This is a genomic window from Luteibacter mycovicinus, from assembly GCF_000745235.1.
Lineage (GTDB): Bacteria > Pseudomonadota > Gammaproteobacteria > Xanthomonadales > Rhodanobacteraceae > Luteibacter > Luteibacter mycovicinus.
The window spans coordinates 1,306,594-1,362,936 of sequence record NZ_JQNL01000001.1 but is presented as its reverse complement, the minus strand read 5'-3'; the positions used below and the strand labels follow the sequence as shown (position 1 = coordinate 1,362,936).

Annotated in this window: 52 protein-coding genes and 1 riboswitch (2 of these 53 cut by a window edge); of the genes, 34 read left to right on the top strand and 18 right to left on the bottom strand. The window is 65.8% G+C overall.

Annotation, left to right across the window (positions count from 1 at the left end):
* Positions 1–1,857, top strand: the 3' portion of a protein-coding gene (locus tag FA85_RS06210; RefSeq protein WP_036110733.1) for a hypothetical protein. 156 nt of this gene lie to the left of the window's left edge; 1,857 of the gene's 2,013 nt are visible here — the last part of the coding sequence; its start codon lies beyond the left edge, outside the window; it ends in the stop codon at positions 1,855–1,857.
* Here FA85_RS06210 and FA85_RS06205 read toward each other — a convergent pair.
* Positions 1,850–2,338, bottom strand: coding sequence for an RDD family protein (locus FA85_RS06205; RefSeq protein WP_036117154.1), 489 nt, complete (start codon positions 2,336–2,338; stop codon positions 1,850–1,852). The genes FA85_RS06210 and FA85_RS06205 overlap by 8 nt on opposite strands.
* A gap of 184 nt (positions 2,339–2,522) precedes the next feature.
* Here FA85_RS06205 and FA85_RS06200 point away from each other — a divergent pair, with 184 nt between their 5' ends.
* From FA85_RS06200 to FA85_RS06175, 6 genes are all read left to right on the top strand, one after another.
* Positions 2,523–2,873 (top strand): hypothetical protein, encoded by a 351-nt coding sequence (locus FA85_RS06200; RefSeq protein ID WP_036110735.1) that lies wholly within the window; start codon positions 2,523–2,525, stop codon positions 2,871–2,873.
* A gap of 54 nt (positions 2,874–2,927) precedes the next feature.
* A complete protein-coding gene (gene xerD / locus FA85_RS06195) occupies positions 2,928–3,860 on the top strand; it encodes a site-specific tyrosine recombinase XerD (protein WP_036110738.1) in 933 nt (310 codons plus the stop codon).
* An 88-nt stretch (positions 3,861–3,948) separates the two neighbouring features.
* Positions 3,949–4,698: a DsbC family protein gene (locus FA85_RS06190; RefSeq protein WP_036110741.1), complete on the top strand. Its 750-nt coding sequence runs from the start codon at positions 3,949–3,951 to the stop codon at positions 4,696–4,698.
* Positions 4,699–4,793: 95 nt separating this feature from the next.
* A complete protein-coding gene (purL, locus tag FA85_RS06185) occupies positions 4,794–8,657 on the top strand; it encodes a phosphoribosylformylglycinamidine synthase (RefSeq protein ID WP_036110745.1) in 3,864 nt (1,287 codons plus the stop codon).
* A complete protein-coding gene (locus FA85_RS06180; protein ID WP_051943341.1) occupies positions 8,635–9,528 on the top strand; it encodes a glycosyltransferase family 2 protein in 894 nt (297 codons plus the stop codon). Before purL ends, FA85_RS06180 begins: the two co-directional genes overlap by 23 nt.
* Positions 9,525–10,427 carry a DMT family transporter gene (locus tag FA85_RS06175; RefSeq protein WP_036110750.1) on the top strand — a complete coding sequence of 301 codons (903 nt, stop codon included), beginning with the start codon at positions 9,525–9,527 and terminating at the stop codon, positions 10,425–10,427. The genes FA85_RS06180 and FA85_RS06175 overlap by 4 nt, the downstream gene beginning before the upstream one ends.
* A 3-nt stretch (positions 10,428–10,430) precedes the next feature.
* On the opposite strand, the gene FA85_RS06170 is transcribed toward FA85_RS06175, so the two are convergent.
* Positions 10,431–11,561, bottom strand: a complete 1,131-nt coding sequence (locus FA85_RS06170; protein WP_036110752.1) for an aldose epimerase family protein — start codon at positions 11,559–11,561, stop codon at positions 10,431–10,433.
* Positions 11,562–11,698: 137 nt separating this feature from the next.
* Between FA85_RS06170 and FA85_RS06165 the strand changes: the two genes are divergently transcribed.
* Complete coding sequence (locus FA85_RS06165) at positions 11,699–12,406, top strand: FadR/GntR family transcriptional regulator (protein WP_036110755.1); 708 nt, start codon at positions 11,699–11,701, stop codon at positions 12,404–12,406.
* 47 nt (positions 12,407–12,453) lie between these two features.
* On the opposite strand, the gene FA85_RS21385 is transcribed toward FA85_RS06165, so the two are convergent.
* Together FA85_RS21385 and FA85_RS06160 are read right to left on the bottom strand one after the other, a co-directional pair.
* Positions 12,454–12,660 (bottom strand): YbdD/YjiX family protein, encoded by a 207-nt coding sequence (locus FA85_RS21385; RefSeq protein ID WP_081907370.1) that lies wholly within the window; start codon positions 12,658–12,660, stop codon positions 12,454–12,456.
* Between the two features lie 10 nt (positions 12,661–12,670).
* Positions 12,671–14,746, bottom strand: coding sequence for a carbon starvation CstA family protein (locus tag FA85_RS06160; RefSeq protein WP_036110758.1), 2,076 nt, complete (start codon positions 14,744–14,746; stop codon positions 12,671–12,673).
* 199 nt (positions 14,747–14,945) lie between these two features.
* On the opposite strand from FA85_RS06160, the gene def reads away from it, so the two are divergent.
* Complete coding sequence (def, locus tag FA85_RS06155) at positions 14,946–15,482, top strand: peptide deformylase (RefSeq protein ID WP_036117156.1); 537 nt, start codon at positions 14,946–14,948, stop codon at positions 15,480–15,482.
* Positions 15,483–15,614: 132 nt separating this feature from the next.
* On the opposite strand, the gene FA85_RS06150 is transcribed toward def, so the two are convergent.
* The 3 genes from FA85_RS06150 to ettA all read right to left on the bottom strand — a co-directional run bounded on the left by FA85_RS06150 (position 15,615) and on the right by ettA (position 18,749).
* On the bottom strand, positions 15,615–15,998 hold the full coding sequence (locus tag FA85_RS06150) for a hypothetical protein (protein WP_036110760.1): 384 nt from the start codon (positions 15,996–15,998) through the stop codon (positions 15,615–15,617).
* A 119-nt stretch (positions 15,999–16,117) separates the two neighbouring features.
* Positions 16,118–16,933: an orotidine-5'-phosphate decarboxylase gene (gene pyrF, locus FA85_RS06145; protein ID WP_036110764.1), complete on the bottom strand. Its 816-nt coding sequence runs from the start codon at positions 16,931–16,933 to the stop codon at positions 16,118–16,120.
* Between the two features lie 157 nt (positions 16,934–17,090).
* Positions 17,091–18,749, bottom strand: coding sequence for an energy-dependent translational throttle protein EttA (gene ettA / locus FA85_RS06140; RefSeq protein ID WP_036110767.1), 1,659 nt, complete (start codon positions 18,747–18,749; stop codon positions 17,091–17,093).
* Positions 18,750–19,006: 257 nt separating this feature from the next.
* Between ettA and FA85_RS20785 the strand changes: the two genes are divergently transcribed.
* The gene (locus tag FA85_RS20785) at positions 19,007–20,197 is read left to right on the top strand and encodes a hypothetical protein (RefSeq protein WP_051943343.1); all 1,191 of its coding nucleotides are present in this window, start codon (positions 19,007–19,009) and stop codon (positions 20,195–20,197) included.
* A gap of 5 nt (positions 20,198–20,202) precedes the next feature.
* Here FA85_RS20785 and FA85_RS06130 read toward each other — a convergent pair whose 3' ends face one another.
* Complete coding sequence (locus FA85_RS06130) at positions 20,203–21,168, bottom strand: hypothetical protein (protein ID WP_036110769.1); 966 nt, start codon at positions 21,166–21,168, stop codon at positions 20,203–20,205.
* A 229-nt stretch (positions 21,169–21,397) separates the two neighbouring features.
* Here FA85_RS06130 and glyA point away from each other — a divergent pair, with 229 nt between their 5' ends.
* From glyA to FA85_RS06070, 12 genes are all read left to right on the top strand, one after another.
* Positions 21,398–22,654, top strand: a complete 1,257-nt coding sequence (gene glyA, locus FA85_RS06125; RefSeq protein ID WP_036110770.1) for a serine hydroxymethyltransferase — start codon at positions 21,398–21,400, stop codon at positions 22,652–22,654.
* A 3-nt stretch (positions 22,655–22,657) separates the two neighbouring features.
* The gene (gene nrdR / locus FA85_RS06120) at positions 22,658–23,173 is read left to right on the top strand and encodes a transcriptional regulator NrdR (RefSeq protein WP_036110772.1); all 516 of its coding nucleotides are present in this window, start codon (positions 22,658–22,660) and stop codon (positions 23,171–23,173) included.
* Between the two features lie 41 nt (positions 23,174–23,214).
* Positions 23,215–24,279: a bifunctional diaminohydroxyphosphoribosylaminopyrimidine deaminase/5-amino-6-(5-phosphoribosylamino)uracil reductase RibD gene (gene ribD, locus FA85_RS06115; protein WP_036117160.1), complete on the top strand. Its 1,065-nt coding sequence runs from the start codon at positions 23,215–23,217 to the stop codon at positions 24,277–24,279.
* Positions 24,276–25,262 (top strand): Gfo/Idh/MocA family protein, encoded by a 987-nt coding sequence (locus tag FA85_RS06110; RefSeq protein WP_036110773.1) that lies wholly within the window; start codon positions 24,276–24,278, stop codon positions 25,260–25,262. The genes ribD and FA85_RS06110 overlap by 4 nt, the downstream gene beginning before the upstream one ends.
* An 88-nt stretch (positions 25,263–25,350) precedes the next feature.
* Positions 25,351–25,502: riboswitch (FMN riboswitch) on the top strand.
* A gap of 125 nt (positions 25,503–25,627) precedes the next feature.
* Positions 25,628–26,269 (top strand): riboflavin synthase, encoded by a 642-nt coding sequence (locus FA85_RS06105; protein WP_036110775.1) that lies wholly within the window; start codon positions 25,628–25,630, stop codon positions 26,267–26,269.
* A gap of 11 nt (positions 26,270–26,280) precedes the next feature.
* Positions 26,281–27,372 carry a 3,4-dihydroxy-2-butanone-4-phosphate synthase gene (gene ribB, locus FA85_RS06100; RefSeq protein ID WP_036110777.1) on the top strand — a complete coding sequence of 364 codons (1,092 nt, stop codon included), beginning with the start codon at positions 26,281–26,283 and terminating at the stop codon, positions 27,370–27,372.
* A 70-nt stretch (positions 27,373–27,442) separates the two neighbouring features.
* Positions 27,443–28,375, top strand: a complete 933-nt coding sequence (ldcA, locus tag FA85_RS06095) for a muramoyltetrapeptide carboxypeptidase (protein ID WP_036110779.1) — start codon at positions 27,443–27,445, stop codon at positions 28,373–28,375.
* 45 nt (positions 28,376–28,420) lie between these two features.
* Positions 28,421–28,888: a 6,7-dimethyl-8-ribityllumazine synthase gene (ribH, locus tag FA85_RS06090; RefSeq protein ID WP_036110782.1), complete on the top strand. Its 468-nt coding sequence runs from the start codon at positions 28,421–28,423 to the stop codon at positions 28,886–28,888.
* Positions 28,885–29,331 carry a transcription antitermination factor NusB gene (gene nusB / locus FA85_RS06085; RefSeq protein ID WP_036110783.1) on the top strand — a complete coding sequence of 149 codons (447 nt, stop codon included), beginning with the start codon at positions 28,885–28,887 and terminating at the stop codon, positions 29,329–29,331. Before ribH ends, nusB begins: the two co-directional genes overlap by 4 nt.
* 35 nt (positions 29,332–29,366) lie before the next feature.
* Complete coding sequence (gene thiL / locus FA85_RS06080) at positions 29,367–30,320, top strand: thiamine-phosphate kinase (protein ID WP_036110786.1); 954 nt, start codon at positions 29,367–29,369, stop codon at positions 30,318–30,320.
* Positions 30,317–30,817, top strand: a complete 501-nt coding sequence (locus FA85_RS06075) for a phosphatidylglycerophosphatase A family protein (protein WP_036110788.1) — start codon at positions 30,317–30,319, stop codon at positions 30,815–30,817. Before thiL ends, FA85_RS06075 begins: the two co-directional genes overlap by 4 nt.
* Positions 30,818–30,826: 9 nt before the next feature.
* Complete coding sequence (locus tag FA85_RS06070; RefSeq protein WP_036110791.1) at positions 30,827–31,798, top strand: potassium channel beta subunit family protein; 972 nt, start codon at positions 30,827–30,829, stop codon at positions 31,796–31,798.
* A 316-nt stretch (positions 31,799–32,114) separates the two neighbouring features.
* Here FA85_RS06070 and FA85_RS06065 read toward each other — a convergent pair whose 3' ends face one another.
* The gene (locus tag FA85_RS06065) at positions 32,115–32,849 is read right to left on the bottom strand and encodes a 16S rRNA (uracil(1498)-N(3))-methyltransferase (RefSeq protein ID WP_036110795.1); all 735 of its coding nucleotides are present in this window, start codon (positions 32,847–32,849) and stop codon (positions 32,115–32,117) included.
* Between the two features lie 83 nt (positions 32,850–32,932).
* Here FA85_RS06065 and FA85_RS06060 point away from each other — a divergent pair, with 83 nt between their 5' ends.
* Both FA85_RS06060 and FA85_RS20780 read left to right on the top strand, forming a co-directional pair.
* On the top strand, positions 32,933–33,562 hold the full coding sequence (locus FA85_RS06060; protein ID WP_036110797.1) for a 2-hydroxychromene-2-carboxylate isomerase: 630 nt from the start codon (positions 32,933–32,935) through the stop codon (positions 33,560–33,562).
* Positions 33,563–33,761: 199 nt separating this feature from the next.
* Positions 33,762–35,243: an N-acetylmuramoyl-L-alanine amidase family protein gene (locus FA85_RS20780; protein ID WP_051943345.1), complete on the top strand. Its 1,482-nt coding sequence runs from the start codon at positions 33,762–33,764 to the stop codon at positions 35,241–35,243.
* 76 nt (positions 35,244–35,319) lie between these two features.
* Here the strand turns inward: FA85_RS20780 and FA85_RS06050 are convergent, their stop codons facing one another.
* Positions 35,320–36,663: an adenosylmethionine--8-amino-7-oxononanoate transaminase gene (locus FA85_RS06050; RefSeq protein ID WP_036110800.1), complete on the bottom strand. Its 1,344-nt coding sequence runs from the start codon at positions 36,661–36,663 to the stop codon at positions 35,320–35,322.
* Positions 36,664–36,720: 57 nt separating this feature from the next.
* Here FA85_RS06050 and gspN point away from each other — a divergent pair, with 57 nt between their 5' ends.
* Genes gspN through mazG form a run of 5 tightly spaced genes read left to right on the top strand, consistent with a single transcriptional unit; the run spans position 36,721 to position 40,442 of the window.
* Positions 36,721–37,494: a type II secretion system protein N gene (gene gspN / locus FA85_RS06045; RefSeq protein ID WP_036110802.1), complete on the top strand. Its 774-nt coding sequence runs from the start codon at positions 36,721–36,723 to the stop codon at positions 37,492–37,494.
* Entirely contained in the window at positions 37,491–38,279 is a 789-nt protein-coding gene (locus tag FA85_RS06040) for an inositol monophosphatase family protein (protein WP_036110807.1), read from the top strand. Before gspN ends, FA85_RS06040 begins: the two co-directional genes overlap by 4 nt.
* Positions 38,276–38,833 (top strand): ADP compounds hydrolase NudE, encoded by a 558-nt coding sequence (gene nudE, locus FA85_RS06035; RefSeq protein ID WP_036110809.1) that lies wholly within the window; start codon positions 38,276–38,278, stop codon positions 38,831–38,833. The genes FA85_RS06040 and nudE overlap by 4 nt, the downstream gene beginning before the upstream one ends.
* Positions 38,830–39,651: a 3'(2'),5'-bisphosphate nucleotidase CysQ gene (gene cysQ / locus FA85_RS06030; RefSeq protein WP_036110811.1), complete on the top strand. Its 822-nt coding sequence runs from the start codon at positions 38,830–38,832 to the stop codon at positions 39,649–39,651. Before nudE ends, cysQ begins: the two co-directional genes overlap by 4 nt.
* Positions 39,648–40,442 (top strand): nucleoside triphosphate pyrophosphohydrolase, encoded by a 795-nt coding sequence (gene mazG / locus FA85_RS06025; RefSeq protein WP_036110814.1) that lies wholly within the window; start codon positions 39,648–39,650, stop codon positions 40,440–40,442. Before cysQ ends, mazG begins: the two co-directional genes overlap by 4 nt.
* Positions 40,443–40,529: 87 nt before the next feature.
* Here mazG and FA85_RS06020 read toward each other — a convergent pair whose 3' ends face one another.
* Positions 40,530–41,090: a hypothetical protein gene (locus FA85_RS06020; RefSeq protein ID WP_036110815.1), complete on the bottom strand. Its 561-nt coding sequence runs from the start codon at positions 41,088–41,090 to the stop codon at positions 40,530–40,532.
* Positions 41,091–41,255: 165 nt separating this feature from the next.
* On the opposite strand from FA85_RS06020, the gene FA85_RS06015 reads away from it, so the two are divergent.
* On the top strand, positions 41,256–42,035 hold the full coding sequence (locus tag FA85_RS06015; protein ID WP_036110819.1) for a DUF4097 family beta strand repeat-containing protein: 780 nt from the start codon (positions 41,256–41,258) through the stop codon (positions 42,033–42,035).
* A 65-nt stretch (positions 42,036–42,100) separates the two neighbouring features.
* Positions 42,101–43,204 carry an SLC13 family permease gene (locus tag FA85_RS06010; RefSeq protein WP_036110824.1) on the top strand — a complete coding sequence of 368 codons (1,104 nt, stop codon included), beginning with the start codon at positions 42,101–42,103 and terminating at the stop codon, positions 43,202–43,204.
* A 44-nt stretch (positions 43,205–43,248) separates the two neighbouring features.
* On the opposite strand, the gene FA85_RS06005 is transcribed toward FA85_RS06010, so the two are convergent.
* The 5 genes from FA85_RS06005 to FA85_RS05985 form a co-directional block, all read right to left on the bottom strand.
* Positions 43,249–44,532: a polyhydroxyalkanoate depolymerase gene (locus FA85_RS06005; RefSeq protein ID WP_051943347.1), complete on the bottom strand. Its 1,284-nt coding sequence runs from the start codon at positions 44,530–44,532 to the stop codon at positions 43,249–43,251.
* 83 nt (positions 44,533–44,615) lie between these two features.
* Positions 44,616–45,380: a class I SAM-dependent methyltransferase gene (locus tag FA85_RS06000; protein ID WP_036110825.1), complete on the bottom strand. Its 765-nt coding sequence runs from the start codon at positions 45,378–45,380 to the stop codon at positions 44,616–44,618.
* A gap of 25 nt (positions 45,381–45,405) precedes the next feature.
* Positions 45,406–47,688, bottom strand: coding sequence for a xanthine dehydrogenase family protein molybdopterin-binding subunit (locus tag FA85_RS05995; RefSeq protein WP_036110828.1), 2,283 nt, complete (start codon positions 47,686–47,688; stop codon positions 45,406–45,408).
* Positions 47,685–48,236, bottom strand: a complete 552-nt coding sequence (locus FA85_RS05990; protein WP_081907374.1) for a (2Fe-2S)-binding protein — start codon at positions 48,234–48,236, stop codon at positions 47,685–47,687. The genes FA85_RS05995 and FA85_RS05990 overlap by 4 nt, the downstream gene beginning before the upstream one ends.
* A 47-nt stretch (positions 48,237–48,283) precedes the next feature.
* Positions 48,284–49,597 (bottom strand): amino acid permease, encoded by a 1,314-nt coding sequence (locus FA85_RS05985; protein WP_036110831.1) that lies wholly within the window; start codon positions 49,595–49,597, stop codon positions 48,284–48,286.
* Between the two features lie 182 nt (positions 49,598–49,779).
* Here FA85_RS05985 and FA85_RS05980 point away from each other — a divergent pair, with 182 nt between their 5' ends.
* The 3 genes from FA85_RS05980 to murD are packed head-to-tail and all read left to right on the top strand — an operon-like array spanning position 49,780 to position 55,026.
* Positions 49,780–52,341, top strand: a complete 2,562-nt coding sequence (locus FA85_RS05980) for a bifunctional aspartate kinase/diaminopimelate decarboxylase (RefSeq protein WP_036117168.1) — start codon at positions 49,780–49,782, stop codon at positions 52,339–52,341.
* Positions 52,338–53,687: a UDP-N-acetyl-alpha-D-muramoyl-L-alanyl-L-glutamate epimerase gene (murL, locus tag FA85_RS05975; protein ID WP_036110833.1), complete on the top strand. Its 1,350-nt coding sequence runs from the start codon at positions 52,338–52,340 to the stop codon at positions 53,685–53,687. Before FA85_RS05980 ends, murL begins: the two co-directional genes overlap by 4 nt.
* Positions 53,674–55,026, top strand: coding sequence for a UDP-N-acetylmuramoyl-L-alanine--D-glutamate ligase (murD, locus tag FA85_RS05970; RefSeq protein ID WP_036110836.1), 1,353 nt, complete (start codon positions 53,674–53,676; stop codon positions 55,024–55,026). Before murL ends, murD begins: the two co-directional genes overlap by 14 nt.
* Positions 55,027–55,062: 36 nt before the next feature.
* Here murD and FA85_RS05965 read toward each other — a convergent pair whose 3' ends face one another.
* Both FA85_RS05965 and fliK read right to left on the bottom strand, forming a co-directional pair.
* Complete coding sequence (locus tag FA85_RS05965) at positions 55,063–55,326, bottom strand: hypothetical protein (RefSeq protein ID WP_036110839.1); 264 nt, start codon at positions 55,324–55,326, stop codon at positions 55,063–55,065.
* Positions 55,323–56,343, bottom strand: the 3' portion of a protein-coding gene (gene fliK / locus FA85_RS05960; protein ID WP_036110842.1) for a flagellar hook-length control protein FliK. 152 nt of this gene lie beyond the right edge of the window; only the last 1,021 of its 1,173 coding nucleotides appear in the window; its start codon lies beyond the right edge, outside the window — the gene reads right to left on this strand; the stop codon is at positions 55,323–55,325. The genes FA85_RS05965 and fliK overlap by 4 nt, the downstream gene beginning before the upstream one ends.

Here is a 56,343-nt window from a genome sequence, read left to right as displayed (position 1 = left end):
ACGCTGGTCATCCATCTGTTGTTTCTGTTCGGGATGATCCTGGGGCCGGCGTATGACGTTCTCCCGCCACCGCCCGAACCGGAGCACCCGGACGCCCTGCAGGTGCGCCTCATCGACAAGCCGCCACCGCCGAAGCCACCCGTGCGCGGCACGCCGTCGACGGCCGCCGTGGCCAAGGTCAAATACACCACGAAGTGGTCCACCGCAGCCAGTCGCGCGGCCCAGGGTTCGCACGCGGCCGCCGTGGCGGCGGCAAAAACGCCATCGCGCCCTGCCGTGGCGGTGCCAGCCGCACAAGCCCCCAGGGTGAAGGCCGCGCCGAAGCCGGCGGCGCCACCGCCGAGCATGGCGGCAGTGGCGGATCGCCCTTTGGTTCAGCCCAAGGCGCCGCCACCGCAGCCCGAACTGGAGAAGGTCCCGGTTCCTGCTCAGGCACCGCCGGATCTCGCGATGGATACGCCCAGGCCCCAGGTCGTGCCCCCGACATTCCAGCCGGAACCCGTGCGTCCGCCGCAGGCGGAAGGCCTCGCGCCGATGCCTCCCCCGGCCTCGCTGGCGATTCCGCCGACGCCAGCGTCGCAGATGACCGTTACGCCGACGCCGCCCACGATCACCTCCGAGAGGACGGCGCCCATCCCAAAAACGTCGATGACGCTGGCGACGGTTCCGCGGCCGGATGTGGAGGAAAGCGCGGCACCGCCGACGCCACAGGACGTGCCCTTGCCCGAGGTCGCTCCCGAGCCGGTGGCGCCGCCGAAGCCCGACCTGGCGATGGATACGCGCCCCGTTCCGCCGAAGGTATCCGTGCAGCCCGTGACCGCGCCGCCGGTCGAGGCCGATGCCGATCTCGAGGCCGTACCGCTCCCGGACGCGGCGGCCAGACCGACGGTGTCGGCACCCGTCGCTATGGTGGACCGCCCGGCGGTGCAGGCACCGGCGGTGTCGCCGGGTGAGATGCAGCGTCCGGTCGCCGGCGCCGAGACGGCGCCATCGGCGCCTGGTCAGGCCCCGGGCGACACGGCCGCCGGTGAATCGACGGCACAGGCGGCCGCCAGCCAGGGCAAGCAGGGTGACAACAAGGCGGCCGAGCCCGTGCAAGGCCAGTCGGCGGGTAAGGCATCCCCGGGCGACGCCAACGTCGCCGGCTCGAACACTCCTGGCGCGAACCAGGAGTCCGGCAAGCCGGGCGCGGCCAGGGGCGCGGACGAAGGCGACCGCGTCACCGGCGCCAACGGCACGTCGGATCGCAGCGACGGGGTCGCTGGCGGGCAGGGCGTAAAAGCGGGGCAGGTCGGCGCGTACACCGAGCTGAGGCCACGCGGAAATGTTCTGCCGCAGAACGGCGCGCGCGTGCATATCGACTACAAGGCGACCCGTTTCGACGGCGCCTGGACGCCCAAGGGCGAATCGTCCGTCGATACGGCCGTGCGTCATGGTGTCGAGGCGACGACGGTGAAGTTCGCGGTGCCGCTCCCTCGTGGCATCCGCCTCAATTGCACGGCGGGTCCGGGTAACGCCGGCAGCAAGGCGGCGGGCAATCCGGGAATGAATGCGATCTCCCTGCTGACGCTGGGCTGCAGCGGTGGCGACGGTCCGCCCAAGCCGGCCAGTCAGGACGCCGTGGCGAAGACCCAGACCATGGCGCCGGCGAAGCCGCTGGCGGAGAACCTGCCGCCCGCGAACAGCTCCACCGTCGCCGCCGCACCGGTCGCACTGGATAACACCGCGCTCTGCACGACGGCGCGCATCACCGGCGGGCCCTTGCCACCCGGTTGCGAGGCGTCGATCAAGATCAACGTGCCCGCGCCGTCGGCGAATTCCGGCTCGTGGGTACCCGCGAGCGATCAGTTCAAGTAGGCAGACGGCGAATCTCGGTGCCCGCGACCATGTCGTGGATCGCGCGGCGCCGTTGATCGAACCAGGCGGGACTCAGCAGGATCGCCCACCCGATGACCGGCGCCCACAGGGCCGCTTTCAGCGACGTCAGGGGAAAAATCAGCACGAGCGCGAGCGGAAGCGCCGCGATGACGAGGCGCACGGATCCGCGCTTCCAGCTCGCTCGCTCGCCCTTGGTATCCGTGACGCGGATGCGCCACGGCCGCATGCCGAGCGTCTGTCCGCCGCGCACCCAGGACAGCAGAAAATAAGCGCCCACCACGAGGCCCTGTAGCGGCTGATACCACCAGGTCAGCATCCGCCCGTGCTCGTCGAACAGCTTCCCGCCGGTGACCATCTGCGCGAGCAGGCCCACCACCATGACGATGGCGACGACCGCGAGCGCGTCGTAGACGATCGCCGCGAAGCGGCGCCATGCGGGAGCGGGCGAAGTCGGAGTCATGCGATTCCATGGCGTTGGCGACGCGGCATTGTAGACGGGATGCGCCATGCAAGCGGCGCGATAAATCGACAGCCGAATCCGGTTCCTTATCGCTCAAGTCAATGGTTTTTAAGCACTATGTGTGAAATGCTTCTCATTGACCCCGTGTGGTCCGTCTTCCTAGGCTGTCGACGAGGATGCGGTGATGGGCCGCGTCACCGACCAAGGACGCTTCGACATGGCGCTCAGACTGAGTTCGTCGTTCTCCGCACTGGATACCTACCTTCGCGCATTCGATGCGGACCAGCAAATGGTCCCGAAAGAATTCCTGCTGCTTCGTCGTGACGCGGACGATCATCTTTCGCGTGTCACCGAGATCGCTACCGGCGCATTTAGGCAGGCCGCCGATACGCTCGTGGAGACGATGCAGGCGTGCGCGCTGGAAGCAAGAAAGAAGCATCTGTCCGCGGAGCAGCGCGAGGTGCTCAAAGAAGCGGTGGAGCATCAGCTCGGGTATGTGATTGCAGGTTATCAGTCAACTCTTCAGCGGCTTTGAGCGATCCGCAACAGACGTGCGACTATCGCGGCGTATCCCTCGATCGTCTTTGCCATGCCCTCCGCCGCGTCAGTTGTCGTAAGCCCCGCCGAACTCGCCGCCGACGATACGCGCCTGATCGCCCGCTTCATCGAGCGCGTCTGGTCGGAAGACGGTCTCGCCGAGCGCACGCTCGAAGCCTACAAACGTGACCTTGAGGGGCTGGCGCGCTGGCTCGGCACGCGGGGAAAGGGACTGGCCACGGCCGGTCGCGACGATCTGTCCGCGTATCACGGCAGCCAGCCCGTCGCCGTGCGCAGCATGGCGCGGCGACAGTCGGCCTTTCGCCGGTTTTACGCGCAGCTGGCGCGCGACGACGGTGCGCGAGAGGATCCGACCTTGCTGATGCAGCGCCCGCGCATGCCGCGTGGACTGCCCAAGGCGCTTGCCGAGCGGGAGATCGAGTCGCTGATTGTCGCGCCGGACATCGGCACTCCGCTGGGCCAGCGTGACCGCGCAATGCTCGAATTGATGTACTCCTCCGGCTTGCGGGTGTCGGAACTGGTCGATCTGCCACTGGCGGGTCTGAACACGCGGCAGGGCGTACTGCGGGTCACCGGCAAGGGGGGCAAGGACCGGCTCGTGCCCGTGGGAGAGGAGGCGCTGGCGCATGTGGAAACCTACCTGCGCGAGGCGCGTCCCCTGCTGGCGAAAGGGCACGGCCAGCCGGCGGCGTTGTTCCTTTCGAAGCGGGGCGGAGCGATGACCCGGCAGATGTTCTGGACCCTCGTCAAACGTTATGCCGTGCAAGTGGGCATTCCATCGAAACGGGTATCCCCGCACGTCCTGCGTCACTCCTTCGCTACGCATCTTCTCAATCACGGCGCCGACCTGCGTGCCCTGCAGATGCTGCTCGGTCACAGTTCGCTGAGCACCACGCAGATCTACACCCTGGTGGCAAAGGAAGGTCTCAAGCGCCTTCACGCCCAGCACCACCCGCGTGGCTGATGCCCATGCCACAATCGGGGGAACCGAAAGCGGCGAACGTGTTCCAACGCTCTCCCGCATCCCCCCGGTGACAGATGGAGTCGTACCGATGTTGAAAAAAATCCTCCCGGCGCTGATGGCTGGCGCTTTCGCCATGGGCGCCCACGCCGCCGACGATACGAAAGCCGTCCGCGACGCGGTCGAGGCGCTTGGCCCGGGCATTACGGTGGATAGCATCTCCGCCGCGCCGATGCCGGGTTTCTATCAGGTCGTGGCCTCGGGCCGCATGGTTTATGTCAGCGCCGATGGCCGTTACATGATCAACGGCAACCTGGTCGACCTGAAGTCGAAGACCGATCTCAGCGCCGCCAGCTGGGCCGCCACACGCAAGGTCGAGCTCGCCAAGGTGCCGGCCTCGCAGCGCCTCATCTACGCGCCCGCCAATCCCAGGCACACCGTCACCGTCTTTACCGACGTCGACTGCGGTTTCTGCCGCCAGCTGCACTCGCAGATCGCCGAGTACAACAAGCAGGGTATCGCGGTGGAGTACGTGTTCTGGCCGCGCGAGGGCGTGAAAACCACGGCGGGCAACGACACCCCGTCGTATACCAAGGCCGTCTCGGTCTGGTGCGCCGCCGACCGCAAGAGCGCCTTCAACGCGGCGATGAGCGGCGCGACCCCCAAGGCCGCCACCTGCGCCAATCCGGTGAAGGACGAGTTCGAGCTGGGCGAGCGTCTGGGCGTGAACGGCACCCCGACCATCGTTACCGAGAACGGCGACGTCGTAGGTGGCTATGTCACCCCGGCTCAGCTGCTGAAGGCCCTTCAGGCTCCGGCCGGCACCATTCGCGGCGGCTGATCCGGCCGGTCGCCGGCAACATCGGGCCCGCCCCGATGTTGCCGCGCAACATCATGTAGAATGGGCGTTTTCCTTCAGCGCCTATACCTCCCCGCATGATCGCACTCGACGGGCAGAGCGCCCTCTCTCCATTTCGCCTCGAACGACTGAACGCCCACCTGGATGCCCTGCATCACGGGACGCGGGTTCAGGCCGCCTGGTTCACGTACTTCGTGGACGGCTCCGCCGCGCCGGAGGGTGAGGCGCGTGCGCGTCTGCTCGCCGTGCTCGAGGCGAAGACCACGGCCCCCGAAAACGCGACGTTCTGGGTCGTGCCGCGGCTGGGCACCATTTCCCCCTGGTCGAGCAAGGCCACCGACATCCTTCACGGCGCGGGTTTCGACGTGCGCCGTGTGGAGCGTGGCACCGCCTGGCAGGTCACCGGCATGCCGGCGGCCGGCGATCCGGCCTACGCCTCGGTGATGGCCGCGTTCTGCGACCCGATGGTGCAGTCGCCGCTGACTCGTCTGGATGACGCCGCCGGCCTGTTCCTGGCGGGCGAGCCGGGTCCTCTGGGTCATGTGGAACTGGGCAGCGACGCCAGCGCGGCGCTGGCCGCCGCCAACAAGGAACTGGGCCTGGCCCTGGCCGACGACGAAATCGCGTACCTGGCGGATCGTTACGCCGAGATGGGTCGTCCGCCGACCGACGCCGAGCTGATGATGTTCGCCCAGGCGAACTCCGAGCACTGCCGGCACAAGGTGTTCAACGCCAGCTGGACGCTGGACGGCAAACCGCAGGACATCTCGCTGTTCGGCATGATCAAGAACACGCACCAGAAGTCGCCCGCGCACACCTTGTCCGCGTACCACGACAACGCGGCGGTGATCGAAGGCTATGAAGGCCAGCGCCTGTTCGTCGATCCCGCCGACGGCGTGTTCCGCACGGTGGCGGAATCCGCGCCGTACGCGATCAAGGTGGAAACGCACAACCATCCGACGGCGATCGCACCCTGGCCGGGCGCGGCCACCGGTGCCGGTGGCGAGATCCGCGACGAGGGTGCCACGGGCCGCGGTGGCAAGCCGAAGGCCGGCCTCACCGGGTTCTCGGTGTCGCACCTGCGTATTCCGGGCTTGCCGCGCCCGTGGGAAAAAGATCGTCCGCTGCCGCCGCGCATGGCCTCGGCGTTTGAAATCATGCGTGACGGTCCGCTCGGCGCCGCCGCGTTCAACAACGAATTCGGTCGTCCCGCGCTGGGCGGCTACTTCCGCACCTTCGAGCAGGAAACCGGCGAGAAGGGCGTTCGTCGTGGTTACGACAAGCCGATCATGATCGCCGGCGGTCTTGCCGCCATCCGTCCCGACCACGTGCAGAAGCGTGCCGTCCGTCCGGGCGACAAGGTCATCGTGCTCGGTGGTCCCGCGATGCTGATCGGCCTGGGCGGCGGTGCCGCCTCGTCGGTCTCGTCGGGTACCTCCAGCGCGGAGCTCGATTTCGCCTCCGTGCAGCGCGATAACCCGGAAATGGAGCGCCGTTGCCAGCAGGTCATCGATGCCTGCTGGGCGCGCGGCGAGCACAACCCCATCGTCAGCATCCACGACGTCGGCGCGGGCGGTGTGTCCAACGCCATCCCCGAAATCCTCAACGACGCCGGCGTCGGTGGCATCATCGACCTGTCGAAGCTGCCTTGCGACGACCCGACGCTCTCGCCCATGCAGGTGTGGAGCAACGAATCGCAGGAGCGCTACGTCCTCGCCATCGGGCCGGACGAACTCCCCGAGTTCGAGGCGTACTGCGCGCGCGAGCGCTGCCCGTACGCGGTCGTCGGCGATGCGACGGAAGAAGCCCGCCTGATCGTTCGCGACACGCGACGCGACATCACCGTGATCGATCTCGGCATGGATGTGCTGTTCGGCAAGCCGCCGCGCATGCACCGCGACGCCGTGACGGTAAAACCGCGCGTCGACCTGGTCGCCGACCTCTCCGGTATGGGCATGGATGAAGCGCTGCTGCGCGTGCTTCGCCTGCCCGCCGTCGGCAGCAAGAACTTCCTCATCACCATCGGCGATCGCACCGTCGGGGGCCTCAACGCGCGCGACCCCATGGTCGGCCCGTGGCAGGTGCCGGTGGCCGATGTCGCCGTCACCATGACCGATTTCGACGGCTACACCGGTGAAGCGATGGCCATGGCGGAGCGTGCTCCCATCGCGCTGTTGTCCAGCGCCGATGCCGCGCGCATGGCCGTGGGTGAAGCGATCACCAATCTCGCCGCCGCCTCACTGAAGCTGGACGAAGTGCGCCTGTCCGCCAACTGGATGGCCGCGGTCAATCACCCCGGCGAAGACGCCGCGTTGTTCGACGCGGTCAAGGCGGTCGGCATGGATCTGTGCCCGGCGCTGGATATCTCGGTGCCGGTCGGCAAGGACTCCCTCTCCATGCAGACCGTGTGGACCGACGAGGCGGGCAAGGCGCAGAAGACCGTCTCGCCTGTATCGCTCGTCATTACCGGCTTCGCCCGCGTCGACGACGTGCGCCGCACGCTCACGCCGCAGCTCAAGCTCGATCGTGGCGATACGGAGCTCTGGCTCATCGATCTGGGGGCCGGTCGCGATCGTCTCGGCGGCTCCGCGCTCACCCAGGTATTCAACCGCGGCGGCGGCGTGCCGCCGGATCTGGATGACCCGAAGCGCCTGCGCGCCATGTTCGAGCTCATCCAGGAAGCCAATCGCTCCGGCCTGCTGCTCGCGTATCACGATCGCTCGGACGGTGGTGCCATCGTCACGCTCCTCGAAATGGCGTTCGCGGGTCACTGCGGCCTCGAGATCCGTCTCGACGGCTGGGCCGAAGCCACGCTTCGCGCACTCTTCAACGAAGAACTGGGTGCGGTGGTGCAGGTGGCTTCGGCCAATCGCGAAGCCTTCGAAGGCTTGCTGGTGAAGTACGGCCTCGCGGGTATGACCCACATGGTCGGTCGCCCGAAGGAAAAGCTCGGCATCAAGATGCACCTGAACGGCGAAACCGCGTTCAAGTGGAACTGGACCGAGCTGTTCCGCGCCTGGAACGAGACCAGTCACGCCATGCAGCGTCTGCGCGACAACCCGCACAGCGCCGACCAGGAAAGCGAGTGGCGCCTCGACGATGCCGATCCGGGCATCTCGCCGAAGCTCACGTTCGACCCTGCCGACGACATCGCCGCGCCGTACATTCAGTCCGGCAAGCGCCCGCGCGTGGCGATCCTGCGCGAGCAGGGCGTGAACGGCCAGGTGGAGATGGCCGCCGCGTTCGATCGTGCCGGCTTCGACGCGGTCGATGTGCACATGACCGACCTCGTTTCCGGTCGTCATCACCTGAAGGACTTCGTGGGCCTCGCGGCCTGCGGTGGGTTCTCCTACGGTGACGTCCTGGGGGCCGGCCGCGGCTGGGCTACCTCGATCCTCTACAACGACGCGCTGCGCGAGCAGTTCGCCCGGTTCTTCGAAGACGGCAGCAAGTTCGCGCTGGGCGTGTGCAATGGCTGCCAGATGCTGTCGCAGCTGAAGGACATCATTCCCGACGCGAAGCACTGGCCGCAGTTCCTGCGCAATCAGTCGGAGCAGTACGAAGCCCGCGTGGCCACGCTCGAGATCCTCGACACGTCGAGCGTCTTCTTCCGTGGCATGGCGGGTTCGCGCATTCCGGTGGCGGTCGCGCACGGCGAAGGCCGCGTGTACTTCCCCAACGTCTGCAGCCCCTCGAAGAGCCACGGCGCCGCACGCTTCGTCGACAACCGCGGCAGGCCGACCGAGAGCTACCCGCTCAATCCCAACGGGTCGCCGGGCGGTCTCGCCGCGTTCACCGCCGCCGACGGTCGCGTCACGATCATGATGCCGCACCCGGAGCGTGTGTTCCGTAGCGCGCAGCTGAGCTGGCATCCGGAAAACTGGGGCGAAGACTCCCCGTGGATGCGCATGTTCCGCAATGCGCGGGCCTGGGTCGGCTGATTCTCCGGAGACGACGGTGAATACACCCGGCCTTACGAGCGTTGTCGTCGTCCTTGCGGACAGCGGCCCGTTCACGCGCGAGTGCGTGGATCACGCGCTCGCCAGTGACGTGCCCGTCGAAGTCATCGTCGTCGATAACGGCTCGGCCGATGGCGTACCCGAGTCGCTGGACCGCGCCTATGCGGGCGACGACCGGGTTCGGGTCGTTTACAACCGTGCCAATCTCGGCTTCGGCCCCGCCGTCAACCGCGGTGCGGCGCAGGCGCGCGGGGAACGTCTGCTCATCCTCAATCCCGACTGCCTCGTCGAGTCGGACACCATCGCGCGGATGTCCGCACACATCGATGTCCACACCGGCATCGTCGGAGCGGTCGTATGCGACAACGAGGGTCATCCCGACCCGGCATCGCGCCGCCGTGATCCGTTGCTGGCTCGCGCGCTGCGTACCAAGCTGGGACTGGCCGGTGACGCGGGTATCGATATTCAGGGGCCCATTCCCAGTGGCGCGGAAGAGGTCGAGATCGTCTCCGGCGCCATCATGCTCATTCCGCGTCAGGTGTTCGACCGCCTGGCGGGCTTCGACGAAACCTACTTCCTCCACTGCGAGGATATGGATCTCTGTCGCCGTGCGCGCGACGCCGGATACCGGGTCGTCCTCTCCGGCGACGTGCGTGTCCTGCACGGGAAGGGCGGATCCAGCCGTCATCGTCCCGTTTTCGTCAGCCGCCACAAGCATCGCAGCATGTACCTCTGGTTTCGCCGGCACGATCCCTCCGCGCGTAACCCGTTCGTGCGCTGGGCGGTCTGGCTCGGCATCTGGAGCCATTTCCTGCTGAAGATCCCCGGCCAGCTGATGCGCAAGCCGCGATGAGCGCGCGGAAAGGCGGTGGTCTCGCCACTATCGGGCTGCTATCGGTCACGGCGATCTGGGGATCCACCTTCGTCCTCATCAAGGACGTCGTCGGTCGTATGGCGGTGGTCGATTTTCTTGCCGTGCGCTTCCTTCTCGCCGCCATCGTGATGCTCGTGCTCTTCGCGCGGCCGGTCTGGCGTCTTGGTCGTGCGGAGCGCAGGCGTGGCCTCGCACTCGGCGTGCTCTATGGGTTCGCGCAGTGGCTGCAGACGGAAGGCCTCGCGCTGACCTCGCCCAGTGTCAGTGGCTTCGTTACCGGCATGTATGTCGTGCTTACGCCGATTCTGGCGCTCGTGCTGTTCCGCCAGCGTATGCCGCTGAGTACATGGCTGGCCGTCGTGCTGGCGACCGCGGGCCTCGGAGTTCTGGCCCTGAACGGCTTCCAGATCGATATCGGTGTGCTGCTGACCCTCGCGTCCGCGGCCTTGTACGCGCTGCACATCGTTGGACTGGGCCATTGGTCGAAACCGGGCGATGCCTTCGGCATGTCGGCCGTCCAGATGGTCGGTATCGCCGCCGTGTGTCTGCTTGCGACGCTGCCCCATCATGGCCCGTCGTTGCCGCCGGACGGCAAGGCCTGGATCGCCGTGCTGTACATGGCGCTGGTCGCGGGCGCCTTTGCGATGCTGGTGCAGACCTGGGCACAGGCGCACATGCCGGCGACCCGCGCCGCGATCGTGATGACGACCGAGCCGGTGTTCGCGGCGGGATTCGCCGTCCTGCTTGGCGTCGACGCGCTTACGACGCGCATGGTCGTTGGCGGAACGATGGTGCTTGCCGCGATGTATCTGGTGGAGCTGGCGCCCCGCTTCCGCCGGCGTCGGCCGGCGGAAGCGTTGCATCACGACATCGGATAGCGGTTACTTCGTGGTCGTGAACTTGTAGGTCATCGTGTTCTTGTAGGTTTTGCCCGGCTCCAGGCGCGCGGAGCCGAAGTCCGGATGGTTCGGGGTATCGGGGAAGATCTGCGGCTCGAGCGCGAAGGCATCGCCCTGACGATAGATACCGCCCGATTTGCCCGACGACGTCGCGTCGAGAAAATTACCCGAATAGAACTGCAGGCCCGGCTGTGCCGACCACAGCGACAGCACGCGTCCGCTCTTCGGATCCGTCACCCGCGCCACCTCGCGCGGCTGCGCGGCTTCCTTCCGTGAGATCACCCAGTTGTGGTCGTAGCCCCGGCCGAAGACCAGCTGCTGTTCTTTCGAGTCGCGGATGTCCTTGCCGATCGGCTTGGCCTTGCGGAAATCGAAATCGGTTCCCGCCACGTTGCGCACTTCGCCCAGCGGAATCGCCGTCGCGTCGGTGGGCAGATACGCATCGCCCGCGATCATCAGTACCTGGTCCATGACGCTGCCGCTGCCTTCACCGCTGAGGTTCCAGTAGGTGTGGTTGGTGATGTTGACGATGGTCGGCGCGTCCGTCGTCGCGGTGTATTCGATGGTCAGCTCGTTCTTGTCATTCAGCGAATACTTCGCCGTGGCGGTGAGCTTGCCGGGGTAACCCTGGTCGCCATCGGGACTGACGTAGGTCAGCGTGACGCTGGGCGTGGCGCCGGATTCGACCTTGTCGACGGTCCAGATGACCTTGTCGAAGCCGACCTTGCCGCCGTGGAGGGAGTTCGGGCCATTGTTCACCGGTACCGAGTACTGCTTTCCATCGAGCGTGAACTTGCCCCTGGCGATACGGTTGGCATACCGGCCAACGGTGTTGCCGAAGTACTGCGGATTGTCGAAAGTGCCCTTCAGGTCGGGGTAGCCGAGGACGATGTCACCCGGTTTACCGTTGCGATCCGGCACATCGAGTGCGTAGAGCGCGGCCCCGAGCGACAAGACTTTCGCGGTCATCCCCTTGCCGTTGGTGAGGGTGACCACGGTGACGTCCTTGCCATCCGGCGTCGTGCCGAAAGAGGCCCTGGAAGCTTCGCCGGCGGTTGCCGCGGCGGAAGTTGCCAGGAGGATCGCCGAGACCAGTGCGCTTACCGGTTTCATCACAACTCGACTCCTTTGGGTGGGTAGTCCTGCGACCAGATCATATTTGTCCGACAAGTGACAAGTTGCGCTGCATCATCGCGTAACGCCGTTACGTCGCTAGGATGGGCGGGTCGTTGCGGAAAAGGCATGGTGTGATGGCTGGGAAGGCGGGCGGGGCGAAGAATCTGCATGCGAGAGTGACCGAGGACATCGGCGAATCCATCGTCAGCGGCGTCTTCGCGCCGGGCGATGCCTTGCCCGGGGAAGCCGTGCTCGCCGAGCAGATGTCGGTCAGCCGGACCGTGCTGCGCGAGGCGCTGAAGGTCCTGGCCTCGAAAGGCCTGATCGAGACACGCCAGAAGACCGGTATGCGCGTGCGCGAGCCGAAGTTCTGGAAGCACCTCGATGCCGACGTGCTGGGCTGGCGCTGCGCGTCCATGCCGACGGAAGACTTTGTCGAGAAGCTGGTCGAGATGCGCGAGATCATCGAGCCCGCCGCCGTCATGGCCGCGGCGCGGCGACGCGAGCCGGAGCAGCTTGCCGTCATCGCCGCGGCACTGAAGGGTATGGAGGATGCCGCCGACCTCGATGCCTGGGCCGCGGCGGACCTGCGCTTCCATGAGGCGGTGCTGGCCGCGACGAATAACGAACTGCTGAGCGCCTTGTTTTCGGTGATCGAGACGGCGCTGGCGACGTTCTTCGTGATGTCCGCGCGCACGGCGAAGCATTTCAAGTACTCGCTGCCGCAGCATCGGGCGGTGTACGAAGCCATTCGTCGACGTCGTCCGAATGAGGCCGCCGTGGCCGTGCGTGCCCTGATCGCCGATTCGCGGGCGAACATGCGTAAGGGGCGGAAAAAATAGGGCCGCGACTTCCGTCGCGGCCCTCGCTCAAACGCCGACGGGCGATATCAGCAACAACGCCCACCCGTCCCCCGATACCGCGCTTCCTGCCTCTCACGGAAAAACTGCGAGTAAGTAGGAATATCGTGTTCGGGGTGATGCTCGCGCAGGTGTTTCACATACACGTCGTAATCCGGCACGCCGCAGCAGAGGCGGGCGGTCTGGACCGCCCACTTCCATAGCGAGCGCGGCGCGTTCGGTGTGTTCGTGTCCATGGCGGCCTCCTCAGTTCGCCACGCTCGACAGCGCGACGTAGGGTTCTTCCTGCGCGGTCGGGCGGTTGGCCTTCCACGCGCGGACGATCGCACGCAGCGAGAAGAACAGCATGGTCAGCACCAGCAGCATGAACAGCGCGGTGAGGATCATGTCCACGCGGTTATTGGTGATGATGCGCTGCATTTCATCAGCGGTCTTGGCGGGTGCGAGCAGCTTGCCGGACGCGGCGGCGTCGGCGTACTTCTGCATGGCAGCCGTGAAGCTGATCTTCGCGTCGAACAGCTTCTGCCAGCCGGCGGTGAGCGTGCAGATCACCAGCCAGGCGGCGGGAACCGCGGGCACCAGCACATAGCGCTCGCGCTTCAGCTTCACCGTCACCACCGTTGCGAGCATCAGCGCGATCGCGGCCAGCATCTGGTTGGCGATGCCGAACAGCGGCCACAGCGTATTGATACCGCCGAGCGGGTCCACGGCGCCCTGATAGAGGAAGTAACCCCAGAGGCCGACGCAGATCACGGTGGCGACGACATTGCCCAGCCAGGAATCGGTCCGCTTGAGCGGCGCCCAGGCCATGCCGGCCAGTTCCTGGATCATGAAGCGGCCGACACGCGTGCCGGCATCGACGGTGGTGAGGATGAACAGCGCTTCGAACAGAATCGCGTAGTGGTACCAGAGCGCCATCATGCCTTCGCCGGGCATGATCCCGTGCAGCAGCTGGGCCATGCCTACGGCCAGGGTTGGCGCGCCGCCAGCGCGGCCGAGGATGGTGCTTTCACCGATGTTGCGTGCCGTGTCCGTCAGCTCGGCGGGAGTCACCGTAAAGCCCCAGCCGCTGATGGCCTGAGCGGCCGCTTCCGCGGTGGTGCCGACCAGGGCACCGGGGGAGTTCATGGCGAAATACACCCCCGGGTGCAGCGACGACGCGGCGATCAGGGCCATGATGGCGACGAAGGCCTCCATCAGCATGCCGCCGTAGCCGACCATACGGGCCTCGCCCTCATTGGCCAGCAGCTTGGGGGTGGTACCCGACGCGATGATCGAGTGCCAGCCCGATACCGCACCACAGGCGATCGTGATGAACAGGAACGGGAACAGGTTGCCGGCGAAGACGGGCCCGGAGCCGTCGATGAACTTGGTGACCGCCGGCATCTGCAGGGTCGGCGCCGCCAGGAAGATCGCGAGGGCGAGCAGGGCGATCGTGCCGATCTTGAGGAAGGTCGACAGGTAGTCGCGCGGTGCCAGCAGCAGCCAGACGGGCAGGACGGAGGCGAAGAAGCCGTAGCCGATCAGCCACCAGGCCAGGGCCCTGGCGTCGTAGTCGAACAGGTTGGCCAGGGCCGGCGTATCGGCCACCGTCTTGCCGTACCAGATGGACGCCAGCAGCAGAACGAGGCCGATGATCGATACCTCGAGAATGCGTCCGGGTCGGACGTACCTCAGATAGAGACCCATCAGCAGGGCGATGGGGATGGTTGCCGCGACGGTGAACGTTCCCCAGGGGCTGTGTGTCAGTGCCTTGACTACGACCAGCGCCAACACCGCCAGCACGATCATCATCAGGACCAGTACGCCGACCATGGCGATGACGCCGGGCACTTCACCCAGTTCGGCACGAAGCATGTGGCCGAGGGAGCGGCCATCGCGACGCAGGGACAGTCCGAGGATCATGAAATCCTGGACGGCGCCGGCGAAGACAACGCCGACCAGAATCCAGAGCGTGCCCGGCAGATAGCCCATCTGAGCCGCGAGAACGGGACCGACGAGGGGACCGGCGCCGGCGATAGCGGCGAAGTGGTGCCCGAAGACCACCCACTTGTCGGTGGGGACATAGTCCAGCCCGTCATTGCGCAGCACCGATGGTGTCGCGCGGCTCGGGTCGAGCTGAAGCACCTTGTCGGCGATCAGGCGGCTGTAAAAACGGTAGCCGATCAGGAAAACGGCGATGGAAGCCGTCACCAGCCAGATCGCGTTGATGGGCTCGCCGCGTCGCAGGGCGACGACGCCGAGGCACCATGCGCCGACGATGGCGATGGCGGCCCACAGGATTTTCCCCGCGGGACTGGGTTTGGGAATGGCGCTTTGCATCGTTTGGGTGCTCCCCTTGCAGATGTGACAAGGGTCGTCCTGCCCGGGATGAGGGTCAATGTCCCAGGGGTGGTTCACGCATTAGCCATTGGTCGTATGGCTCCGTACCCGGGCGCGTGCTGCGGTGCGGTGACGGGAGGCTTGAGCCCGGCGCCATCCGCCGCCATGCTTGAGGCAATCCCACTCCCCGGGCATGACCATGATCCGCGACATTCTCAAGATGGGCGATGAGCGCCTGCTGCGCGTGGCACCGCCCGTGCCCGATACGATGATCGGCTCGGCGGAACTGGACACGCTCATCCAGGACATGTTCGACACGATGCATGATGCAGGCGGCGTTGGTCTTGCCGCGCCGCAGATCGGCGTGGACCTGCAGCTGGTGATCTTCGGCTTCGATTCGAGCGAGCGCTATCCGGACGCGCCGCCGGTTCCGCAGACGATCCTGCTCAATCCGGTGATCACGCCCTTGTCCCAGGATATGGAAGAGGGCTGGGAAGGCTGCCTTTCGGTGCCCGGCCTGCGCGGGGCGGTGAATCGCTATTCGCTGATTCGCTATCAGGGCGTGGACCCCGGCGGTGCGCCGATCGATCGTACCGCCGAAGGCTTTCATGCCCGCGTGGTGCAGCATGAATGTGATCATCTCATCGGTCGGCTGTATCCGTCGCGGATCACCGACTTTACGAAATTCGGCTTCACCGAGGTGCTTTTCCCCGGCATGGACGTCGGCGACGACTGAAGGCGTTCTTCTTTAAGATTCGCCGTATAGACGCCTATACGGCGAAATTACTTAAGTAATTTCTTGCCGGAATCTCGCGTGATACGGTTCCGGGCCTGGCAGGACATGGCACGGCTGGCGAAGCTGCGGCGCTTATTCCGCTTCCGCGAGCGCCTCGACTATCACCAGCAACGCCTTGCGACGCTCCTTCGGAAGCCGGCTTACAAGACCGACAAGGCGTAGCTGCTCACGCGAATCCGCGCGGTAGAGAGCCGGACTCTCGCGCACGCCGGTGGCGCCATTGGGGGAGCCGCGACCTGTCGCAAGCCATTCAAAGTTCACGCCAAATCGGGTCGCCATATCGATCTGGCGCTCGAGTTCGGGAAGGCCAAGATCGCTCAGCCACTTGCGTGCCGTCTCACGGCTGACATCGAAAAGATCGGCCAGCTGCGTGATGCGGCCGCGGCCTTTCTTCACGCCAGCCATGTCCAGCGCGACATGCAGGCGTTGGGAAAAACCTCGGTTCATAGGTGGCATGACAACTCCGGTAGAACGCGGTGGCGCCTTAAGCCCGGTATTGTTGGATAGCGTGCAGCGCGAGCGTAAGCCTTTTGCAGTTGCCAAGTCGTGCAATTTGCGACTGCCTTTTGTTTTGCTTAGTGCTCGCGGTGCAAGTTGACCAACTTTCTCAAGTCATCAGCGGCGCGATGTGCTACGTCCGCAAAGTCCGGACCGCCGCTAGCGTAAAGGATGGCGCGCGAGGAAGAAATCATCAGTCCCGTGCCATCGGCGGTTTTTCCTTGCCTGAGAACCGCTTCCACGTCACCGCCCTGTGCTCCGATGCCCGGAACGAGGAGCGGCATGTCACCCACCGCCAAACGCACCCTGCCAAGCTCTTCCGGCCACGTCGCACCGGTCACGAGGGCGCAATTGCCGTTTGTGTTCCATTCGCGGGCGATCGTTTCGGCGACGCGTATGTAAAGCGGCTGTCCGCCGCAATCGAGTGCCTGAAAATCTTTCCCGCCCGGATTGGACGTGCGGCAAAGCAGGATCACGCCTTTGTCCGCGCGTTCGAGAAACGGGGCGATCGAGTCGTGACCGAGGTATGGATTGAGCGTTACCGCATCGGCGTCGTAACGGTCGAAAGCCTCGGCGGCATAGTGTTTCGCCGTCGATCCGATGTCGCCACGCTTGGCGTCGAGAATGACGGGGATGCCTGGCTGGGTCGCATGGATATGCGCGATGACGCGCTCCAGCGCATCCTCCGCGCGCTGCGCGGCGAAATGAGCGATCTGCGGCTTATAGGCGCAGACCAGGCCTGCCGTCGCATCGACGATGGCGCGGCAGAATTCGAAAATGCCTTCGTTGCCGGACAGCCCGGCCGGCAGACGACCCGGTTCCGGGTCGAGGCCCACGCAGAGCAATGAATCGTTGCGACGCCAGGCGTCCTTCAGTGCGGTCATGAAGTTCATGGATGGCTTCGCTCGCTGAATTTGGGGGTGTTACAAGAGATTACTTAAGTAATTTTTTGTAACAGGTTCCGGCAGGAGCGCGCCTTGCGCGCGAAAGGCATTCTCGCGACAGGCCTTTCGCGCGCAGGGCGCGCTCCTACACAGGGTGACGACTTCGTCAGACCAGTTTCTTGTATTTGACGCGCTTCGGGCCGGCGTCATCACCGAAGCGACGCTTCTTGTCGGCTTCGTATTCGTTGTAGTTGCCCGGGAAGAACTCGACGTGCGAGTCGCCTTCGAACGCGATGATGTGTGTGGCGATGCGATCGAGGAACCAGCGGTCATGCGAGATGACCACGGCGCAGCCCGGAAACTCGAGCAGGGCGTCTTCGAGCGCGCGCAGGGTTTCCACGTCGAGATCGTTGGACGGCTCATCGAGCAGCAGCACGTTGCCACCCTGGAGCAGCGTCTTGGCCATGTGCAGGCGGCCACGCTCACCACCCGACAGCTGACCGACGATCTTCTGCTGGTCGGTACCCTTGAAGTTGAAGCGGCCGATGTACGAGCGTGACTGGATTTCGAAGTTGCCGATGGTGAGGATGTCCGAGCCGCCCGACACTTCCTGCCACACGTTGTTTTTCGGATCCAGGGCGTCGCGCGACTGGTCGACGTAGGCGAGCTTGACCGTATGGCCATGCTTGACCTCGCCCGAGTCCGGCTTTTCCAGGTTCATGATCATCTTCATGAGCGTGGACTTACCGGCGCCGTTCGGGCCGATGATGCCGACGATGGCGCCCGGCGGGATCTTGAACGACAGGTCTTCGATGAGCATGCGGTCGCCGAACGACTTGGTGACGTTCTTGAACTCGATGACCTCCTGACCCAGGCGCTCACCGGGCGGAATGAAGATTTCGTTCGTCTCGTTACGGCGCTGGTACTCGACCGAGTTCAGTTCCTCGAAGCGGTTGATACGCGCCTTGCCCTTGGACTGACGTCCCTTGGCTGCCGTGCGGATCCAGTCGAGTTCCTTCTGCAGAGCCTTCTGACGCGACTTCTCCTGGTTGGCTTCCTGCTTCAGGCGCTCGCCCTTCTGCTCGAGCCATTCGGTGTAGTTGCCCTTCCAGGGAATGCCGCGACCGCGATCGAGTTCGAGGATCCACTCGGCGGCGTTGTCGAGGAAGTAGCGGTCATGGGTGACCGCGACCACGGTGCCCGGGTAATCGTGCAGGAAGGTTTCGAGCCAGTCGACCGACTCGGCGTCGAGATGGTTGGTGGGCTCGTCGAGCAGAAGCATGTCCGGCTTGGACAGAAGCAGGCGGCACAGGGCGACGCGGCGCTTCTCACCGCCGGAGAGGGGGCCGACGAGGGCATCCCAGGGCGGCAGGCGCAGCGCGTCGGCGGCCACTTCGAGCTGGCGCTCGAGCGCATGCGCATCGTTGGCGGCGAGGATGCCTTCGAGGGCCTCCTGCTCCTTGGCGAGCTTGTCGAAGTCGGCGCCTTCTTCCGCGTAGGCCGCGTAGACCTCTTCGAGGCGCTTCTGGGCGTCCAGGACCTCGGAGACGCCTTCTTCGACCACTTCGCGTACGGTCTTGTTCGGGTCGAGGTCCGGCTCCTGCGCGAGATAGCCGATTTTCGTACCCGGATTGGCGCGGGCCTCACCCTGGAAGTCCTTGTCGACGCCGGCCATGATCCGCAGCACCGTCGACTTGCCCGAGCCGTTGATACCAAGCAGGCCGATCTTGGCGCCAGGGAAGAAGGACAGGGAAATGTCCTTGATGATGTGGCGTTTCGGGGGGACGATCTTGCTCACCCCATTCATGGTGTAGATGTATTGCATGCGGCCTCCGGAAGGCGCGGCCGCCTGCCCTCCGAGGTGGAGGGGGCGTCGACGCGCGGGTACAAACTCCCATTATAGCGGGTCGCGGGAGGTGCCAGTGACGCCGCGGGGCGGGTCTGCGACCGGTTCCGGGAGCAGGGCGGATATTCCCGTAGGCCAGCCGCCCGGCGGTTGTCCGTGGACCCACCGCGGCGGTCCGGGGCCGGTAACCTTCCGCTCCCCGGCGGGTCTTCCGCCCTCATTCAAGGACTGAATGCATGTTTCTCCCCGTCTTTCGTGCCGGCCCGTGCCTGCTGGCGGCTCTCCTCCTCGCCACGCCGTGTGCGTTCGCGCACGGGCCGGAACATCCGCTCCCGCCCGCCGCGCCCGCCGACGATCCGGTGAGTGGCTTCGTCGAGGCGTTCGATAAAGCGGTGGCTGCCGGGCTGCCCGCCGACATCGCCGTGCCGGTCGACGTCCACCGCCCGCGCCGCGACGTCGCGGCGGCGCAGCTCGTCGTGCAGGATGCTCTGAATATCGAGGTAGACATTCCGGGGATGCCCGCCGGGCGCATGTATCGCGGTCTGTTTGGCGGGCGGGAGGCGGCGATCACCCGGATCGGCACTCAGGTCGATATCAGCGTGCCCGTCCGGGACGGTGTCGATGTCACGGGCTATACGGCAGGGAGTCCGGATGTGCTGCGGGAGCGTGTACGGAACCCCGACGCTCCCGAGCCCGGACGCCGTCCCGTCCCCCGGCCGCGTGACGAGTCGCACGTCATGCCGGGGTGGCCGTTCGACATGGACCCGCCGTTATTGTCGGAGCAGGCATCGCTGGGGCGCGGCGTCCGCGCCATCGAGGATCCGCTGGCCTATTCCCCTCATTTCTTCGTTCTGATTCACGACGATCTCGACGCCAGACCGCTGCATATCCACTCCGTGTTCGCCGCCTGGTGGCTTACGGAACTCGCGCGCAAGATCCTGCCGGCGGAGAACATCCGCATGTCCTACCGCTATCGGATACCCGGCGTCACCGACATGCCTTACGGCTACCCCGAGGCGCTGGACAACTGGCACGAGACCGTCAAGGCCTATGCCGAACTTTACGGCCTGGCCCATGGCAAGACCTACAAACACAAATACCTGCTCATGAGCCGCGACCGCCCGATGACGGACGCTTTCGGGGTGGCGTTCGAGGGCGGCAACGAGGCCATGGCGTCCACCGAAGGCCGGGTCAACATCGTGGCCCACGAGTTCGGTCACACCCTGGGCGCCGAGCACGGACTGGCCGAGCGACGTTACGAAGGCTGGTGGTGGTGCGTGACCAACATGGCGACAGGTACCGCCGATCTCATCGGCGACTGCCACCGCTTTTCGTACGACAACGCCCGGCGCATCCGTTCATATCTCCGGCACGGTCCCGACCCGGAGGTGCTGGCCGAACGCAGCTTCTCCATGATCCTGAACTGAGCCGGTCAGGGTTCCAGGGCGCGCCTCACGTAGGCGCGAATCTGGTCGTCGTTGCGCCTGGAGTAGTAGCGGCAGCTGACGAAGCCGATGGTGTAGTCCTTCATGTTGGTCACGCACCAGCGGGTCTCGGCGTATTCGTGCCGCGCATCCAGCAGGTGACCGAATTCATGAGCCACGATGTGACGCGGGCCCCAGCCCGTGGCCATGGCCACCCCTCGCATGGCTTCGGACTCACCGTACGTGCCTTCCTGCCTCCATCGGGTCGGTCTGTCGCCGACGAAAAGCATGTACTTGGTCAGTCGATCGGGTCGTTCGCCCCGCGCCTCCGCGTACTTCCGCGCATTGACCAGCAGCTCCCGATAGAGCGCCTCCGGCTTTGCATTCATGTAATCGAGATCGGTGATACCCGGCACGTTGGCCTGCAGGATGACCTTGATCGCGACGCCGGGCCGCACCGCCGTTTCCATATCCTTGATCCACCAGCCCAGGTACCAGTGATGGAACTTCGCGTAATCGGGCTCACCCGCGCGGTCGTGCAGGAAGATCCAGAAGCGCAACGCATCGGGCCCCGCCGGGTCGTCGTCGTTCTCCGGCGGCGTCGGCGAGCGGTTCGCAAGGGCGGCGGCTCGCCGGGAACGCGTCAGCTTGCCCTCCGCGGGTTCGTCGACGGAAATATTCAGCGTCTCGCCAGTCCGGGAGAACACGGCTTCCTGGCCGGCGACGTTACCCGTATACAGCGTGGCGTGATTGCCGTCCGGAAGCACCACGTCGCTGTTGAGGCGCCGGGCCACGAGCACCCGGCGGGCGGTCTGGCCATCTTCGACCGGGAGGGAGAACGCCTGCGGGAGGCCGGCCGACACGTGCTTGTCGAAGGTGGTGACCCGGGCATCGGCGGTCGTGGCGCCCGCGTGCCACGCGGTGGCGAAGAGAATCAGGCTGACGGCGAGTCGGCCGGAGCGAGGCAGGTGCATCGATGCAGAATCCATTCTGTGTGGGGAAATGCGCACATAGCGCGGACAAACCTTACTTTGCGAGCGAAGGCGCACAGAGTCGGCGCCCGCCCCGGAGTCGGGCGGGGCGTGGCCCCGGCGATACGTAGGTGCGGGTCCCAATTGCCTTGAGACGGGGCGGCAGTGGCCGCAAATCGCCGCTACCGCTACACTTTCGGTCTTGTTTCCCCACCTGCCCCATGAGGTCGAGATGTTCCCGAAGGATGCAACGATCGCTGGCTATGACGACGAACTCGCCAGGGCCATCGCCGACGAGACCCGTCGCCAGGAAGATCACGTCGAGCTGATCGCCTCCGAGAACTACGCCAGCCCGCGCGTCATGGAGGCCCAGGGTTCGTCGCTGACCAACAAGTACGCCGAGGGGTATCCCGGTAAGCGCTACTACGGCGGCTGCGAGTACGTGGACATCGCCGAGAAGCTGGCCATCGAGCGTCTGAAAAAGCTCTTCGGGGCGGACTACGCCAACGTGCAGCCGCATTCCGGCTCGCAGGCGAACCAGGCCGTGTACTTCGCGCTGCTGCAGCCGGGTGACACGATTCTCGGCATGAGCCTCGCCCACGGCGGTCACCTGACCCACGGTGCCAAGGTCAATTTCTCCGGCAAGATCTTCAATGCCGTGCAGTACGGCATCGACCCGGAGTCGGGTCTGGTCGACTACGACGAGATCGAAAAGCTCGCCGTCGAGCATAAGCCGAAGATGATCGTCGCCGGTTTCTCGGCCTATTCGCAGATCATGGACTGGGCGCGTTTCCGCGCGATCGCCGACAAGGTCGGTGCGTACCTGTTCGTCGACATGGCGCACATCGCCGGCCTCGTCGCCACGGGGCACTATCCGAGCCCGATCGACCATGCCCACGTCGTGACGTCCACCACGCACAAGACGCTTCGCGGTCCGCGCGGCGGCATCATCGTGGCGAAGGGTCTCGGCGAGGAGCTTGAGAAGAAGCTCCAGTCGATCGTGTTCCCGGGTATCCAGGGCGGTCCGCTGATGCACGTCATCGCGGCCAAGGCCGTGGCCTTCAAGGAAGCGCTCGAGCCCGAGTTCAAGGCGTACCAGGGTCAGGTCGTGAAGAACGCCAAGGCCATGGCGAAGACGCTGATCGAGCGTGGCTACAAGGTGGTCTCCGGCGGTACCGAGAACCACCTGATGCTGGTCGACCTGATCGGCCGCGATGTCACCGGCAAGGACGCGGAAGCGGCCCTCGGCAAGGCGCACATCACGGTCAACAAGAATGCCGTACCTAACGACCCGCGCTCGCCGTTCGTCACCTCGGGCCTGCGCGTCGGTACGCCGGCGATCACCACCCGCGGCTATCTGGAAGCGGACACCATCGAGCTGACCCAGTGGATCTGCGACGTGCTGGACGCGCCGGGCGACGAGGCGGTCATCGCCTCGGTCCGCGAGAAGGTCACGGCGCAGTGCGCCAGGTTCCCGGTTTACGGCTGATCGATGCATTGTCCGTTCTGCCAGCATGAAGACACCCGCGTCATCGACTCCCGCCTCACCGAAGACGGGAGCACGGTGCGTCGCCGGCGCGAGTGTCCGCAGTGCGGCGAGCGGTTCAACACGTTCGAAACGGCGGAACTGAAGCTCCCGGCGATCGTCAAATCCGGCGATCGTCGCGAGCCGTTCGACGAACACAAGCTGCGCGTCAGCTTCGAGAGGGCGCTGCAGAAGCGGCCTGTCGCCAGCGATGCGGTGGATACCGCGGTGCGCGCGGTCATCAACGATCTGCGTCGGCTCGGCGAGCGCGAAGTCCCGTCGCGCCAGGTCGGCGAGCTCGTGATGCGTGAGCTCAAACCCCTCGATCAGGTGGCCTACGTGCGCTTCGCGTCGGTCTATCGCCGGTTCGAGGACGTCCACGCGTTCCGCGAGGAAATCGAAAAGCTCGAGCGCGATCTGCCCTCGGTCGAAGGCCTGCAATTGCCGCTGCTGGATGCGGCCAGGCGCGGGCGCAAGGGCTGAGGATGTCGCGGCCGTTCTTCCCCGCCGTGGATCACGTCCACATGGCGCACGCGCTTAGGCTCGCCGGGCACGGGCTCGCCACCACCCAGCCGAATCCTCGCGTGGGCTGCGTCATCGCACGTGGCGACACCGTGCTCGGCACGGGCTGGCACCCGCGTGCCGGCGAACCGCATGCGGAAATCTTCGCCCTGCACGAAGCCGGTGAGTCGGCACGTGGCGCCACGGCGTACGTGACCCTCGAGCCATGCGCACATCACGGCCGCACGCCACCGTGCGCGGATGCGCTGATCGCCGCGGGTGTCGGTCGTGTGGTCATCGCGCACGAGGACCCCTTCGACAAGGTCGACGGCGAAGGCATCGAAAAACTTCGTGCGGCGGGCATCGGCGTGCAGGTCGGTCTGATGCGTGACGCCGCGCACGAACTCAACATCGGGTTCTTCAGCCGGATTCAGCGCGGTCGGCCGTGGGTGCGCGTCAAACTCGCCATGAGCCTCGACGGTCGCACGGCGCTCGCCGACGGCTCGTCGAAATGGATCACGGGCGAAGCGGCGCGCGCGGATGTGCAGCGCTGGCGCGCGCGCTCCTCGGCGATCCTGTCCGCCAGCGGCACCGTCCTCGCCGACGATCCGCAACTCACCGTCCGCCTGCCGGAAGGCCAGTCCTTCGTGCCTCCGCTGCGGGCCATCATCGATACCTCATTGCGTACGCCCGCCGGTGCGCGCGTGCTCGACGGGTCGGCGCCGACGGTTCTGTTCCATGCCGCGGATGCGGCGATTCCCGCGCATCTTGCCGACGTGCAGCGCGCGCCCCTGCGTCGCGAAGCGTCCGGAGGCCTCGACCTGCGCACCGTGCTCCACTGGCTGGCGCTGCGTGACGTCAACGAGGTTCATGTGGAGGCGGGGCCGGTGCTTTGCGGTGCCTTGTTCGCCGCCGGGCTTGCCGACGAACTGCTCGTTTACGTCGCGCCGATCCTGCTGGGTCACACCGGGCGACCGATGCTGCACCTTCCGCCGCTCGACGACATGGCGTCGCGCTGGCGTCTGACCACGGTGGATCGTCGCCAGGTCGGTGACGACACGCGACTGCAGTTGCGCCCGACGTCATGACGTACGCGCGTGTTCGCTGGGGCATCATCGGCTGCGGCGCGGTGACCGAGGTGAAGAGCGGCCCCGCGTTCCAGAAAGTCCCCGATTCCTCGCTGGTCGCGGTGATGCGCCGCGATGGCGACAAGGCGCGCGATTATGCGCAGCGCCACGCTGTTCCTCGCTGGTATGACGACGCCGCGGCGCTCGTCGCCGATCCCGACGTCGACGCGGTTTACGTGGCGACACCGCCGTCGAGTCATCGCGACTATGCGTTGATGGCGATCGCGGCGGGCAAACCGGTGTACGTCGAGAAGCCGATGGCGATCGATCGCACCGAATGTGACGCGATCATCGATGCGGGCAGGGCGGCCGGCGTGCCGGTGTTCGTCGCCTATTACCGCCGCGCTCTTCCGCGCTTCCGGCGTATCGCCGGGCTGCTGCGTGAAGGCGCCATCGGCACGCCGCGGCTGGTCAACGTGGTCCTGCACCATCCGCTCGAAGCGCGCTACCGCGATCCCGAGAATCTGCCGTGGACAGTGCGTCCTGAAATTTCCGGGGGTGGCGTGTTCGTCGATATCGGCTGCCATACGCTGGACATCCTCGACTTCCTGCTCGGCCCCATCGTCGACGCCCGGGGCATGGCCACGAATCAGGCGAACGCTTATGCCGCGGAAGACACCGTCGCCATGGCGTTCCGTTTCGACAGCGGGGTGCTCGGCACGGGCGTGTGGAATTTCTGTGCCGATCGCCGCGAGGACCGCGTCGAGATCGTCGGCGACCGCGGTCGCCTGATCTTCGCCACCTTCGGCGACGGGCCGGTCGTGCTCGAGTCGGACGGGCGCCGCGAAGACATCCACATCGACAATCCCGAACACATCCAGCAGCCACTGATCGCATCGATCGTGGCGGAGCTGACGGGGAAGGGCGTCTGCCCGTCCACCGCGGAGAGCGGCGCGCGCACCAGCTGGGTCATGGATCAGGTGCTCCGACCCGCACGCGGCTGACCCGGGCCGGCGGGAGCTTGTATTCGCTGCGTTCGATGCCCATCTCGCTCAGGGCGAGGGATGGCGGCATGCTATTCTCTCGCCTCCACAGCGTCTTCAGGGCGGGGCGAAACTCCCCACCGGCGGTAGGTTTCCGTAAGGAAACGAGCCCGCGAGCGCTCCCGGTGTCATGCCGGGAGGTCAGCAGATCCGGTTCGATGCCGGAGCCGACGGTTACAGTCCGGATGAAAGAAGACGGCGGTCGCACGTTCCCCAGGGAGCGAGCGGCGCCATGCGCCTTGGGGCGTTTTTCGCTCACCACCGCGGGAAACGTTTCATGAAAAACCGACTCTCCATCGCCGCCTCCATCCACGGAGGTCGCTGACATGTTCACCGGCATCATCCAGGCCGTCGGCCGCATCGCGCGGCTGGAGCCGCGTGGCGGTGACGTCCGTCTCGTCGTCGATACCGCTTCCCTCGACATGTCCGATGTCGCCCTCGGCGACAGCATCGCCGTGTCCGGCGTGTGCCTCACCGTGATCGAGTTCGACGCGAAGCACTTTGCCGCCGACGTCTCCAACGAGACCCTCGCACACACCACGCTGGGCCAGCACAAGGCCGGCGACCCGGTGAACCTCGAGAAGGCGCTGCGCCTGGCCGACCGCCTCGGCGGTCACCTGGTCTCCGGTCACGTGGATGGCGCCGGCAAGGTCGTCTCCGTCGTCCCGGACGGGCGTTCTCAGCGCTGGACCTTCGAAGTGCCGGCCGACCTCGCTCGCTACATCGCGCACAAGGGTTCGGTTTGCATCGATGGCACCAGCCTCACGGTGAATGAAGTGAGCGGTCACCGTTTCGGGGTGAACCTCATCCCCCATACCGTCGAACATACGGCGTTCTCGGATCGCCGTCCCGGCGACGCCGTGAACATCGAGGTCGACGTGGTCGCCCGTTACGTCGAGCGCCTGCTCGCCAGTGGCGATGCCCCGCGCCTCGACGAGGCCTTTCTGAAACAGCACGGTTTCGCCTGAGGAATCCCGGCATGTCTTTCCATACCATTCCCGAGATCCTCGATGATCTTCGTCAGGGGCGCATGGTCGTCATCCTCGACGACGAAGACCGTGAGAACGAAGGCGATATCGTGATGGCCGCCGAGAAGGTCCGTCCCGAGGACGTCAACTTCATGGTCCGCGAGGCCCGTGGGCTGCTCTGCCTCACCCTCACGGAGCGGCATACCCGCCAGCTGGGCCTGAAGCCGATGGTCAGCGACAACACGTCGCCCTACCACACCAACTTCACCGTCTCGATCGAGGCCGCGGAAGGCGTCACCACCGGCATCTCGGCGCAGGACCGCGCGCACACGATCCGCGTGGCCGCCGCGAAGGATGCCAAACCGGCCGATATCACCATGCCCGGCCACATCTTTCCGCTCACGGCACAGGCCGGTGGTGTCCTGAGCCGCGCGGGCCACACCGAAGCGGGTTGCGATCTCGCCGCGCTGGCCGGACTCGAGCCATCGTCGGTGCTGATCGAGATCCTCCACGACGACGGTTCGATGGCGCGCCGTCCCGAGCTGGAGATCTTCGCCGCGAAGCACGGGCTGAAGATCGGCACCATCGCCGACCTCATCCGCTACCGCCTTGAAACCGAGAAGACGGTCGAGCGTGTGCACGAAGAAGATGTCGACACGGAGTTCGGTGCTTTCCGCCTGGTCGCTTTCCGCGATGCGATTCGTGACGGTCTGCACTTCGCGCTGGTGCGCGGCGACGTCGCCGATGGCGAGCCGGTGCTGACCCGGGTCCATGTCCGCAACACCTTGTCGGATGTGCTTCACCTGAAGCGGGACGACCTCGGCCAGACGGTCACCGATGCCTTGCGTCGCATCGACGAGGCGGACCGTGGCGTCCTCGTGGTCCTTTCCGGTGGCGACACGGCCGAGTCCTTGCTCGGCCGGCTCAAGCGGGACGTCGCGCCGACGCCCGCCCCCGGGGACGATCAGGAATGGCGACAGCTGGGCCTCGGTGCGCAGATCCTGACGGACCTGGGGGTCAGACAACTGCGTGTCATGGGGACCCCGCGTCGCTTCGTCGGCATCGCGGGTTTCGGGCTCGAGGTGGTGGAACAGGCAGGCTGAGCCCGGCGGGTTGCCATCCCGCCGCCTACCCCTTATTGCTAGGCAGTCCCTGGCAGACCACGCAGACTCCATGCCCCAGACCTACGACATCCGTCTCATCGCCCCGTCCGGCTACCCGCAATCCGCTGAAGCCATGCAGCGAGGCATCGCCCGCCTCGAGGCCGCAGGCCATCGGGTGAGTGGTCTGGAGGTCCTCTCGCGACGCGAACTCCGGTTCGCGGGCAGCGACGCCCAGCGCGCCGCGGACATCAACGCGCTCGCCGATCCGTCGCGGGAGCTGCCGGATATCGCGCTTGCCATCCGTGGCGGCTACGGTGCGCATCCCATCCTTCCCCTGCTCGACTACGACGGCCTGGCAAAGCGGCTGCGCGATGCACCGATCGCCCTGGTGGGGCAGAGCGATTTCACCGCCGTGCAATGCGCTCTGTATGCGAAGTCCGGCCTGATCACGCTCGGCGGCCCCATGCTCGGCGGCGATTTCGGGGCGTTGCATCTCGACGAACTGACCTGGAAAAGCTTCTGGCAGACGCTCTCCTCGGCGGAGGGCTCGGCGACGTGGGCCGCGCCGGCAACCGTCGACGTCGCCGTCGAAGGTCCGGTCTGGGGCGGCAACCTGGCGATGCTCGCCGGCCTGGCGGGCACGCCTTACTTTCCCGCCATCGAAGGCGGCATTCTGGTGGTCGAGGATCTGGCCGAGCCGCCTTATCGCGTGGAGCGCATGCTTTACCAGCTGCTCCATGCCGGTGTCCTGCGTCGACAGGCCGCCCTGGTCATGGGCGACTTCATCAACTACCGCGTGACCGAATACGACAACGGCTATGACGTCGATGTCGCCTTCGACCGGATCGCCGCTGCCAGCGGCATACCAGTGGTGCGCGGCCTGCCTTTCGGCCATGGGCCGAGCAAGTTCACCCTGCCTTTCGGCGCCCCGGCACGGCTTCGCGTCGCCGCCGGCGAGGCCGCTCTCACGTTTACCGGCCACCCCCGGCCGAAAACCCCGTAAAATACCCGGCCGCGCGGCGGCCGATCCGCCACAGGACAACCGAACATGAAGATCATCGAAGGCGATTTCGCCACCCCCAAGGGCCGTTTCGCCATCGTCGCGGGCCGTTTCAACAGCTTCGTCGTCGAGCCGCTGATCCAGGGCGCGCGTGACACCCTCGTCCGTCATGGCGTGAATGATGATGCGATCGACCTCATCCGCGTTCCTGGCGCCTGGGAAATCGCTCAGGCCGCTTATAAGGTAGCCGGCGCCGGCAACTACGCCGCGGTGATCGGCCTGGGCGCGGTCATCCGCGGTTCCACGCCGCACTTCGACTACGTGGCCGGCGAAGCCGCCAAGGGTCTCGGTCAGGCCGCCTACGCGTCCGGCGTACCGGTGTCGTTCGGTGTGCTGACCACCGACAGCATCGAGCAAGCCATCGAGCGCGCCGGCACCAAGGCCGGAAACAAGGGCAGCGACGCGGCCATGGTTGCGATCGAAATGGCCAACCTCTACACGAAGCTGGGTAAATGAACACTCCTCCTCACGGTATCGACCTCGCCGCGCGTTCGCGCGCACGCCGCCGCGCGCTGCAGGCGCTATATGCCTGGCAGGTGGGTGGCTCGAAAATGGGCAGCGTGATCGAGCAGTTCCGCCACGAGCAGGACATGGTCGTCGCCGATCTCGAATACTTCGAGGACATCCTGCGCGGCGTCGAGAAGCACGTGAAGGAACTGGACGACGGCATCAAGCCCTTCGTCGACCGTGAGGTGTCGCAGATCGACCCCATCGAGCTGTCGGCCCTGCGCATGGGTGCCTACGAGCTGAAATACCGCCCGGACGTGCCGTATCGCGTGGTGATCAATGAGGCCGTGGAAGCCACCAAGCGGTTCGGCGCCGATCACGGCCACAGCTATGTGAACGGTGTTCTCGACAAACTCGCGACGCACTGGCGTACGGCCGAGAAGCGATCCTGAGCGGACCGCGAATCCTCGCGGGACAAGGAACCTGCATGGAATTCGACCTGATCGATCGTATCCGTCGTCACACAAGCGTCCATCGCGACGATGTGGTGACCGGCATCGGTGACGATGCCGCCGTGGTGGCGGTACCGGCCGGACGTGAGCTCGCGATCGCCGTGGACACTCTCGTCGAGGGTGTCCACTTTCCCGTCGGCACGTCCGCATCCGATATCGGCTGGAAAGCGCTGGCGGTCAATCTGTCGGATCTGGCGGCCATGGGTGCCACTCCCGCGTGGGCGTTGCTCGCGCTGACGACGCCCGATGGCGATGAAGCCTTTTTCGACGGCCTCGCGCAGGGCTTCGCCGAACTGGCGACGCCTTATCGGCTCGCCCTGATCGGTGGCGACACCACGCGCGGCCCGCTTACCGTCACCGTTGCCGTGCATGGCTTTACCGCACCGGGCGAGGCGCTGCTGCGGTCGGGCGCGCGCGTCGGCGACGTGGTGATGGTCACCGGGACGCTCGGTGACGCCGCCGCGGGTCTGCGTTGCCTCGATGAAGCCGACACGACGCCTTACGCAGCCATGATCGAGCGACTGAATCGCCCTGTGCCGCGTGTCGCGGCAGGGCAGGCGCTGCGTGGCGTGGCAACGGCGTGCATCGACGTCTCGGACGGCCTGGTCGCCGACCTTGGCCACATCTGCACGGCGAGCAACGTGGGCGCGTCCATCGATGCCGCGCTGCTGCCCCGATCGTCGGCGTTGCTGACGCACTTCGCCGAGGCCGACGCACAGGATTTCGCTCTGAGCGGTGGCGACGACTACGAGCTGTGTTTCACCGTACCAGCCGACAAGGCGGCCGAAGTCGGCGCCGTGCTGTCGCGGCTGGGTTGTGGCGCGACACGCATCGGCCGCATCGTCGAAGGTGCCGGTGTGCGCGTGGTCGATGCGGCAGGTGAAACCCTCATGCCCGCTCGCAGCGGCTGGAATCACTTCGCGGCATGAGCACGAAGTACGTCCTCGATCCTGCCGATCGTCGTCGCCTGCTGGCCTCGCCCTGGGGCTGGATCGCGTGCGGCTTCGGCTCCGGACTGACGCCGAAGGCGCAGGGGACGTTCGGGTCGCTGGCGGCGATCGTTCCGTGGCTGTTGCTGCGGGAGCTGTCGGTGCCGGCCTGGCTCGTCATCATCGCCCTGTCGTTCGCGCTGGGCGTATGGGCCTGCGACGTCGCCGGGCGCCTCCTTGGCGTGGCCGATCATCGCAGCCTCGTCTGGGATGAATTCGTCGGGCAATGGATCGCCTTGCTGCCTGCGCTGCTTGCACCGTGGTGGGCCGTGGCTGCCGGATTCCTCCTGTTCCGTCTGTTCGACGTGTGGAAGCCATGGCCGATCGCCTGGTTCGACCGCCGCGTGAAAGGCGGCTTCGGTGTCATGCTCGATGACGTTATCGCCGGTATTTTCGCTGGTATCGTGCTGTTGTCGATCCTTCACTTCGTTCGTTAGGAACTCGCCATGGAATACCGTCGCCTCGGTTCGACCGGTCTCAAGGTTTCGGCGCTGTCGTACGGCGCGTGGGTCACGTTCGGTCGCCAGGTCGGCCGGTCGGAAGCGCGTGAGCTGATCGCGCTGGCCTACGACCATGGCGTGAATTTCTTCGATAACGCCGAGACGTACAACGCGGGCGATGCCGAGCGCCTGATGGGCGACGTGATCGCCGACCTGCGTCTGCCGCGCGACGCGTACACGGTGTCGAGCAAGGTGTTCTTCGGCGCGGTGAAAGATCCGAAGCCGACGCAGCGCGGCCTCTCGCGCAAGCACGTGTTCGACGCCTGTCATCAGGCGCTCGATCGCCTACGCGTCGATTACCTCGACCTGTATTTCTGCCACCGCGCCGATCCGGATACGCCGATCCTCGAGACGGTGCTGGCGATGGACACGCTGGTCCGGCAGGGCAAGGTCATGTACTGGGGCACCAGCGAATGGGCCGCCAGCGAGATCGAGGAAGCGCACCGGCTTGCGCGCGAACATCATCTCATCGCGCCGTCGATGGAGCAGCCGCAGTACAACCTGTTGCATCGCGAGCGCTTCGAGCAGGAGTACGCACCGCTATACGAGCGCTACGGCATGGGCACCACGATCTGGTCGCCACTGGCGTCGGGGCTGCTCACGGGAAAGTACAACGACGGTATCCCTGACGACTCACGCATGGGCCACGCCGACTACGCATGGCTGCGTGAGTCGCTGCTCGGTAACGACGGCGCGCGACTGGAAACGGTGCGTTCGCTCGCCCCGATTGCGGCTGATCTCGGCATTCCGCTGGCGCGGTTGTCGCTCGCCTGGTGTCTGAAAAACCCGAACGTTTCGACCGTGATCCTCGGTGCAAGCCGCACCTCTCAGCTCGAAGAAAACCTCAAGGCGCTGGACGCTGTGAAGTTGCTCGACGATGGGGTCATGCGCCGTATCGAAGCAGAGCTGTCGCGCTGAGGCGGGGAGTCGCCGGCTGACATTCTTGTCGCTAGGTCCTCCTACGGCCTTCGCCTTCGTGCGGAAGCGCTCCAAGAACGCCAGCCGGCGACTCCCTTGCAGCGTTACGTTGCAGTGGGGTGCGAGCAGAGCACTCTTCGCTTTCCTGCCTGCAACCTCAGGAGTCGGAGGGTGCTGTTGGGTGCCGTTCTCGGAGCGCTTCCGCACGTAGGCGAAGGGCGTAGGAGGACCTAGCGACGAGAAGGGCACCCAACAGTACCCTTTCGTCAGCGCGTGCTGTGCAAAGCCGAGGCCGCACCCGTCACGGCGATAATGCTCAAATGTCGCCGTAAAGCGCCTGTAACGCTGCAATCGCCGCCAGACCCGCTGTTTCCGTCCGCAGAATCCGTGGTCCCAGCTTCAGTCCCGCAAATCCATGCGCCGCCAGCGCCACACGGTCCCTGTCTCCGAACCCGCCTTCGGGGCCAATAGCCAACATCGCCGCACCCGTCAGTCCGAGTTCGCCGGCGCGCTTCGTTCCTTCGGGCAGTAGCGCGAGCCGCATCGGGCCGCCTTCGCCCAGCGAGGCAAGCCAGGTCGCCATCGGTACGGCGGCTTCCACCTGCGGCACCCGGGCGCGTCCCGACTGCTCGCATGCGCTGGCGGCGACCGCGCGCCAGTGGAGCAGGCGCTTCTCGGAGCGCGCCGCGTCCAGCTTCACTTCGGAACGCTCGGTCAGGATCGGCACGATGCGGGCGATGCCCAGTTCGGTGGCCTTCTGCACGATCAGGTCCATTTTCTCGCCGCGCGCCACGCCCTGTACCAGGGTGAGCGACAGCGGGGATTCGTTCTGGAGCTGCCGCCCTTCGCCCACGCTCGCCACCACTTCGCGTTTGCCCACGCTGGTCAGCGTGGCATCGAACTCCGTGTCGTCGTGGCCCGAAAACAGCACGACCGGCGCGCCGGCCTCCATGCGCAGGACGCGGGCGACGTGCTCGCCCGCCTGGGCGGGCAGGGTGATGTCAACTCCGCTGGTCAGCGGCATGTCGACATGGATGCGGATGGTGCGCATGGTGGGGCCTTCTGTCACGGAACATGCATTGTAGCCAGCGATGCGGACGGCTATCGTCGTCCCATCGACGAAGGAGCCGCGTAATGCCGATCGCCTGGTACTTCGATTTCGTCTCCATGTTCAGCTGGCTGCAGTGGCCGGCGGTGCGCGAACTGGCTCAGGAGCGGGAGGTCGTGCTGCGGCCGATCCTGTTCGGCGGCCTGCTGAAGCAGATGGGGCAGCGCGGCCCGGCGGAGATCCCGCGCAAGCGCGAGTTCACCTATCGGTACGCGCTGTGGCGGGCACGGCAGGCGAACGTGCCGCTGAAGTTTCCCCCGACCCATCCGTTCAATCCGCTGCCGGCGCTGCGCCTGTGTGTTGCCGCCGGGTCGACGCCCGAGGCCGTCGGTGCCATCTTCGAGTGGATATGGGTGCATGGCCGTGCGGCGGATACGCCCGAGACGATCCAGCCACTGGCGACGTCGCTGGGCATCGGCGACGTCAGCGCCGCGCTCTCCGCGCCCGGCGTCAAAGCCGCCCTGCAGGCGAATTTCGAACAGGCGATGCGCGATCAGGTCTACGGCGTGCCGACGCTGGCGATCGGCAACGAGTTGTTCTGGGGTGCTGACGCGCATGCGTTTGCGATGGATTACCTCGCTCATCCCGAGCTGTTCGATGACAGTGAGATGGCGCGTCTTGGCGATCTGCCGATCGGGCTGTCGCGGATCCGATAAGGCCGTCGCAAAGTCGAAGCTGGCGACCGGTCAAGAAAAACGGATTTTTCAGAATTTTCGCGTAGGACGGCGCATGGCCTGAAACCTAGGCTTCACTTGCGGGCGTCGAATGGCGTGACGTCATTCGGCACCTGCATCGTGAATCTACGGAGTCGGGCAGATGATGAGAAGAAGAAATCGCACTAAAGCAGGCTTGTGGATGCTTGCTGCGCTCAGCGTGGCAGCGGGGGCGGAATTGCCAGGCGCGGCAAGGGCAGATGACCAGAATCAGGTTTCGGTGTCGTCGATGAGCATCGATGCCCGCCGTAACGTCGAGCGTCGCGTCGACGAGGTCGCTAATCGCATCGCGAACTCGAAGTCTTTCTTTGAGGAAGATCATCTCCCCATCCATATCAAATCCCAATTTGATCCGGTGGGCCAGTCGCTTCTCATGGAAGTGGATGAAAGGTTCGGCCCGGTTTCCGGCTACGTGGAAATGGAAAATCTCCAGTCGGAAATTGCCAATGAGATCTGGCCGATGCTGGAGAATATCCATGGATTCCAGGGGCTTGATTGGCGCTACGGTGGGAAAGACTTGTACTTCTGGTTCCCTGGCGACAGGCGTGAGCCCGAAAAATCGAAATCAACAAAGCCCACTAGCAGGGACGGCCTCGGGTCAGTCTTGATCAACGATGGACATGGTTACTACTACCACCATGGCTTTCACGACTGGCGATTCCAGCGAGAACCGGCGAATGGAATTATCGAGGACCGGGTCACTTCAGAGATTGCTACCCCACTATGGGCGTGGCTGAGCATGGACGGCGTGGCTGTGAAAACTAGCCGGGAGTCGTCTTTCGGGAATCACGAGCCGAGCGGCAAACCTCTTTATCTGATGGCCGCTCGTTACCTTCTTGAGCGGTCCCTTCCAGAGAGACCGGATATCTGGCATTCGTTGCCCGATGATGTGAGCGACTTGCGGGAGTATAGGGAAGACATTCGAAGTCGGCCGCTGTTCGCAAATGCGCTTGGCGTAGACGCCATGATCAGCATTCACACCAATGCTTCGGACAACGCCAGTGTACGGGGTACAAGGGTCTTCTCTCAGCCCGGTCGCCCCGAGTCGGCTGAATTTGCATCCATGGCTCTCTGCTACATGCGTGAACATATTCATGCGAGCAAAGCTTATGAGGATTTTGCGGTCGCACCGAATCCCCAGTTTTCCGACAAGGGTGAGAATCGCCTGGCCGATATGCCGGCGATTATCGTTGAGCTCGGTTTCCATACAAACGCCGAGGACGCCGCGGCATTGAAAGATCCACTTTTCGTCGGAAGCGCGATGCGCGGTTTGGCCAAGGCCTATCGTCTCTTCCGTAACGGTGAACGTTGCGAGGAGTTCGCCGTTCGGGTCCCAGACAAAGCAGAGAGCATAGTGGGTGACGTAACCAAAATTCCCATTACCTGGACCGGGTATCCCGATTATCCGATGAGCGTCAGTGCAGAGCGAGGATGGGCTATGGTGCCCGAAGCCCCTGCTGAGCAGCGCGTCGACCTTGGTTATCAGTGTCTTGACGATGACGTAGGGCGGTCTCCGTTCGCACTGAAAGTCGTAGGAAGAGACTTTGCTGGCATAGAGACAAAACCAGCGGAAATCATCATGAGCTGTCTGCCCAGGCCTGAGATAGGCGTTGCTCAGCGATAGACAACCGTGCGGATAAAAGGCGGCAGCGTAGAGCTGCGACTCGACGGCGTGATGAGTTGCCGTACCCGGCAGTTCGTCACGCCACAGCCTTTCCGATTCCCGCGATCGCCGTATCCACCATGAAGTCGATCTCGTCTTCCGTGATGCAATACGGCGGCATGAAATAAACGATGTTGCCGAGGGGCCGCAGCAGCGCGCCGTTCTCCAGCCCATGGCGATACACCCGCAGGCCACGTCGGTCGGCGGCCGGGAACGGCGTGCGCGAGGCTTTGTCGGCGACCAGTTCGATCGCCGCGATCATGCCGGTCTGACGCACCTGCGCCACATGAGGATGATCCACCAGCGGAGCGATGCGCATAGCCATGTGAGCTGCAAGCACGCGATTGCGCTCCAGCACCGGATCGTCACGGAAGATCTTGAGTGTCGCGGTTGCGGCGCGGCAGGCCAAAGGATTGCCGGTGTAACTGTGCGAATGCAGGAAGGCCTTGCCCGCCGCATATTCCGCATAGAACGCCTGATACACGTCGTTCGTCGTGACCACGGCGGACAACGGCAAGAACCCGCCGGTCAATCCCTTCGACAGGCACATGAAATCCGGTGACACGACTGCCTGCTCGCAGGCAAACAACGTGCCGGTACGGCCGAAGCCCACGGCGATTTCGTCTGCGATGAAGTGCACGTTGAACTCGTCGCACAGGGCGCGTAACCCGGTGAGATACGAGGGGTCATACATGCGCATGCCGCCGGCGCACTGGACCAGCGGCTCGACGATCACTGCACAGGTTTCGTGCGCGTGGCGTTCGAGGATCGTGCGCATCTCGCCGAGGCGGCGAGTGGCGATCTCCTTCGGGGTCTCGCCCGGCTCGCCCTCAAACGTATCCGCGGAGGGTGCCAGTTCCGGTGTGAGCAGCAGGGGCGCATACGTCTTGCGGTAAAGCGCCACGTCGCTCACCGACAGGGCACCCAGCGTCTCACCGTGGTAGCTACCGGTAAGGGCGATGAAGCGGGTCTTCTCGCCGTGCCCCTGGTTCAGCCAGTAATGGAAGCTCATTTTCAGCGCCACTTCGATCGCGGCGGAGCCGTTGTCGGCGAGGAATACCCGGTCGAGGCCATTCGGCGTGATCCGGACCAGTTCCTCGGCCAGTTCCACGGCGGGCTCGTGGGTGAAGCCGGCGAAGATCACGTGCTCCAGCCGGTCGAGCTGGTCCTTCAGTGCCCCGGCGATGCGCGGCTCGGCGTGGCCGAACAGGTTGGTCCACCAGGAACTGACGGCATCGAGGTAGCGTTTACCGTCCGCGCCCACCAGCCATGCCCCTTCGCCGCGTACGACGGGTACCATGGGCAGGGTTTCGTGGTCGTGCATCTGGGTGCACGGGTGCCAGAGGACGGAGAGATCGCGTGCGATGAGGGTGTCGGTCATCCGCCCATGATCGCCCCCGGTCCTTCGTGGCTCAAGTGAGGATGTTGAGGTGATGGTTTGAAATGGCTTCGCCGGGTCGCCCTGATCGTTGTCGTGCTGCTGCTGGTCTCGGGCCTGCTGTACTGGTTCCTGCCGGCCAGTCTGGCCGTGCCGTTCGCCGCGTCCCGCGCGAAAGGGCTGGTGCTGGACGATCTCTCGGGCACCTTGTGGGATGGGCGGGCAGGGCGTGTCACGGGCCGTGACGGCCGCGAACTGGGCAGCGCCACGTGGCGCCTCGGTCGGGACGCCATCCTCGGCCGCATTCATCTCGATCTTCATCTCGAGGGGCGCGCCGGCCGCTTCGACGGCCATCTCGAACGGACCGATCCCGACGCCATGCACTGGACCGGCATCGACTTCCGGCTCGACGCCGCAGCGCTGGCCGGCCCGGCTCTGCCACCCGAACTGATCCCGATGGGCGTCGTCGACGGCCAGATCCCGCGCGCCGACCTGCAGGGTAACTGGCCTGTCGCGCTCGACGCCGATATCCACTGGCGCGCCGCGGCCATACGCACGCCGGAGGGCTACGTCGCCCTGGGAGGTCTCGCTCTGAAGGCGGCCAGCGTCGGCGGCGTGCTTCGCGCCACGCTCGCGGACGACGGCAAGGGCTCGCTGGCGGTCGACGCCGCGCTCGCCGCGTCGCCGCTTGGCTGGCGTCTGGACGGCAAGCTGGTCCCGCGGGTCGCGGACAGTGCGCTGTCGCACCTCATCGCACGTTTCGGCCCCATCGGGCGCAACGGCTCCGTCAATCTGCAACGCAAGGCCGGGTTAGCGCCCGCGAACACGCCATGACCGACACCCTCGACAAGGCGCTTGCCGCCGCCCGTGACGCCGCCGGCGCCGCCGCGGAGATCATCCTTCACTACTGGCGCTCGGGCGTCGACGTGATCGTCAAGGGCGACGACACCCCCGTGACCGTCGCCGACCGCGAGGCCGAGCTGGCCATCCGTGCGATCCTCTCCAAGGCATTGCCGGAGGCCGGTATCTACGGCGAGGAGTACGGCGCCGACGACACGACGCGCGACTACCTGTGGCTGGTCGATCCGCTGGACGGCACGAAGAGCTTCGTCCGCCGCACACCGTTCTTCTCCACGCAGATCGCGCTGATGCACCGGGGCGAGCTGGTGCTCGGCGTCTCCTCCGCCCCGGTGTATGACGAGCGGATGTGGGCCGTACGCGGGCGCGGGGCCTTCCTCGACGGTGAGCCGGTGCGCGTGGCGGCCACCGAGGCCATGTCCCAGGCATCGATCTCCACCGGTAACGTAAAAACGTTGACGAGCGATGCCCGCTGGGATGCGCTGGGCGCGATGATCCGCGACAGTAACCGCATCCGCGGCTACGGCGATTTCTGCCATTACCACCTGCTGGCGCGCGGTGGCCTCGATCTGGTGGTCGAGTCCGACGTCAACATTCTGGATATCGCCGCGCTGGCCGTGATCGTCAACGAAGCCGGTGGCGTCTTCACCGACCTGTCCGGCGCCGCGCCTGGCCTGGAGACGCGCAGCGTACTGGCCGGCACCCCCGCGATCCACGCCGAGGCGCTCGCCCGGCTTACCGGGGCTACAATCGACCGATGAACAAACGCCCGACGATCCTCGCGACGCGCGACGCGTCCAGCAGCTACTTCCGCCATGCGGAAGAAGTCGACCTCGAATTCTCGAACGGAGAACGCCGCACGTTCCAACGGCTGAAGAGCGGCGGTCACGGCGCCGTGCTCATCGTTCCGATGCGGGATGCGGACACCGTGCTGCTGGTGCGCGAATACAGCGTCGGCGTCGAGCGCTATGAGCTCGGCGCACCGAAAGGCCGCATGGATGCCGGCGAAACCGCGGAAGAGGGCGCGAACCGCGAGCTGAAGGAGGAAGTCGGCTTCGGTGCGCGCAAGCTTACCTTCCTCGGCACGCTGTCGCTGTCGCCGGCGTATATGACCCACCAGATCCACATCGTGCTGGCCGAGGATCTGTACCCGGAACGTCTCGCGGGTGACGAGCCCGAGGAACTGGAAGTCCTGCCATGGCGCCTGGATAACCTCCACGAGCTCATCGCGCGCGACGACGTGACCGACGGACGTTCCATCGCCGCACTCTTCATGGCCCGCGAGTTCCTCGCCGGGCGCTATACGCCGGCATGAGCGGCGCGCACGCCGCCTGGCTCGACCCGGTCTGCGCGATCGCGCGCGAAGCGGCCGAGGCCATCCTCGCCATCTACGCGCAGGATTTCGAAGTCGTCTGCAAGGACGACAATTCACCGGTGACCGCCGCCGACCTCGCCGCGCAGCGTGTCATCGCGGAAGGCCTGCGGAAGCTCGCGCCGGGCGTGCCGGTGATTTCCGAGGAGGCGCTCGCCGCGCCCTGGGCGGAGCGTCGCACCTGGCGCCGTTACTGGCTGGTCGACCCACTCGACGGTACGCGTGAGTTCGTGAAGCGCAACGGCGAGTTCACCGTGAACATCGCACTGATCGAGGACCATCGCTCGGTGCTGGGTGTCGTGCTGGCGCCGGTTACGGGCGATCTCTACGCCGCGGTGGCTGGCGGTGGCGCGTGGCGCCAGCGCTCGGTCGATGCACCACGCGAAGCCATTCGCACGCGTTCCGCCGACAGTCTGCTGATGGTCACCGGTAGTCGCTCTTACGGCACCGGTGGTCGCACGATGACCTTGCTCGAACGCCTCGGTAAGCACGAGACCTTTGCGCTGGGCTCTTCGCTCAAGTTTTGCGTGATCGCTCGCGGTGAAGCGGACATCTATCTGCGCCTGGGCGCCACGTCCGAGTGGGACACTGCGGCGGCTCAGTGCGTGCTCGAAGAAGCGGGCGGCGCGGTGCTCGATCTGGCTGGTCGTCCGTTCCGGTACAACACGCGCGACTCGTTGATCAATCCCGAGTTCATTGCCTGCGGCGACACCGGCGTCGACTGGGCAGCGCGGCTGATCGACCCGGAGAATCCCGCGTGACACGACCTGTCGACGACCTCATCGCGATCATGGCGCGCTTGCGCGATCCGGAGAACGGTTGCCCCTGGGATGTGAAACAGAACTTCGTCACGATCGCGCCATACACGGTCGAGGAAGCTTACGAAGTCGCCGACGCGATCGATCGCAACGACATGCGCGATCTTCGTGATGAACTGGGCGACCTTCTCCTTCAGGTGGTCTTTCATTCGCGCATGGCGGAAGAGGCCGGGCACTTCGCATTCGGCGATGTGGTCGACGCGATCTGCGACAAGATGGTGCGCCGCCATCCGCACGTGTTCGAGGATGTGACGCACGCGAATGACACGGCACGTTCGCGGGACTGGGATCGTCTGAAGGCCGAAGAGCGTAAGGCGCGTGGCGTGGAAGACACCAGTGCGCTGGCCGGTATCTCTCCCGGACTGCCGGAGTGGCAGCGTGCGGTGAAACTTCAGAAGCGCGCGGCTAACGTCGGCTTCGACTGGCCGGATCACACGCCGGTGCTGGACAAGATGGCGGAAGAGATCGAGGAGGTCCGCCACGAGTTCGAAAACGGTGCCGATGAAGATCGGCTGGCCGACGAGATTGGCGACGTGCTGTTTGTCGCGGCGAATCTGGCGCGGCATGCGAAGGTCGATGTGTCACGCGCGTTGCGCGGGGCGAATGCGAAATTCGAGCGACGCTTTCGCGGGATGGAAGCCATGGCCGCGGCCGAGGGCCGTACGTTGTCGTCGTATTCGCTGGAGGAGCAGGAAGCGCTCTGGGTTCGCGTCAAGCGCGACACCGCCATGTAGGAGCGCGCCTCGCGCGCGAACCCAGAACATCGCGCGCAAGGCGCGCTCCTACAGGCAAGAAACGGGGCCTTTCGACCCCGTCGTGTCTTATTTGCCGTCAGCCGGCTTCGAAGCGGCGCGTGCCTGCATGCGCTGCCTGAAAGCCTCCATGTCCTGATGACGCTTCTGGTCCTGCGCGAGGTTCTCGTCAAGGCTCTTGCGCAATGTCGCGATCGCGGCATCGACGTTCTGCGGCTGCATCTGCGCACGTGCCAGGTGACGGTACGCATAGTCACGCACTCGCGGATTCTGCGACTTGGCGAGTACTTCGTTGTACAGAGCCGGCAGTTCCTTCTGGCGACCGGTGGTTACGTAAAGGCGCTCGAGCGAACGAAGGTCGCCGATTACACCATCGTCTTCCGGACCGCCATGGCCATGCTGGCCCCAGCCGCCACGCTCGCCGCGGCCGTGCCCATGATCGCCACCGTGGCCCCATTTCGGACCGTCGGGACCCTGCGGGCCCGGGCCACGCTGCGGGCCGCCGGTCTGGGCGGACGAGGTTGCCGGAGCGGCGGGGGTCCTGGGAGCGGCATCCTGCGCATACGCGAAGGCAGCCGAGCCGGCGAGGAGGAGGGAAGCGGCACTGGCGAGAAGGGTCTTGCGTTGCATAGGTTATCTCCCGGTTGGACTTGCACGGTGAAAAACGTGCCGCCGCGCGACCGGTTGACCGACCCGTTGTGATCCAGTCAGCATTCCGTGCGGGTCGCTTGCAACCTTTTCCGTCCGGCCGGCATCCATCACCGGTACACCGAATCACTCCGGAGGGTTTTCCCCATGCGGCACCTGATCTTCGCGTCACTCCTGCTTCTTCCCGCCATCGCTCTTGCCGATGATGTGCCTTCCTGCCAATTTCATGCGGACCGCAACCTCGATCTCGACCTGTCGGGCGTGCGTTCCGTACATTTCATCGTGAATGCTTACGACGTCTCGGTCGAAGGTGGCGCGGCGGCCGGCAAGGGAACCATCCGTGGCAAGGCATGCGGTTCGAGCCAGGAACTGGCCGATAACCTCGTCGTGACCCAGGAAAAGCGCGGCGACACGCTCGTGGTCGAACTCACTACCAAGCGCAAGGGCTGGTCGGGCGGCTGGGGCAGCAATTACAGCTATCTCAAGGTCAATGCGAGCATCCCCGCGACGCTGCCGGTGACGGTCGAGGGTGGCTCGGGCGATGCGAAGGTGCGCGGCGTCGCTTCGGTGGAGAGCACGGCGGGTTCCGGCGATATCGAGGTCTACGACGTCAAGGGTGCCGTCAAGGCACGCATCGGCTCGGGTGACTTCACCAGCGACGGTACCGGTTCGATCGAGGTCGACTCCGTCGGCTCGGGTGACTTCAAGGCTCGCCATGTCCATGGCGACGTTCGCATCGGCACTGTCGGGTCGGGCGACGCCAAACTGGTCGACGTCGACGGCAACGTTGAAGTCGGCACCATCGGTTCGGGCGACCTCGAGGTCGACGGCGTGAAAGGCAACCTCACCGTCCGGACCAAAGGCAGCGGCGACATCGAACAGCACGGCGTGAGCGGCAAGGTTGACGTCCCGAATTCGGACCGCTGAGTCCACACGTTCCGGCGACATCGTCTGACGATATGATCCCGCCCTCACCGGCGGGATTTTTTCAGATGGCGTGGCTACCCGAATCGTTGCGCAACCTTCGCCGCGATGTACTTTTTCTCGTACTGCTGGCCGTGGCCGTGGTCTTCGCGGTGGCGAAACCGGCGCATCTGAAGGCGTGGCCTGGCCTGGTCGACTGGCCGACGATCGCGACCCTCACCGGGTTGCTGGTTCTGACCAAGGCCGTCGAGAACAGCGGTGCGCTCAACGTCGCGGGGCGCTGGCTGATCGATCGCACTTCCACACGCCGCATTGCCGCGCTGGGGCTGATCGCGCTTACCGCGCTGTTGTCGATGCTGCTGACCAACGACGTTTCGCTGTTCGTCATGGTGCCGCTGACGTTGAGCATGTGTCGCATCGCACGCATGCCCGCGACGCGTCTGGTCATCTTCGAGGCCCTTGCGGTCAACGCGGGCTCGATGCTCACGCCAATCGGCAATCCGCAGAACCTGTTCCTGTGGCAGCAGTGGAACAACGGATTCGGCGGCTTCGTGTGGGCGATGCTGCCCCTGGTCGCGATCGTACTGGTCTTGCTGCTCGGCCTGACCGCGGTCGCATTCCCCTCCACGGCGCTCGAAGTTCACGAAGACACGGACGATCGTGTCGATCGCGGCATGCTCATCGTTGCGGCGGCGCTCTACGTTCCCTTTCTGGTGCTGGCCGATCTGCACCACGAAATCTGGGCTCTGGCGGGCGTGCTCGTCGTGTTTCTCGCGTACCGCCGCCGCATCGTCGCCGCGATCGACTGGGGCCTGCTGCTTACCTTCGTACTCATGTTCATCGACCTGCGCATGCTCGCGGGGCTCGAAGCGATCAGGTCGTTTATCGGCGGGTTGGGGCTGGACACGCCGCTGCATCTCTATGCGACGGGCGCGCTGGCGTCGCAGGTGGTCAGCAACGTACCGGCGGCGATTCTGCTGGCGGAGTATTCGCATGACTGGCGCACCATCGCGTTCGGCGTGAACGTGGGTGGCTTCGGTTTCGTGCTGGGGTCGCTGGCCAACCTGATCGCGTTGCGGCTGCTGGGGGAGCGCAAGGCGTGGGGCACGTTCCATCTCTGGTCGGTGCCGTTTTTTATCCTGGTCGGTCTGATCGGCTGGGCGTTGTTGTAAGAGCGTGCTCCGCGCGGTCCTGCAGGGCCACGCGCGGAGCGCTCTCAGACCTTCCGGTTGCCCTTGGCGCCCGTGTTGCTGTTGCCTCGGTCATGCGCCTTGATGAAATCGCGCACGTCCGGGTAAACGATGTCGCGCCAGCGACGACCGCTGAAGATGCCGTAATGACCGGCGCCTTCCACGGTGATGTGCTTCTTGCGCTTCTTCGCGATGCCCTTGCAAAGGCTATGCGCGACCTCGGTCTGACCGGGGCCGGAGATGTCGTCGAGTTCACCTTCGATGGTGAGCAGGGCGGTGTCCTTGATTTTGGCCGGCTGCACCAGTTCGCCGTGGATCTCCCACGTACCCTTGGGCAGGCGGTGCTCCTGGAACACCGTCTCGATCGTGTCGAGGTAGTACTCGGCCGGCATGTCGAGCACGGCGTTGTATTCGTCGTAGAACTTGCGGTGCTGCTCGGCGTCGTCGAGGTCGCCCTTGCGCAGGTTCTCGTAGAAGTCCCAGTGCGACATGACGTGGCGGCTCGGGTTCATCGCCAGGAAGCCCGCGTGCTGCAGGAAGCCCGGGTAGACCTCGCGGCCGGCACCGGGATACTGGTACGGCACCTTGTGGATCAGCTGGTTGCGAAACCACGACAGCGGCCGCGTGGTGGCCAGGTTGTCGACACTGGTGGGACTCTTGCGCGTGTCGATCGGGCCGCCCATGAGGGTGAGCGTGGCGGGCGTCGCCTCACCGCGCGCAGCCATCAGCGAGACGGCGGCGAGCACCGGCACGGTCGGCTGGCAGACCGAGACGACGTGCGCGCGGTGCACGCCGACGTGACGGATGAATTCCTCGACGTAGGCGACGTAGTCCGCCAGCGAGAACGAGCCTTCGTCCAGCGGGATCATGCGCGCGTCGACCCAGTCGGTGATGTACACCTTGTGGTCGCGTAGCAGGGTGCGCACGGTGTCGCGCAGCAGGGTCGAGTGATGGCCCGACAACGGAGCCACGACCAGCACCGCCGGATCGTTCTTCATCTTGTCGACGGTCGACTGATCGTCGGAAAAGCGTTTGAAACGCTTCAGTGTGCAGAACGGCTTGGCCAGCGCCACCTGCTCGACGATGGCGACGTCGTGCCCGTGCGCGTGCACACTATGGATATCGAATTCAGGCTTTTCGTAAGCCTTGCCCAGGCGGAACATGAGCTCGTACCCCGCCGCGGCACGATCGGCGCCGGGCATGCGGGCAAACGGGCTGGCAACGTCGCCAAACATCTTCGCGCTCGCCTCGGCCCAGTAGGTCAGAGGGCTGAGCATCGAGCGTTGCCATTCGTGCATGAGATAGAGCATGCAGGTTCCGGAAGGGGCGGGGAGGGTGGCGCATCATAACCAGTTGCGCCGCGCCATATGTAAAGCCCCTGTTTTTGCTCGATTTAAACGGCGGCCTTGCGGCAGACCAGCAGGACCTCGTCCACGCCCGGGCCCGGCTCGAAGCCCGGCCTGAAGTCCAGGGCCTTCTGGAAACGCACCCCGAGCGGCATGAACACGCGGTTGTACCACCACATGGCGCGGGCGCGCTGGTGGGTCAGGTACCACTGGCCGAGGTCGAGCAGCTTCGAGGATTTGGGCTGCATACCGTAAACGGCGCTGCGCTCGATGGTGAATCCGTGGCGGGCGAGCAGGTCGCGGATGGCGTCCGGCTCGTAGCGGCGGTAATGCCCAACGAAATCGTCGAAGGCGGTCCAGGCGTCGGGATGCAGCGGCACGGAAATCAGCAGGCGGGCACCCGGCTCGGCGACACGCGCGAGTTCACCGAGCGCGCCTTCATCGTCCACCACGTGCTCGAGGATGTCGAAAGCGCAGACGAAATCGAAGCTGGCGTCGCGAAACGGCAGGGCGCCGATCATGGCGTTGGCGACCCTGGCACCGTTGCGGCCGAGCTCCGCCAGCGCGGGAACGCTGAGATCGACGAACTGGGTGCCTTCGAGCGGCAGGCGCGGACGCAGGCCCGGCGCGACTTCGAGGCGGCGCGACGTCTGGGCCGCCAGTTCGGAAACCAGCGGCCAGGTATTGAAGCGCTTCGGTGAAAACAGCTTCGCTTCGGACCACAGCGCGTCGTAGAAACGCTTATTGCTGCCGATCAGGTCGGCGTCGGTCCGCGAGGCCGTCGAGCCCGAGGTGACTGATGCAGTGGACATACGTTACCTCGGGCGGGACGAAACATCAGCGCAGGCGGGAAAGCTCACGCAACAGGGGCAGGCGGCGGACGCGAACCGCGGTGGCGCGGAACACGGCGTTGGCGAGCGCGGGTGCCGCCGAGGGTACACCGATGACGCTGGCGCCGGTGGGTTCGGCCGTGGAGGGCACGATCACCGTTTCGACCTCGTAGGGCAGCGGCTGCGTCGCCGAGACCGGGTAGTCACGGAATCCCGTCTGCTGCACCTTGCCGTCCTTCACCGTGATGGCGAGGTTGAGGGCGGTCGACAGGGCATCCATGGTGGCGCCCTGCAACTGCGCTTCCAGGCCCAGCGGGTTGATCGCCCGGCCCACATCCGCGACGCAGACCGCGCGGCGGATATCGATGCCGTCCGCCGTGGGCGCCACTTCGATGGCGTGCGCCACGTAGGCGCCGAATACGTACGAGCAGGCAATGCCGAGGCCGTTTTCGCTGCGCAGCCAGCGGCTCCAGTCGATCTTCTCGGCAGCCAGTTTCAGCACGTTGGCGAGGCGGGCCGTGTCGAGGGGGCCGCCACGGCCGTTGTATGGCAGCTGGCGTCCCTCGCCGAGCATGGCGAGCCGGAAATCGAGCGGGTTCAGCTTCAGCGAATGGGCGATCTCGTCGATGAAGCTTTCCGTGGCGAACGCGGGTGTGACATGCGGCGAGCCGCGCCACTCACCGCGTGCCAGCTGCGATTCCAGGGGGTACCAGTCGCTGCGGAAGTTCGGTACCAGTCCGGCGGGAAGCGCGTCGGGGACCAGCTCGGACTGCCACAGGCGGTTGTCCGGCGTGGCGCGGCCGACCAGCATCGACGGGCTGGCCATCCGCTGGTGCCAGCCCACGATCGCTTTCTTCCGGTCGATGGACGCGTTCAGTCGATGCACCGCCAGGGGGCGGTAATAGTCGTGTGCGAGATCGTCGTCACGGGTCCACAGCAGTTTGATCGGCCGGTTGCGAACGGTGTCGGCCTTCTTCGCCAGAGCGACGGCGACAGCCTCGGCGATGTAATCCTGCTCGAGACGACGGCCAAAGCCGCCACCACCGCGGGGCACCTGGATATCGATCTGTTCGGGCTTGAATCCGGTCATGCGCTGCACGACGGCGTAGGCCGCGCGCGGAGATTGGGTAGCTGCGATCACCGTGATGCTGGTATCGGCATCCAGGCGAACCACACAATTCGGTGTCTCCGCCGTGGCATGGGCGATCCAGGGCTGGAAATAGGTGGCTTCGAGCGCGCGTGCGGCCTTCTTGCGCGCGGCGGCGACGTCGCCGTCGTTGCGAACGGTGGAAGGCTCCGCCGCCCCGGCCTCGTCGCCAAACAGCTCCAGTGCCTTCTGCTCGAGCGTGTACGCGGAAGGTTCGACGCTGGGGCCCTGCTTCCAGGTGGCCTTCAACGCGGCACGACCGGCGAGAGCGCTCCAGGTATCCGTGGCGAGCACGGCTATCGAAGGCACCTGTACGGCGGTGCCTGAAAGCTGGCCCTGTTCGGGTGTGATGTCGATGACGTCGTAGACGCCGGCAATCTTCCTGGCCGCTTCGCGATCGGCGGTATCCAGCGAGCCGCCCGGGTAGGGGCAGCGCGCGAGCACGGCGACCACGGCGTCGCCGATACTGTCGTCACCGGCATAACGAAGCTGTCCGGTCACCGCCGCGCGGGCGTCCACGTCACCGGCAGGCTGACCGATCAGGCGGTAGGCGTCGGTGGCCTTCAGCGGCGGCGCTGTCGACGGCGCGTCGATCGAGGCGGCGGCCGATGCGAGATCGGCATAAGAAAGACGACGCCCATCGCTCGCGATGACGACGCCGTTCTCCGTGTGCAGCTGGTCGGCAGGCAGGCCGAGGCGACGCGCGGCCGCCTGCAGGATCAGCCAGCGACCGAGGGCGCCTGCCTGGCGCAGGTCGGCCCAGGCGGCGGGAATGCTCGTCGCGTCGCCGCTGCGCTGCCGGCCATAGGTGAATCTGGGTTCGCCGTTGCCTGTCTGGATGCCAAGCCCGAGCGGCTCGACGATGACGCGCGACCAGTCGGCATCGAGTTCTTCGGCGATGATGCGCGCCAGCGACGTCGCGGTGCCTTCGCCGTTGTCCGGATCGCGCACGCCGATGTAGATGCGACCATCGGCTGCGACGCGCAGGTACGAGCCGACCTGGGCCCAGGCGTCGCCCAGCAGGCCGACCGGCGGCGGTCGGTCGAGGGCTTCGGCGCTGCCGATACCGATGACCAGTGCCCCCGCGGTGCCCGCGGCGTACTTGAGAAAGCGGCGGCGGGAGAGTCGGACTTCGCCACTCATGCCTTGCCGTCCTTCATGTTGGCCGCGGCGCGTTTGATCGCCTTGCGGATGCGGCCATAGCTTCCGCAGCGGCAGAGGTTGCCTATCTTGTCGATGTCGGCGTCCGACGGATTTTTCTGCCGCGAGAGCAGCTCCACCGCCGCCATGATCTGGCCGGGCTGGCAGAAGCCGCACATGATCGCGTCCTCGTCGATCCACGCCTGCTGTACCGGATGCAGCTTGCCGTCGGCGCCGGCCAGACCTTCGACGGTGGTGACACGCTTGCCGGTGAGCTTCTCCATCGGCGTCTGACACGAGGCCACGGCCTTACCGTCGACGATGACCGTGCAGAAGCCGCAATCACCCTGATCGCAGCCGTATTTGGCGCCGGTCAGGCGCAGGACGTCGCGCAGGTACCAGAGCAGGGGCATGGTCTTGTCGCCCGAGTGCCGGTACCGCTTGTCGTTGATGATGAGGTCGATGCCTTCGCGTACGGGCTTGGGCGCCGGTTGCGAGGCGTCCTGTCGGGTCGGAACGGGTACGGGAGACGTCGGGCCTTGCTGTGCCATCTGCTTTCCTCAGCTGAACCGGTTCATTGTGGCATCCGTGCCCATGATCAGCGAGCCACTTTACTGAACAGATGTCGCCAGACCGCATACACAGGCAGTCCGGCGAGCACCACGAGGCACACCACGCCGGCGCTCAGCGGCTTGTCCCAGGCGTAGGCGACGACCACCGCGATCACGGTGCCGAGGAAAATCATCGGCAGCAACGGATACGCCGGCGTGGCGAACGCCGGCCGGCTGCCGCCGTGGCGGCGATACCAGAACAGCGTGGCGATGGTCACGGCGTACGCGACCCAGTCGCCGAACGCCGCGAAATCCAGCAACTGCCCGTAATTGGCCGACAGGACCAGCACGATGGCCCACGCCGCGAGCGCCATCAGGGCGATGTTGGGCGTGCGGTAACGCGGATGCAGCCGCGCTACGCTGGAGAAGAACAGGCCATCCTCGCCCATCACCTGGAGCACGCGGGCGCCCGCCACGAGGGTGATGTTGCAGAAACCCAGTGTGGAAACGGCGATGCCGATCGCGATGACCTTGGCGCCGGCCGCACCGAACACACGGCTCATGACGTCGGCGGCGGGTGCCTGGCTGGCGGCGAGGCCATCGTGACCCAGCACGGCCATATAAGCGTAGTTGGTGAGCACGTAGGCGGCGATGACCACCAGCATGCCCAGTACCAGCGCGCGTGGCAGCGTCCGCTGCGGGTCACGTACTTCGCCCGCGAGATTGTTGAGGTAGCTGAAGCCGGAAAAGGCGAACAGCACCGGCAGCAGGGCGCCGGCGAGGCTGCCGCTCGTCGGCGCGACGCCCGGTGCCAGTGCATGAGTGGTGCCGACGCCGGCGAAGGCCAGGCCGGTCACCACCAGGGCGGCGATGGCGAGCAGCTTCAGGATGGCGAAGAGATTCTGTACCTGGGCGCCGAAGCGGATCCCGAAAAGATTCAGCCCGGTCACGAAAATCAGCGCGCCCACGGCCAGCGGCTTGACCAGGTCGGGCGACAGACCGAACACCGACGTGGCGTAGCTGCCGAAGATCGTCGCCACCGCGGCGCTGCTTCCGCTGTAGATCACCAGCAGCATGGTCCAGCCGAACAGGAAGCCGGCCAGACGGCCGAACGCCTCACGCAGGTAGACGTAGCTGCCGCCCGCTTCCGGGCGCCGGGCGCCGAGTTCGGCGTAGCAGAGGCAGCCGATCAGGGTCAGCAGGCCCCCGCCCACCCACAACGCCAGCAGTACCCAGCCCGAGGACGTGCGTTGCGCGACGATGCCCGGGTTGAGAAAGATGCCGCCCCCGATGATGCCGCCGACGACGATGAGTGCGGCATCCATGAGGGTGAGGCGGCGGGCGTAGCCGGGATTTTCCATGAGACGTGGGTCGTGATCGGGATAAAGGACGGAGAATAGCCCAGATTGCGTTTTCTCCGTTGCGGCGCAACACTTCGGGGGATAGTCAGCCTTGGCTGACCGCTTCTTTCCCCAGCCAACAAAAGAGTCCCGTGAGCGAAAACGCAAACGCGCCGTTGCCTCTCAACGCGCCCTGGATCGTCATGAAGTTCGGCGGCACTTCGGTGGCCACCGCCGCACGCTGGCGCAATATCCTCGAGCTGGCCGCCAGCCGCCGCGCCGAAGGCGCGCGCGTGCTGATCGTGGTCTCGGCCCTGTCCGGCATTACGGACGGCCTGAAACAGCTTTGCACGCACACGGAATCGAAACGCCGCTCGGACGCGGCCGCCGCCCTGGCCGATCGCCACCACGCCCTGCTCGCCGAGATGTCGCTCGCCATGCCGGAGACGCTCGGCGCGCGCCTGGCCGATCTGGCCGGTCTTGCCGACAGCGGTGCCGGCGAGCTCGGTGAACTGGCCTGGCAGGCCCGTGTTCAGGCGCATGGCGAGCTGATGTCCAGCGCGCTCGGTGCGGCATTCCTCAGCGCGAACGGTCTGCCCACCACGTGGGTCGACGCGCGCGAGTGCCTGCATTCGGTGGCTCTGCCCAACCAGAACGAGCGGACCCGCCTGCTCTCGGCGATGGTCGAGCCTCATCACGATGCCGCCCTGACGGCCTCGCTGGCCGAGCGCGGTGAGGTCTTCATCACCCAGGGCTTCATCGCCTGCGACGAGGAAGGCCGCACGGTGCTGCTCGGTCGCGGCGGTTCGGATACGTCGGCGGCCTATTTCGGCGCGCTGCTGGCGGCATCCCGCGTGGAGATCTGGACCGACGTGGCGGGCATGTTCAGTGCCAACCCGCGCCAAGTCGCCGGCGCGCGCCTGCTCCAGCGCCTGGACTACGAAGAAGCCCAGGAAATCGCCTCCACCGGCGCCAAGGTGCTGCACCCGCGCTGCCTGTCTCCGCTGCGCGAGCCCCGCGTCCCCCTGCTGATCAAGGACACCAACCGGCCCGAACTGGAAGGCACCTTCATCGGTCCCGAGATCCGCGAACACGCACCCAGCATCAAGGCGATCAGTGCGCGCAAGGGCATCACGCTGGTCTCGATGGAGTCTGTGGGCATGTGGCAGCAGGTCGGCTTCCTGGCCGACGTGTTCGATGCCTTCCGCCGGCATGGTCTCTCCGTCGACCTGATCGGCTCGGCGGAAACCAATGTCACGGTCTCGCTCGACCCGACCGAAAACCTGCTCGATTCCGACGCCATCGCCGCGCTTGCCGCGGATCTGGCGCGCGTCTGCAGGGTGAAGGTGATCGCGCCGTGCGCGGCGATCACGCTGGTCGGCCGCGGCATGCGCTCGATGCTGCACAAGCTGTCGGGTGTGCTGGCCGAGTTCGGCCAGCTTCGCGTCCACCTGATCTCGCAGTCGTCCAACAACCTCAACCTGACCTTCGTCGTCGACGAGGACGTGGTGGACGACATGCTGCCGCGTCTGCACGAACTCCTGATCGGTGCGGGCGCTCTGCGCACGGACGACAGCGTGGTGTTCGGGCCGTCGTGGCAGGCCTTGTACGGTGCGGGCGAACAGGTGCTGCCGGCCGCCGCATGGTGGCAGGGCGAGCGCGTGAAGCTCGTCGACCTCGCGAAAGAGCGCACGCCGCGCTACGTCTATCATCTGCCGACCGTGCGTGCGCAGGCACGCCGGGTGAAATCGCTGCAGGCGGTGGACCGCGCGCATTACGCGGTCAAGGCCAATACGCATCCGGGCATCCTCAAGGTGCTGGCGGAAGAAGGCTTTGCCTTCGAGTGCGTCTCGCCGGGCGAGCTCGCCGCCGTCTCGGCGGCGGTGCCCGAGAGCACGCCGCTGCTGTTCACTCCGAACTTCGCCGCGCGTCGGGATTTCGAAGCCGCGTTGCGGACGCGCGCGACCATCACCATCGACGCGCTGTATCCGATCGAGCACTGGAGCGATCTGTTCGCCGGTCGCGAGATCATTCTACGCGTGGACCTCGGTCGCGGGCTGGGGCACCACGACAAGGTGAAAACGGGCGGTACCGGCAGCAAGTTCGGTGTGCCGATCGAGCAGATCGACCGTTTCCTGCGTCTGGCCGATGCCGCGGGCGCACGGGTGATCGGCCTGCATGCGCATCTGGGCTCGGGCATTCTCGATGCCGCGCACTGGGGCGAGGTCTACTCGCAGCTGGCGGCGCTCGCGGAGCGTATCGGCACCATCACCGTGCTGAACATCGGCGGAGGCCTGGGTGTGCCGTCGCATCCGGGCGAGACCGCGCTCGACATGCCCGCGCTCGATCGCGTGCTGACCTCGGTACGTCAGGCCTATCCGCAGTTCCAGCTGTGGATGGAGCCCGGCCGCTATCTGGTGGCCGATGCCGGCGTGCTGCTGGCGCGTGTCACGCAGGAAAAGGAGAAGGGCGCCAACGTGCGTTACCTCGGTCTCGACACGGGCATGAACAGCCTGATCCGTCCCGCGCTCTACGATGCCTGGCACGAGATCGTGAACCTCACGCGCCACGGTGAAGCGGCGACCACGATGTACCAGGTGGTCGGCCCCATCTGCGAGTCCGGTGACATCCTCGGTTCGGACCGGCGCCTGCCGGAATCGAAAGAGGACGATGTGATCCTCGTGGCGCAGGGCGGCGCATACGGTGCCGTCATGTCGTCGCGCTACAACCTTCGTGACGAAGCCGACGAGGTGCTGCTGCCGTGACCGCCAACCTCACCGATCCACGCGGAAGCGAGCGCTTCCGCTTCGTCCGTCACAGCTTCGTCGATGGTGTCGCCGAGCTGGTCTACGCCTTCGACGACGGCCTCGAGCTGACCGAGCGCGTTACGTTTCCGGGGGCGCCGGCGGTCCCGCCGGAGCGCGAGGCGGCGTTCGCGTCGGCGCTCCGTCTGCTGCATATCGTCGCCGGTGTCAGCTACTACAAGGCGGGCATCCCGCCGTCGATCGTGATCGAAGGCGAGCCGCTCGACGAAGAGACGGCGACGCTTGCCGATGCGCTGTATCTGCATGGTCTGGCCGAGTTCGCCTATCGCAACCGGCTGGATCTGCGTGGGCGCATCGCGTTTCCGTTCGAAAGTCGCGATCGCGTCGCGGCCCCCGCGATCGGTTTGCCGGCACGCTCGTTGCTGCCGATCGGTGGCGGCAAGGATTCCGTGGTCGCCGTCGAGGCCGTGAAGTCGATCGGTGGTGACGCGACGGCGGCGTGGGTCGGCAATTCGCCGCTCATCGCCGAATGTGCGGCGCGAACCGGTCTGTCGACGCTGAACATTTCGCGCGAGCTGGCGCCGGGTCTGTTCGAACTGAACCGCCTGGGCGCGTGGAACGGGCATATCCCCGTGACGGCGATCAACTCGGCCATTCTGACGCTGGCGGCTCTGTTGTACGGCTACGACTCCATCGTATTCGCCAATGAACGTTCGGCATCGGTCGCCACGCTGGAATACGAAGGTCAGGAAGTGAACCACCAGTGGAGCAAGGGCTTCGGTTTCGAGAAGACCTTCCACGACTATCTGCATTCGCATGTCGCCGCCGATCTCGACTACTGCTCGCTCCTGCGGCCGTGGTCGGAGCTGGCGGTGACCAGCGCATTCGCGCGCCTTGGCGCGGCGTATTTCGATGCGTTCTCCAGTTGCAACCGGAACTTCCGTATCCTCGGCCCCAAGCCGGCGGATCGCTGGTGCGGTCAGTGCCCGAAATGCCATTTCGTGTTTCTCGCGCTCGCGCCCTTCATGGCCAAACCGCGGCTGGTATCGATCTTCGGGCGCAATCTGCTCGACGACGACTCGCTGGCCGACGCGTTCGACGCATTGCTCGAATACAAGAACCACAAGCCGTTCGAGTGCGTCGGCGAGGGCGCCGAAGCGCGCGCCGCGCTCGCGTCGCTGGCGGAGCGTCCGGAGTGGCGCGAAGACGCGCTGGTGTCGCGTTTCCGTCGCGAGATTCTTCCGCAACTTGACTCGTCCGAGCTCGCACTCGAGCCCTGGCTGAAGCCGGGTGCGTCGCACCTCGTGCCATCGCGTCTGCTCGGAGCGCTGGATGCGCTGGGCTGATCTCGAGGGGCGCCGCGTCGCCGTCTGGGGTTTCGGTCGCGAAGGGCGTGCGGCCCTCGACGCGCTGGCCCGGCATCTGCCGGGTCAGCTGGTCGATGTCTACTGTTCGTCCGACGAGGCGGCCGCGGCACGTGCTTCGTTTCCATGGGCGCACGTACATGACGTGGCCCCCGATGCCGATGCGCTCGCGTCGTACGACATCGTCATCAAGTCCCCCGGTATCTCCGCGTACAAGCCCGAACTGCTCGATGCGCAGTCGCGCGGCACGCGTTTTACATCGGGCACCGCGCTCTGGTTCGCCGCCCAAATGGCGGCGAAAACCATCGCAGTGACCGGTACCAAGGGCAAAAGCACGACATCCGCGTTGATCGCGCATCTTGCGCGTTCGCTGGGCGTGCGCACGGCACTCGCTGGCAACATCGGCTTACCGATGCTCGAGCTGGATGGCGAGAGCGCCGACCTCTGGGTCATCGAGCTGTCGAGCTTCCAGACCGGCGAAGCGTTCGGTGTCGGCCTCGGTGTCGTTACCAGCCTCTACGAAGAACACCTCGACTGGCACGGCTCGCGCGAGCGTTACGTCAGCGACAAGCTGAAACTGCTTGCGTCATCCGCGCAGGTGCTGGTCAATGCGATGCAGCCTGCGTTGATGGCGCGAGCGGCGGGCCATCCGGGTCTGCATACGTTCGGCGACGAGGCGACTTGGCATGTTGCCGATGGCTGGATCCGTCGTGGCAGCGAGGATGTGATCGCGGCGTCCGCCGTGTCCGCGCCGGGTCTGCACAACGCGATCAACGCGTGTGCCGCCCTTGCCGCACTGGAGATCGCCGGCCTCGACGCGCGCGCGGCCGCGCCCGCGCTGTCTACCTTCGTTCCTCTGCCGCATCGGTTGCAGCCGCTGGGCGAGATCCATGGCCTGCGCTGGATCAACGATTCGATCAGCACGACGCCGCTGGCGAGTCTTGCCGCGCTCGAAAGCGTGGGAGCGGGACGTGTCGCGCTGATCGTCGGCGGCCACGATCGCGGTCTCGACTGGACGCCGTTTGTGGAAGCGATGCGCCTGGATGCGCCTGAGGCGATCGTGTGCCAGGGTGCCAGCGGTTCGCGTATCGCGGATGCGCTGGAAGCCGCGGGTGTCGCGAACGTGTATCGGGCAGCGGATCTCGCCGCCGCCGTCGGTGCCGCGCGTAACGCCCTGAGCGGCGAGGGCGTCGTCGTGCTGTCGCCGGGTGCGCCGAGCTTCGACCAGTTCAGGGATTATGCGGAGCGTGGCAAACGCTTTGCCGAGCTGGCGGGGTTTGAAGCCGGCGCGGCCCGTATTCAGGGGCTGGGCGTCAGCTGACGCCGTCGCCGACAGGCTGACGTGAGCCGCGGCGCATCAGGCCTCGACAGCCCCGAGCAAGGTTCCCACCACCGCCGCCAGTGCCGCATACAGCTCCGGCGGCACGTCGTCGCGCAACCGCACGGCCGCCAGCAAGGTAGCGATCTGCGGATCCAGTTGAGGTGCAAGCCCCAGCGCCTGCGCGCGCTCCAGCATGTTTTTGACGCTGTCGGCGTCGACACGCTGGGTTTTCCCATTGCTGGTCGGCGTCGCGAGCCGCAGCGTGACACTGCGGCGCGGGGAGGGCAGGGACGGATTCATGCGCGGGCTTCGAGGAGGACCGCGCTATACGCGCTGGTCGGCACGGGCAGGCCGTGCATGCAGGAGAAATGATCGAGCTGCAGGCCGCTTTTCTCGAGCACGCGCCGCAGCGAGACGAATTCGGTTTCCAGGCGCGATACGGTGTCGGCCTGTTGTACCCACAGCCGCACCGACACGCGCGGTATGCGCAGCTGGATCTCACCCTGTACGGCGCCCAGCGAGGGCGGGTCGATGGCGAAGCCGACCGTCCACAAGCCATCCGGCTCGCCAGGGCCTGGCTTGCCTTCCTCGATCCGCAACTGGAGCACGTCGTAACCGCGCGCGTTCGCCAGCGGCACTTCGATCATCCATAGTCCGGCCTGCGGATGGGATTCCAGCTGACCGATCTCGACACGGGACAGTGCGGCACGCGTGTCGGTCCGTAACTGGCCGACCAGCGCGTCGACGTCGTCTTCAGTGATGGCGAATTCCGCCACGCGCGGCTGGGCAATCAGTGCGCGCTGGGCGAGCGGCGGGGGTGTGTCACCAAGCTGGCGCGGAAGTCCGGGGCCGGTGCTGACGCCCGATGCGCTTCGTGTCGGCGGAAGATCGGCCAGCGTACGGCGGAGCGCCATCAATGCCGCCTTGAAATCGTCGGCCGCCGGCGTCTCTTTCGTCGGCTCGGCAAGATGGGATTCGAGGAAGCTGCCGCTTTTGGCGATCGCTTCCTTCATGCCCATCGGCGTGCTGACGTCATCGGGTCCGCTGATCGAAGCCTCGAGCGTGGCGAGTGCGGCTCGCAGGGGTGCCGGCAGCGAGCGGGCCACCGGGCTGCGCGCCAGTGAGGCCAGTGCGCCGAGCAGCGGCGCGTAACCATTCTGCAGCGGGAGCCGTTCGCGCAGTCCCTGCATCGTGACGCCTTCCTCGGGGTGGGCGATGAGGACTTCGAGCTGGGGCTGTGCGCCCTGGGTCAGGACGCGCACCTGAAACTGCTGGGGAAGCTGGGTGCCCGTGGTGTCGGCCTCCACCGTGATACCG

Coding starts and splice junctions, on each gene's coding strand:
- FA85_RS06040 (WP_036110807.1), top strand. CDS start 37,491: ATGACCGACACCCTCGACAAGGCGCTTGCCGCCGCCCGTGACGCCGCC.
- xerD (WP_036110738.1), top strand. CDS start 2,928: ATGCCCTCCGCCGCGTCAGTTGTCGTAAGCCCCGCCGAACTCGCCGCC.
- nrdR (WP_036110772.1), top strand. CDS start 22,658: ATGCATTGTCCGTTCTGCCAGCATGAAGACACCCGCGTCATCGACTCC.
- FA85_RS06005 (WP_051943347.1), bottom strand. CDS start 44,532: ATGCTCTATCTCATGCACGAATGGCAACGCTCGATGCTCAGCCCTCTG.
- FA85_RS20780 (WP_051943345.1), top strand. CDS start 33,762: ATGCTTGCTGCGCTCAGCGTGGCAGCGGGGGCGGAATTGCCAGGCGCG.
- FA85_RS06105 (WP_036110775.1), top strand. CDS start 25,628: ATGTTCACCGGCATCATCCAGGCCGTCGGCCGCATCGCGCGGCTGGAG.
- FA85_RS06165 (WP_036110755.1), top strand. CDS start 11,699: ATGGCTGGGAAGGCGGGCGGGGCGAAGAATCTGCATGCGAGAGTGACC.
- FA85_RS05990 (WP_081907374.1), bottom strand. CDS start 48,236: ATGGCACAGCAAGGCCCGACGTCTCCCGTACCCGTTCCGACCCGACAG.
- ribB (WP_036110777.1), top strand. CDS start 26,281: ATGTCTTTCCATACCATTCCCGAGATCCTCGATGATCTTCGTCAGGGG.
- nudE (WP_036110809.1), top strand. CDS start 38,276: ATGAACAAACGCCCGACGATCCTCGCGACGCGCGACGCGTCCAGCAGC.
- FA85_RS05965 (WP_036110839.1), bottom strand. CDS start 55,326: ATGAATCCGTCCCTGCCCTCCCCGCGCCGCAGTGTCACGCTGCGGCTC.
- nusB (WP_036110783.1), top strand. CDS start 28,885: ATGAACACTCCTCCTCACGGTATCGACCTCGCCGCGCGTTCGCGCGCA.
- ribD (WP_036117160.1), top strand. CDS start 23,215: ATGGCGCACGCGCTTAGGCTCGCCGGGCACGGGCTCGCCACCACCCAG.
- FA85_RS06060 (WP_036110797.1), top strand. CDS start 32,933: ATGCCGATCGCCTGGTACTTCGATTTCGTCTCCATGTTCAGCTGGCTG.
- FA85_RS05980 (WP_036117168.1), top strand. CDS start 49,780: ATGAAGTTCGGCGGCACTTCGGTGGCCACCGCCGCACGCTGGCGCAAT.
- FA85_RS06205 (WP_036117154.1), bottom strand. CDS start 2,338: ATGACTCCGACTTCGCCCGCTCCCGCATGGCGCCGCTTCGCGGCGATC.
- glyA (WP_036110770.1), top strand. CDS start 21,398: ATGTTCCCGAAGGATGCAACGATCGCTGGCTATGACGACGAACTCGCC.
- FA85_RS06000 (WP_036110825.1), bottom strand. CDS start 45,380: ATGTCCACTGCATCAGTCACCTCGGGCTCGACGGCCTCGCGGACCGAC.
- ldcA (WP_036110779.1), top strand. CDS start 27,443: ATGCCCCAGACCTACGACATCCGTCTCATCGCCCCGTCCGGCTACCCG.
- FA85_RS20785 (WP_051943343.1), top strand. CDS start 19,007: ATGTTTCTCCCCGTCTTTCGTGCCGGCCCGTGCCTGCTGGCGGCTCTC.
- FA85_RS06010 (WP_036110824.1), top strand. CDS start 42,101: ATGGCGTGGCTACCCGAATCGTTGCGCAACCTTCGCCGCGATGTACTT.
- FA85_RS06075 (WP_036110788.1), top strand. CDS start 30,317: ATGAGCACGAAGTACGTCCTCGATCCTGCCGATCGTCGTCGCCTGCTG.
- FA85_RS06110 (WP_036110773.1), top strand. CDS start 24,276: ATGACGTACGCGCGTGTTCGCTGGGGCATCATCGGCTGCGGCGCGGTG.
- def (WP_036117156.1), top strand. CDS start 14,946: ATGATCCGCGACATTCTCAAGATGGGCGATGAGCGCCTGCTGCGCGTG.
- murD (WP_036110836.1), top strand. CDS start 53,674: ATGCGCTGGGCTGATCTCGAGGGGCGCCGCGTCGCCGTCTGGGGTTTC.
- FA85_RS06160 (WP_036110758.1), bottom strand. CDS start 14,746: ATGCAAAGCGCCATTCCCAAACCCAGTCCCGCGGGGAAAATCCTGTGG.
- pyrF (WP_036110764.1), bottom strand. CDS start 16,933: ATGAACTTCATGACCGCACTGAAGGACGCCTGGCGTCGCAACGATTCA.
- FA85_RS06175 (WP_036110750.1), top strand. CDS start 9,525: ATGAGCGCGCGGAAAGGCGGTGGTCTCGCCACTATCGGGCTGCTATCG.
- FA85_RS06015 (WP_036110819.1), top strand. CDS start 41,256: ATGCGGCACCTGATCTTCGCGTCACTCCTGCTTCTTCCCGCCATCGCT.
- FA85_RS06050 (WP_036110800.1), bottom strand. CDS start 36,663: ATGACCGACACCCTCATCGCACGCGATCTCTCCGTCCTCTGGCACCCG.
- FA85_RS21385 (WP_081907370.1), bottom strand. CDS start 12,660: ATGGACACGAACACACCGAACGCGCCGCGCTCGCTATGGAAGTGGGCG.
- cysQ (WP_036110811.1), top strand. CDS start 38,830: ATGAGCGGCGCGCACGCCGCCTGGCTCGACCCGGTCTGCGCGATCGCG.
- FA85_RS06130 (WP_036110769.1), bottom strand. CDS start 21,168: ATGCACCTGCCTCGCTCCGGCCGACTCGCCGTCAGCCTGATTCTCTTC.
- FA85_RS06200 (WP_036110735.1), top strand. CDS start 2,523: ATGGGCCGCGTCACCGACCAAGGACGCTTCGACATGGCGCTCAGACTG.
- FA85_RS06180 (WP_051943341.1), top strand. CDS start 8,635: ATGCGCGGGCCTGGGTCGGCTGATTCTCCGGAGACGACGGTGAATACA.
- FA85_RS06020 (WP_036110815.1), bottom strand. CDS start 41,090: ATGCAACGCAAGACCCTTCTCGCCAGTGCCGCTTCCCTCCTCCTCGCC.
- FA85_RS05995 (WP_036110828.1), bottom strand. CDS start 47,688: ATGAGTGGCGAAGTCCGACTCTCCCGCCGCCGCTTTCTCAAGTACGCC.
- ribH (WP_036110782.1), top strand. CDS start 28,421: ATGAAGATCATCGAAGGCGATTTCGCCACCCCCAAGGGCCGTTTCGCC.
- FA85_RS06070 (WP_036110791.1), top strand. CDS start 30,827: ATGGAATACCGTCGCCTCGGTTCGACCGGTCTCAAGGTTTCGGCGCTG.
- FA85_RS06170 (WP_036110752.1), bottom strand. CDS start 11,561: ATGAAACCGGTAAGCGCACTGGTCTCGGCGATCCTCCTGGCAACTTCC.
- ettA (WP_036110767.1), bottom strand. CDS start 18,749: ATGCAATACATCTACACCATGAATGGGGTGAGCAAGATCGTCCCCCCG.
- purL (WP_036110745.1), top strand. CDS start 4,794: ATGATCGCACTCGACGGGCAGAGCGCCCTCTCTCCATTTCGCCTCGAA.
- FA85_RS06150 (WP_036110760.1), bottom strand. CDS start 15,998: ATGCCACCTATGAACCGAGGTTTTTCCCAACGCCTGCATGTCGCGCTG.
- thiL (WP_036110786.1), top strand. CDS start 29,367: ATGGAATTCGACCTGATCGATCGTATCCGTCGTCACACAAGCGTCCAT.
- FA85_RS06065 (WP_036110795.1), bottom strand. CDS start 32,849: ATGCGCACCATCCGCATCCATGTCGACATGCCGCTGACCAGCGGAGTT.
- FA85_RS06190 (WP_036110741.1), top strand. CDS start 3,949: ATGTTGAAAAAAATCCTCCCGGCGCTGATGGCTGGCGCTTTCGCCATG.
- FA85_RS05985 (WP_036110831.1), bottom strand. CDS start 49,597: ATGGAAAATCCCGGCTACGCCCGCCGCCTCACCCTCATGGATGCCGCA.